Below are 48862 nucleotides of genomic sequence, written 5' to 3' on the forward strand. Positions count from 1 at the left end.
CCCCAGCCCTCCCCTTGAAGGGGAGGGAGTGACTGCGCGTCACTCAACCTGTCATCACGTAATTGCTTGCAGACTTGATCGCTGGATCGGACGCGTCAAAGACGCTCGATAATGGTGACGTTGGCCTGCCCGCCGCCCTCGCACATCGTCTGCAGGCCGAAGCGGCCGCCGGTGCGTTCGAGTTCGTGCAGCAGGGTCGTCATCAGGCGTGCGCCGGTCGCGCCGAGCGGGTGGCCGAGGGCGATGGCGCCGCCGTTGGCGTTGGTGCGGGCGGGGTCGCAGCCGGTCTCCTTCGCCCAGGCCATGACAACCGACGCGAAGGCTTCGTTGATCTCGACGCGGTCGATGTCGCCGATGGTCATGCCGACCTTCCGGAGCGCGGCCTTGGTCGCAGGGATCGGCGCGGTGAGGTGCCAGATCGGGTCGTCGGCGAGGACGCTGAGGTGGTGGATGCGTGCGCGCGGGGTGAGGCCGTAGCGCTTCAGCGCGGCTTCCGACACGACCAGCAGGGCGGCGGAGGCGTCGCAGGTCTGGCTCGACACCGCGGCGGTGATGGCGGGGAATTCCGGTGCAACCGGCTCCAGCTCGGCCATCTTTTCGAGCGTCGTCGCGCGCGGCGTCTCATCGTGCTGGACGCCCTCCAGCGGCACGATTTCCTTTGCGAAGTGGCCGGCCTCGATCGCGGCGCGGGCGCGGCGGTGGCTTTCCAGCGCGAAGACTTCCATGTCCTCGCGGCTGATGTGCCAGTGGTCGGCGATGCGCTGCGCGGCGTAGAACTGGTTCACCGGCTGGTCGCCGAAGCGCGCCTTCCAGCCGCGACTGCCGGAGAAGGGGTCGGGAAAGCCGAGCGGCTGCCCGGCGAGCATCGCGGACGAGATCGGGATCTGCGTCATCGTCTGCACGCCACCGACGGCGACGACGTCCTGCGTGCCGCTCATGACCGCCTGCGCGGCAAAATGCAGCGCCTGCTGCGACGAGCCGCACTGGCGGTCGACGGTAGTGCCGGGCACGTTGAGCGGCAGGCCCGCGGCGAGCCAGCTCGTGCGGGCGATGTCGCCGGCCTGCGAGCCGATGGTGTCGACGCAGCCGAAGATCACGTCGTCGTATTCGTCGGCCGGAATCGCGTTGCGTTCGACCAGCGCCTTCAGCACATGCGCGCCGAGGTCGATGGCATGGACGTGGGAGAGGCCGCCCTTGCGCTTGCCGGTCGGGCTGCGCAGGGCGTCGACGATAAAGGCTTCAGCCATTCTTCATTCCCCGAAAGTTCGGCCCGGGCCGAGCGCGGCGGCATCGCCGAGCACAAAGCCGGCCACGCGGGCCTTGTGGAAACCGCGGTCGCCCCAGGACGCATCGAGTGCCCAGGCGCGCTTCATGAACATCTGCAGATCGACTTCCCAGGTGTAGCCCATCGCGCCATGCACCTGGATGCCGTGCCGCCCGGCAAGCCACGCGGCTTCGCCGCAGGCGAGCTTGGCGTGCGACACGCGCACCGAGGCGTCGGCGTCGCCGCGGGCGACCGCATGCGCGGCGCGGTACAGCACCGGTTTGGCGAACTCGATGCGCGTCGCCACGTCGGCAAGGTGGTGCTTCACGGCCTGGAAGCTCCCGATCGGCTTGCCGAACTGCTTGCGCTGGGCGGTGTAGTCCACCGAGAGATCCAGCATGCGCTGTGCGAGGCCCAGCAGCTGGCCGGACACGGACAGCACGCCACGCTCGAGCGTCGCCGCCCACAGCGCGCGGCCGGCCTCGCCGGCAGCAACGAGGGTCGCCGTATTCGGTTCCCATACGACGCGGCCGAGCCGGCGCGAGCAGTCGATGCTGGGATTGGCGATCACGTCGGCCAGTGCGCGGGGCACGGCATGCACCTCGTCGCCATGCGCGAGCAGCAGCAGGTCGGCGGGATGCGCGTCGGCGACGAGCGGATTGACCGGGTGGCCGACGGCGATGCGGATGCTGCCGTCCGTGATGCGGCGCAGCCATTCCTCGCGGCTCGGCAGGCGTTCGGGCAGCGCGGCGATGAGGCCGGCGGCGACATAGGCCGTGTCGGCGAGAGAGTCCGGGATCGCGTAGTAGCCGAGTTCCTGCGTCATCAGCGACCACGCAACATCGTCCATCCCGAGTCCGCCGCAGGATTCCGGCACCGACAGCGCCGTGAGCCCCTGCTCGGCGATCTTGTGGCGCAGGTCGGGTGAGCGGCCGACGTCGGTTTCCCAGATCTCGCGCAGCATTTCGGGCGCCGCCTCGGTCATCAGGAAACGGCTCACCGCCTCCCGGAAGGCGAGCTGGTCATCGGAAAAGGTGAAGTCCATGAGCGGCCCCTTCAGGATTTCGGCAGGCCGAGCATGCGCTCGGCGATGATGTTGCGCTGGATCTCGTTGGTGCCCGCGTAGATCGGCCCGGCCTGCGCGAACAGGAAGCCTTCGAGCCAGCTCGCGCCGTCCTCGGCCTCGGGGGCCTCGGCGACGAGCTCAGCCCGCGCGCCCAGGATCCGCATCGCAGTCTCGTGCATCTTCAGGTCGAGTTCCGACCACACGATCTTGTTGGTGCTGGCCTCGTCGCCGATGCGCGCGCCTTTCGCCAGGCGGCCGACCGTGTGGTAGGCGGACAGCGCATAGGCCTCCGCCCCCATCCAGGATTCGCACACGGCATCCCGGATCGTCGGATCGCGGTCGGCGCTCTCGCGGTGCGCCTGGTACAGCGCCACGAGCCGGCGCGCGGTGTGCTGGAAGCGGCCCGGGGAACGCAGCAAGAGGCCGCGCTCGAAGCCGGCCGTCGCCATCGCCACGTGCCAGCCCTTGCCCTCGTCGCCGATGCGGTTCTCCACCGGCACGCGCACATCGTCGAAGAATATTTCGGCGAAGGCTTCCTTGCCGTTGAGTGCGCGGATGGGGCGAATGGTTACGCCCGGGGTATCGAGCGGCACGAGCAGAAAGCTGAGGCCGTGATGGCGGCTCGACGCAGGATCGCTGCGGAACAGGCCGAACAGCCAGTCGGCGTAGATTGCGCGCGTCGACCACGTCTTCTGGCCGTTGAGGACGTAGTGGTCGCCCTCCCGGATGGCCTTGCTGGTGATCGCCGCCATGTCGGAGCCCGCGTTCGGCTCCGACCAGCCCTGCGCCCACATGTCCTCGCTGGCCGCCATGCGCGGCAGGAAACGCTGTTTCTGCGCCTCGGTGCCGAACTCCATCAGCGTCGGTCCGAGCAGCAATTGGCCGTTCTGGTTGACGCGCAGCGGCGCGCCCGAGGCGTAATACTCCTCCTCGAAGATCAGCCATTCGATGAGATCGCAGCCGCGTCCGCCGAGCGCCTCGGGCCACATCACCATCGACAGGCGGGCGTCGAACAGGCGCCGCTCCCATTCCCGATGCTGCTCGAAGCCCTCGCGCGTGTCGTAGCTCACGAGCGGCGTGCGCGGGACGTTGTCGGCGAGCCAGGCGCGCACCTCGGCGCGGAAGGCGCGCTGCTTGGGCGTGTACGCAAGATCCATGATCTTCCCCTCAGAATTGCGCGTCGCGTTTTTCGACGAAGGCCCGGCGCGTTTCGGCCGAATCCGGGTTGGTGTAGGCCTGCAGCGTGAAGCCTTGCTCCCAGCGGTATTTGTCCTCGAGGTTGCCGTCCTCGATGCCGTTGAGCGCTTCCTTGGCGATGCGGATCATCGCGGGGCTCTTCGCGGCGATCTTCGCGGCGATGCCCAGCGCCGTCTCGCGCAGCTCGCTGCGCGGCACGACGCGCTCGATGAAGCCGTAGCGTTCCGCGTCGCGCGCACCGATCTTCTCGCCGGTGAAGAACAGGTGGCGCACCTTCTGCACCGGGAAAAGGCGCTGCAGGTGCGCGCCGCCGCCCATCGCGCCGCGGTCGACCTCGGGCAAGGCAAAGGTCGCGCACTCGGCGGCGACCACGATGTCGGCAGCGCCCGTGATGCCGATGCCGCCGCCCAGCACGAAGCCATGGACCGCTGCAATGACCGGCACCGGACAGCGGTGCACCGCCTTGAAGGTCGCATAGTTGCCGGCGTTCACCGCGACGATCCGCTCCGGGTGGGCGTCGAGTTCCTTGATGTCTACGCCGGCGCAGAAGCCGCGGCCTTCGGCGCGGATCACGATGACGCGCACGTCGGGGTTGGCACCGAGTTCGTCGATGGTGCGCGCGAGCGCGAACCATTCGCTGCTGTCCAGCGCATTGACCGGCGGCTTGTCGATCACCAGTTCGGCGATGCCGGCGTCGAGCCGGGTGTGAATTGCATTCGTCACGTGATTGCCTCCAGGCTCTTCTGTATGTGCGGGGTGTTGTTTTCTTGCGGGATCAGGCCGGAGCGCGCTCGCGCGGCGTTTCGAGCCGGGCGTACAGGCGGGCGAGGCAGGCCTCCGCCTCGCTGGCAATGCCGTGGATGACCTCCTCGCAGCTCTGCAGCTCGCCGATCGCCGCGGCGACCTGGCCGCTGGGCAGGATCCCCTCGTCGGGCAGCCCCTGGACCATCGAACGCTGCAGCAGTACCGGCTGGTTTGCCGACATCACGGTCTGCGACACGGCGCCGGCGTCTTCCTTGATCGCCTGGCGCAGCACGCCGAACATGTGCCCGAGGCTCATACCGGTCTGGGCCTTCCACGCCCATGCGCTCTTCAGCGCGATGGCAAGGCGGCCGACCGGTCCGGCCGCTTCGAGGCGACGGATGAAGGGGTTGTCGATCATGCGGTGGCGCATGCCGTCGACCGCGAGCGTGACGCGGATCTTCTGCGGGTCGTCCACGGCGACGTAGCGTTCCAGCGTCGGGCGCGGTGTGGGGGCATCGGTGGTCATCAGGAAGCGCGTGCCCATCGCGATGCCGGCCGCTCCGGCTGCGAGCGCGGCGGCAAGGCCACGCCCCGTGGAGTAGCCGCCCGCGGCGATGACGGGCACCTTTACCGCATCCAGCACTTGCGGCAGCAGGATCGTCGTCGGCACACCACCGGTATGGCCGCCGCCCTCGCCACCCTGGATCGTGACCATGTCGGCGCCGAGCTCGACGGCCTTCACCGCGTGCTTGAGCGCGCCGACCGTCGGAATGCACAACACGCCGGCCTGCTTGAAGCGCGCGATGGTCTTCTTGTCCGGCCCGCGCCCGTAGCTCACCGCGCGCAGCTTGTACTTGATCGCTAGATCGACGCACTGCGCGGCGTTTTCCTGAAACATGTGGAAGTTGAGGCCGAAGTTCGCGCCGCCGGTCGCTGCGATCACCTTGCGGATCTCGTCTTCGAGCTTGTGCGGCTCGATCGTCGCGCCGGCGAGGAAGCCGAAGCCGCCGGCACGCGTCGTCGCGGTCACCAGGTTGGCATCGGCGACCCAGCCCATCGCGGTCTGCACGATGGGGTAGCGGCAGCCGAGTGCCTGCGTGAGCGGCGTGCTCAGCAGCGCGGAGCAGTCGGGTATTCCGTCGCGGTTCATGCGCCCTCCCCGGCCTGCGCGGCCGCCTGCTTGTTGGCCTGCACCATGGCCTTCGCGTCGTAGCCGCCGAGCTTGTCGCCGGACAGCAGTTCGTTGTGGGCATGGGCGAAGTGGTGCCAGCCGAAGGCGGCGTCCATCGCGGTGCGCTTGCCCTGCAGATCCTCGACGTGGTTGATTGCCTGCTTGGTCAGCGCCAGCCCCATGCGCGGCTGCTGCGCGATGCGCGCGGCCAGCGCGTAAGTTGCCGCCTCAAGCTCGGCGCGCGGGACGACGCGGTTCACCATCCCCATCTGCCACGCACGCTCGGCCCCCATGCGGTCGCCGACAAAGAGGAATTCCTTCGCGATGCGCGGATGCAGCTCGAAGGGATGAGCAAAATACTCGACCCCGGGAATGCCCATGCGTACGACCGGATCCTGGAAGAAGGCGTCGTCGGAGGCGACGATCAGGTCGCACACCCACGCGAGCATCAGTCCGCCCGCGACGCAGGCGCCCTGCACCATCGCGATCGTCGGCTTGGGCAGTTCGCGCCAGCGCCGGCACATGCCGAGGTACACCTCCTGCTCGCGCGCATACAGGTATTCGCCGCCGGGTTTGTTGGTGTGGTCCCACCACAGGTGCGCGCGGTCGAAGGGCTTGTTGATGTCGCGCCCCGGGGTGCCGATGTCGTGCCCGGCGGAGAAGTGCTTGCCCTCACCGCGCAGCACGATCACCTTCACCGCGTCGTCATCCACGGCGCGGCGGAAGGCCGCATCGAGGGCGTAGGTCATCTGCGAGTTCTGCGCGTTGTTGAAGTCCGGCCGGCACATCGTCACGGTCGCGATGCCGTCCTGCACGGAATACTTCACCGGCGTGTCGGTCTCGTAGGACGAGGTGTCGGCGCGGCTCACGAAGGCGCCAGCGTCGGGGGGCGTCGGGGCTGTCATTGTCGTTTTCCTTGCCGTATCAGGCCGCCGGACGGATGCCGGGAGGATTGCCCTTGATGGCCGTGGCGCGCAGTTCGTGCGGATCGAGACGGCGGATCAGCGCGAGCTGTGCGGCGGTCGGGTGCGGCGTCTCGCACATGTCCGGCGCCGCGATGAGCGGGAAGCCGGTCTTCTCCTGCACCTCGCCGAAGCTCACGCCCGGGTGCAGCGAACGCACGCGCGCGGCACGAGAGGGACCGTCGAAGTCCATCACACACAGATCGGTGACGACGATGCGGATCTCCATCAGGTCGTTGCGCTCGCCTTCGTTCCAGCGCTCGGGCTTGAAACCGACGCCGGACACCATGTCGACCTCGCCTTCGACGAACACGCGCTTGCTGTGCGCCGGCACGAAAAACGAGTTGATGTGGTTGATGCTGTTGCCCGGCAGGCCGCGCACGCCCAGCATTGCAGACTTCGGCTTCGCGTAGTCGCCGACGCACGAGAGGTTGGTCTGGCCCCAGCGGTCGACCTGGGTCGGGCCGACCATCGCATGACGGCGCCCGCCCCACACGCATTCGAAGACGCGCTCGAAGGGCATGTAGCCGGCGTATTTCGGCTGGTAGTCGCCGCGCGGGCCGAGCGGAATCGGCTCCTCGACGAGGAAGGCCTCGCTGTCGGTCATCAGCAGGCCCTCGCTGTGCGTGAGCTTGGCGAGGCTGGCGCCGAGGCGCGGAATCACGCCGAGGCCGGAGGCGAGGACTTCGCCGTCGCCGCGCCAGGCTTCCGAGGCGGCGACGATCATCAGTTCGGCGAGGGTAAAATCAGTCTTGTCGGTCATCGCGCAATCTCCTCAGAACACCGGCAGCGGCAGCTTCGCGAGCCGCTCCGCACCGCCGTTCTTTTCCTGGTAAGCGGCTTCGCCGCCGGCGACGAATTCGTCGACATAGGCTTGCCAGCCGCCCTCCTCGCCCGCACTCGCGGCGTAGCGCTTGAAGTGGCTCATGTCCCAGCCGTAGTCCGACGGGCACGAGGTCGGATGCGCCCCGAAGGGCGCTTCGACGACGCCGGTCACGAGATAGCGCTCGAAGGTGTTGCTGCGCGCGGTGGCGGCATCGAGCAGGAGTCGCTCCTCGACGCGCTCGGCGGACACGTAGCACTTGTCGGCGGCGCGCGCGAAAAGGTGGTCGAAGTAGGGATCGGGTCCGGTGACCAGCGTATTGCCCAAGCGATCGGCGACATTCACGTGCAACAGCGCGACGTCGAGCTTCAAGGCCGGCATCGCAATCAGCACTTCGCCGTCCTCATAGGGCGAGCGGATCGTGCGCAGCTCCGGGTTGAGCTTCACGACGTCGGTCGCGAGGCCGCAGCGGGTCGGCAGGAAGGGCAGGCGCATGCCCGCCGCGCGCAGCCCCCACTGGAACATGCCTTCGTCGAGCTCCATCAGTTCCTTCAGCTCGCCCGCCTCGCGCGCCTTGCGGTAATAGGGCTCGAGAGGGATCGCGTCGAGCGTCGCGAAACCGAACACAAGCTTTCGCACCTTGCCGGCCGCGCACAGCATCCCGACCTCCGGGCCGCCGTAGGCGACGACCGTTAGGTCCTTCACCGGCGAGCGCAGGATCTCGCGTACGATCGCCATCGGCTTGCGCCGCGGCCCCCATCCTCCGAAGCCGATCGTCATGCCGTCGCGCAGTGCGCCGACGACATCGGCCGTAGTCATCCGCTTGTCCATGTATCGCGTCCTTATTTCTGTCCGGCGGAGAAGTCGTGGCCCCACAGGCTCACGCGCGTGAATTCGAAGGCCGTGTGGCGCGACCAGTCGACCTGCAATCCGCCGAAGCCGTATTCGAGGTCGAAGTCGGACGGCGTCTTCATGTAGAACGAGATCATCCGGTCGTTGAGGTGCTGGCCGAGCGTCGCCGACAATGGCACCTGGTGCGCGATGCGGCGATCGTGTGCGCGACCGACCTCGGTCATTGAATCGACCTCGACCATCACATGCACGCAGCCGCTGGGCACCGGGTATTCGGCGAGTGCGAGGCTGTGGTGGCGCGCGTTGGCGCAATGCAGGAAGTGGATGCGCACCGCGGGGGCGGCCGGGTCGGGGCGGAAGTTGAAGATGTCGGAGACGCCGAAGCCGAGCACGTCGCGGTGGAAGGCCACCGTTTCGTCGAAGTTCGGAGCCGGCAGCACCGTGTGGCCGAGCCCCATGTCACCGGTGACAAAACGCGGCACGCCCAGCGGCGAGACAAAGGGCTGGCAATCCGAGCGATGACCCCAGCCGAGTTCGTGGCGGTTGCCCGCGGGGTCGGTGACGATCGCGATCGCCTGCATGCCGCGCTGCTCGCACAGCCCGGCCGACGCCGGCTCCCACTTCGCGCGCTTCTGTTCGAGAACGGTGATCGCGGCATCGAAGGCGCGCTCGTCGGCCAGCTCCCAGCCCGAGGCGAGGTAACGGCGCTCCGGCCCTTCGACCACCAGCATGCGGAACGGACGCTCGTCCATCTTCACGTACAGGCCGCCGCCGGGTGCTGGCGTCGTCATCATGCCCAGCACATCCTGCGCGTAGTGCTGCCATTGGGCAGGCTGATCGGTTTGGGCGACGATATAGCCCAGACCGCGAATATCGATCATGTCTCTGGCTCCCATGAGCCCGGCACTTGCCGGTATGGAAAGCATTGTCGCGACGACATGCGGCGTGCTCATCGTCCGTTGAGACTACGGGTTGCCGCAGAGGACCAGGCTCGAACGATCGCTGCCGGCTGCCGGATTCGTGGGGAGGCTGATCGATATCGGCTTTCGCGATACTTGCATTTTATCGTCAAAGCCGATACATTACATTTATCTGAATTCCCGATATTCGTGCCATGTATCGTCTCGCGACACCTCAACAGGCCGGGCAGATTCTGACCAGCCGTCGCAAGTCGCTCGGTCTGTCGCAGGCAGCGACCGCCACCGGGCTGGGCATCAGCCAGAACCGGCTTTCCGAACTCGAAGCCCACCCCGAGCGCCTCACGCTGGATCGGCTGATCTCGCTCGCCAGCCTGCTGGGTCTCGAACTCGTCTTGCAGGAGAAGCCGCCCTCCACCGACACGAGCGAGTGGTAGCCATGGGGCGCCGCTCGCACGCTCGCGCGCTCAATGCCTGGGCCAACGGCACGCTGGTCGGTCAATGGCGCCTCCCGGCCCGCGGGCCGGCCGAGTTCCAGTACGAGCCGTCGTGGACCGCCGCGCCGGAAGGGCGCCCGCTGTCCCTGTCGCTGCCGATGACGCCCGACAACGTCCCGTTGCGCGGCGAGAGCGTCCTCAACTATTTCGACAACCTGCTGCCGGACAGCGACCGCATCCGCGCCCGCCTGCAGACCCGCTTCCACACCCGCAGCCGGGAGGCCTTCGACTTGCTGGAGGCGATTGGCCGGGATTGCGTCGGCGCGCTGCAAGTACTTTCGCCAGATGCGCCCCCCGCCAACGTGTTCACGATCGAGGTCGAACCGCTCGACGACGCCGGCGTCGAGCGGATGCTCACCGCCGCAGTGGCCTCGACCAACCGCCTCACGGCCGAAGACGACGAGGATTTCCGGATCTCGATCGCCGGGGCCCAGGAAAAGACGGCGCTCACCTGGCATGCGGGCCAATGGTGCCGGCCCCTCGGCGCCACGCCGACCACCCACATTTTCAAGCTGCCATTGGGCCTGGTCGGCAACCGACAAGCGGACATGCGCACCTCGGTCGAGAACGAATGGCTGTGCGCGCAACTGCTCGCCGAGTTCGGCGTGCCCGTCGCGCCCAGCGAAATTCGGCACTTCGGCGCGCAGAAGGTGCTCGTGGTCGAGCGCTTCGACCGCAAGCTGGCCAGTTCGGGCGAATACTGGCTGCGACTGCCGCAGGAAGACTTCTGCCAGGCCACCGCGACGCCGCCCCACCTCAAGTACGAGGCCGACGGCGGCCCCGGCATCATCGACATCGCCCGCATCCTGCACAGCGCGCAATCCCGCGACAACGATCTCGCGATCCTGCTGCGCGCGCAGCTCCTCTTCTTCCTGCTCGCAGGCACCGACGGCCACGCCAAGAATTTCTCGATCTTCCTGCTCCCCGGCGGCCGCTACCACCTCACGCCACTCTATGACGTGCTGTCCGCCTGGCCCGTGACCGGCGACGAGCCGAACCACCTCGATTACCAGAAGCTGCGCCTCGCGATGGCGCTACCGGGAAAGAACAAGCACTACCGCCTGCGCGACATGCTGCGCCGGCACTTCAACGAGACGGCGCACCGGTGCGGTTACGGCCCCGACATGGAGGCCATCATCGAGGACATCCTCGCCCGCCTCCCTGCGGTCATCGACACCGTTGGCTCGCGCCTGCCGGCGGACTTTCCCGCCGATGTCTTCGACACGATCGCCGACGGGATGCGGCGGTCGGCCAAACGCCTGTGAGCGGGGCGCAACGGCTGCCCGGTCCCGTCTGGCCGCAGCCTGCCGGGCGCACAAAAAAAAAGGCCGCTCACCCGGAAGGCAGAGCGGCCAACAAGGAGAGGACCACGAGAGCAACTACATATAAAGAATCACAAGATCGTTGATGACCGAGGGGCGATCGTTGCCGACGACGTGCGTAGTCACTTCCAGCGTCAGCTGCATGCCTTTCGCGAGCTTCTCGACCGACTTCACTCGCGCCCTTGCGTGAATGCGGGACCCCGCGGGCACCGGCGCGGGGAAGCGCAGGCGGTCGGAGCCGTAGTTAACCATGTTGTTGAAGCCGGTCACTTCGAAGCCGAGCGGCATCTTCAGGCGCGATTGCAGGATCTGCACCAGCGCGCCATGCGCGATCGTGCCGCCGAAGGGGCTCTGTTTGGCGGCGCGCTCCGGGTCCGTGTGGATCCAGTAGTCGTCTCCGGAGAGTCTTGCGAATTCGTCGATCAGCGCCTGGTCGACGACGACCTTGCTGCTCCACGGCGTGAAGACGTCGCTCACCAGCGACTTCATCGCCGCCTCGTCGTCGAAGCGCACCTGCCGCACGCTCGTCGCGGCGATCTCCGCAGTCACCTTCGCGTCCGTTGCCGCCGCGAGTGCCTCGGGCGTGCTGTCGAGGCGCGCCGGAAAATCCTTCTCGGCCCCAGTGAAGCGCAACAGCGTGGCGCCGTCCGCCCGCACCTTGTCGAACACCGCTTTCACGCGCATGCCGACGCGGATTTCGGCTTCGTCCACCCCGACCAGCGTCGTATTGATGCGCACGCCCTCGTCGAGTTCGACCACCGCAAGCTTCTGCGGCATCTCGTCGGCGAAGTCGGGCAGCGTCGGGATGCGCGCCACGGTGTAGGAGTAAAGCTGCCCCTCCCCCGACACTTCCCGCCATTCGACTGCATGCGAAAAGCAGCGGTCGCAGTGGCGGCGGGGGTAGAAGATCCAGTGCCCGCATGCGGTGCAGTGCGGTATGCGCAGCACGCCCTCTTTCAGGGCGTTCCAGAAGGGTGCCGAGATCTCGGTCGGCGCCGGCATCGGTTTGTTCATCGACATGTTCGTCACGCTCCCTGCAGGATCAAGGCGCCCTGCTCGCTCATCACGCCGCCGGTGCCGGACACATAGACCCGGTCGCAACGCTTCAACTGACGATCGCCTGCGCGGCCGGCGAGCTGGGTGAAGGCCTCGATCACCTGCGACATGCCGCCGGCCGAACCGGCCTGGCCGAAGCTCAGCTGCCCGCCGTGCGTGTTCATCGGGAAATTCCCGCGCCACGTGAGGTCGTGCTCGCGCACGAAGCGCATGCCTTCGCCCTTCTCGCAGAAGCCCGCGTCCTCGAGCGTCAGCAGCACCGTGATCGTGTAGCAGTCGTAGATCTGCGCGGCGTCGACGTCGCCCGGCTTGAGCCCGGCCATCTCGAACGCACGGCGCGACGCAGGGCCGATGGGCGTCTCGGTCATCTCTGCCGCATAGGAGGGCGACTTGAACGCGAGATGTTCGCCGAAGCCCGTGACGAAGGCCGGCCGGTTGCGCGCGCGCGCCGCGACCTCCTTGGACGCGACGATCACTGCCGCCCCGCCCGCCACCGGCATCACGATCTCCAGGACATGCAGCGGGTCGGCGACCATCTTGCTCGCGAGGACCTCTTCGGCGCTCAGCGGCTTGCCGAAGAACATCGCCTCGGGGTTCGTCAGCGCGTTGGTGCGCTGGTCGACCGCGATCTTCGCCATCGCTGCCGGGTCGTAGCCGTAACGCGCCGCATAGCGTTGCGCGATCATCGCGTAGCCGGTGTTCTGCCCCATGTGCCCATACGGCAGGTCGAACTCCGCCTCGGGCGCGCCGAACGCCGTGCTGTGCCCGCCGAAGCGCATCGCCCGCGCCATCCAGGCAGGATCTTCGTCGGGGCCCAGAGGCGCCATGCGCGCCGGCAGCACGCACAACACCGCCTGGCACAGCCCGAGTTCGATCGCCGCCGCCGCACGCCACACCATGCCGACGGAAGTCGTGCCGCCGAGATCGACAACCTCGGCGAAGTTCAGCCGCATCCCCAGGTACTCCGCGGCCATCGCCGGCACGAAGACGGACGCCTCGTGGAACTGCGGCCCGTTGATGACCAGGCCGTCGAGATCCGACGCCTGCAACCCGGCGTCCTGCAGTGCGCGTGCCGCGAGATCCGCCACCTGTTCGAGGTGGAACATGCGCGGCGCGGTCGCGTATTTTTCCGGCCTGTACTGCGCCGCCCCGACGATCGCGGCCTGTCCTTTCAGTCCCATGTCAGCCCCTTCGCGATTCTTGCCATTGCCGTTACCGGCGATGGAGGAACGATGCCATAGGCCAGGACGGGAGGTAATCGTTCAAATCGACTAGGCCCGGTCGGGCGATCCTTCCAGCCAATTGCGGAATGTAGTCCGCCTGGATGATGCGCATGCGGCCGCACACTGGAAAGGTCGACAAAGCTGCCACGCCGACAGTCAGGAAATCCCGGCGCGGACCCATGCATACCAAGGAGAACGCAGGATGGAACAACTCACCCCCTGGATCGGCCTCGTCGGCCTGATCGGTCTCGCCGGCCTCGCCGGCCTGAAGTCGCCGGTAACGCGTTCGCGTCCGGGCGCCGTCGTCCGCGTGCTGGGTGTGCTCGGCCTGGCCGGCCTGAGTGGCATCTGGGTTCCGGGGGCGGGCGCGATGGGCGCCTTCGGCGCACTCGGACTATGGAACCACCAGTCCGACCGCCTCGCCTTGTGGGGACGCCTGGGCTGGACCGGGCTGCTCGGCGTACCTTTCGCGCTGGCCGCCCTCCTCTGAGTCAAACACGCAGGGTCTTGAGCAGGCGCTCGTAAAGCTGCCGGCGGTACGGTGGCGTCAGTCCGAGCGCCTTGCGCGGGTCGCACCACCCGCTGCGGTACACGGTGCGCGGATGGCTGAATTGCTCGAAGCCTTCGCGCCCGTGATACACGCCCATCCCGGAACTGCCGACGCCGCCGAAAGGCGCGTCGTGGGCGGCGACCTGGATCAACACATCGTTGATGGCGACGCCGCCGGAAAGCGTGTGCTCCAGCACCCGACGCTCCTCGCGCTTGTCTGCGCCGAAGTAGTAAAGCGCGAGCGGCCGCGGGCCATCGTTGATCCGACCGATCACCTCGTCGATGTCCGTGTAGGACTCTACCTGCAATAGCGGGCCGAAGATCTCCTCGCGCGCCATCAGGCAATCGCGCGGGGGATCGATCACCAGGTGCAAGGGCCGGCGCCGACCCGACGGCGCCAAGCCGCCGCCACAGTCGACGATGCGTGCGCCGCGCGCCGTGAGTTCGTCGAGGTACGCATCCAGCCGCGCCCGATGCCGCTCATCGACGATCGCCGTGAGGGCCTCTGCCCCCGCGTCCGGCGGAAAGAGCCAGGAATGCACCTCGACGCAGGCGGATACGAAACGCTCCAGCGCCTCACGCGGAACGTACACGGTGTCCGGGCTGACGCATATCTGGCCGGCATTCATCGTCTTGCCGAGCAGGATGCGCTCCGCAGTCACACCGATATCCGCACTGCGCCCGACGATCACAGGCGACTTGCCGCCGAGCTCCAGCGTCACCGGCACGAGCTGCTCCGCAGCCGCGCGCATCACGCGCACGCCCGTGGCCGAACTGCCGGTCAGCACCAGATGGTCGAAGGGCAGCGCGCTGAAAGCGGCGGCCACCGATGCATCGCCGTTGAACACCGCGACCTCGTCTTCCGAAAAGGCATCGCGCACGGCATCGCACAGCAGCTGCGCGGTGCGCGGAACGAGTTCGGACGGCTTGAGCATGGCGCGGTTGCCCGCGGCAAGGACGAAGGCCAGCGGAGCGAGCGTCGTAAACAAGGGCACGTTCCATGTCCCGAGGATGCCGATCACGCCCTTCGGCATGCGGTGCACATCGACGCGTGCGCCGAACAGGCTGAACGGAAACACCCCGCCGCGACGTTCGGGCTTCATCCAGTGCCGGACATGCTTGCGCGCGTACTTGACCGAGTTGAAGGTCGCCATCACGTCGTTCATGAGCGAGATTTCGCGCGGGCGGCCGCCGAAGTCTGCGTCCAGCGCAGCGCAGAAGTCGTCTGCGTGCGAACGCAGGAGCTCGAGAAGCCGGGTCAGGCGATCGATGCGCAGCTCCGCGCTGACTTCCCCCGCCCGGCGTTGCGCGTCCTTCATCACGCGCAGCGCCTCAAGGAGTGGATAGGGTGCCTCGTTCGGCATGCTCATTTCGTTCTTCCCAAAGGATGTCGTCAGGGGCCGCGGCCAGGTCAACGCTGCCCGGCACGGACGAATCCTGCCGCGCGCTCGCCGATCATGATGGCCGCCGCATTCGTATTGCCGGAGATCAGGCGAGGCATCACCGATGCATCCGCGACGCGCAAACCGGCCACGCCGCGCACCGTGAGCTGCGAGTCCACCACGGCCGCCTCGTCCTCACCCATGCGGCAGGTGCCGACCGGATGATGCCCGGTGGTTCCGGCACGCCGGGCATAGTCGGCAAGCTGCGCAGGCGTCGCGGCCCCCACGCCGGGATAGACCTCGCTCGCGGTGATCGCGGCCAGGTCAGGCGCCGCCGCGATGCGCCGCGCCCACGCCATGCCGGCAAGGGTAAGGTCCAGGTCGTGCTCCGTGTTGAGGTAGTTCATGCGCACGAGCGGCTTGTGGGCCGGATCGGCGGACGCCAGCGCGATCGACCCGCGCGAAGTCGGACGGCAGACATTCGGCGCGAGCGTGTAGCCGGGGAACGCGTGCAGCGACTTCTTCTCGCCATCCAGATCGCCCGACAGCGGCAGCACGTGGAACTGGATATCCGGGCGCGGGACCTCCGGCCGGCTGCGCAGGAAGATCCCGACCTCGGCGGCGGGCATCGTCATTGCCCCGCGCTTGCGCAGCAGGTACTGCAGCACCTCGAGCAGCACCCTGGCGCCGCCGAGCCGGCCATTCATCGACGGCTGCCCGTCCTTGAGGCGCCACATCAGCGGCACGACGAGATGGTCCTGCAGATTGCGGCCGACGCCAGGGGCATCGACGCGAACCTCGATGCCGTGGCGGGAGAGCTCGCTGCCCGGCCCGATCCCGGAGAGCATCAGGATCTGCGGCGTGACGATCGCGCCGGCGCACAGGATCACCTCGGCCCGCGCGCGGGCTTCGCGCACCTCGCTCCCGACGCGGTAAGAAACACCGACCGCCCGCTGCGCTTCGATGAGCACGCGGTTCACCGCCGCACCGGTGCGAATTTCCAGGTTCGCCCGATCGCGCGCGGGCCGCAGGTAGCCGTGCGCGGCCGAGCAGCGACGCGCGCCCGACAGGGTCGCCTGGTACAGCCCCACGCCTTCCTGGCTTGCGCCGTTGAAGTCGCGCGTGCGCGGAATTCCGGCCTGTTCCGCGCCCCGCATCAGGACTGCGGCGAGCGGCGACGGATCGACCAGGTCGGATACGACGATAGGGCCGTCATTGCCATGGTGGGCGTCGGCGATGGCGACATTGCGCTCCATCCGCAGGAAATGCGGCGCCACGTCCTCCCAGCCCCAGCCCCGCGCGCCGTCCGCCACCCAGGCGTCGTAGTCCTCGCGCTGGCCGCGGATGTACAGCAGCCCGTTGATCGCGGAGCTGCCGCCGAGCACCTTGCCGCGCGGCAGCGGAATCCTGCGCCCCCCGAGGCCTGGCTCGGCCGCCGTCTCGTAGGCCCAGTTGAAGGCGCTGTCCGGCTCCTGCGTCTTGCCCCAGCCGGCCGGCATGTCGATCATCAGGTTCGCGTCGCGCCCGCCCGCTTCCAGCAGCAGCACGCGACAGGCCGCATCCTCGGACAGGCGGGCGGCCACCGCGCACCCGGCACTCCCCGCTCCGACGACGATGTAGTCGAAAAGCTCCACCTCAGTCCTCCCGGATCACGGTGCAGGCCTCCACATCCCGTGGCAGGCGCAGCGCATTGACCGGCGCGGCAGGATCGGGGCGGCCGAAGGACATGCCGAACAGCAGCTGCCAGCCGGGCTCGATCCCGAACTCGGCGCGAACCAGATCGGGATGAAAGCTCAACGCCGTCTGCGGGCAGCTGGCGTAGCCCATGCTCGTCAGCGCGAGCATGAGCGTCTGCGCGCACATGCCCAGATCGGCCGCCTCGCGCGTGCCGGCGCCGGGCGAGAGGAAGAAGAAGGCCGCGTGTGGCGCGTCGAAGAAGCGGTAGTTGCGCATGAACTGCGCGAGTCGCGCCGCCTTGTCCGCGCGCGCGATGCCCGCGGCGCCGTAAAGCGCCTCGGCGGCCGCGAACTGGCGCGCCTGCTGGACGCCCTCGTAACGTCCGTCGTAGGGGAAGTCGGGATTCATGCGCCCGGCGGCCATGGCCTCGCTGATCGCCGCGGCCAGCCGATCGCGCAGCGCCCCGCCGGCGACCGCGATCTTCCACGGCTGGGTATTGCAGTTCGACGGTGCGCGGCAGGCCAGGCTCAGCGCGCGCTCGATGTCGCCGCGCGGCAGCGGCTCGGGCAGGAAGGCGCGGGTCGAGACGCGACGCTCGACGAGCTCGGCAAAGCTCGCGGCGAGCGACTCTTTCGATTCAGAATGCAGCATCGGAGAATTCCTCGTCATCGGCTGTCAGCGGCCTTCCCAGACCGGCGCGCGCTTCTCGTTGAAGGCCATGATGCCTTCGACGACGTCGCGGCTCGCGCGCATCGCCTCGATCGCCGCGTAGCCGCCCGCGTCCTGACGCCGGATCGCCTCGTCCAGCGGCAGCGCGAGGCCTTCTCCCACGGCCGCCTTGGTCGCGCGCAAAGCGAGCGGCGCGTTCGCGCACAGCAGATCGCACCAGCGTGCCAGCGCCGCGTCCATGCCGCCCTCCTCGACCACCTCGTTGATCAGCCCCCACGCCTCCGCCTGGCTCGCACCGATGGTGCGCCCCGTGAGCAGGAGATCCATTGCGCGCTTCATGCCGATCTGCCTAGGCAGCCGGTGCATGCCGCCGGCGTAGGCGACGGCGCCGATGCGCGGCTCGGGCAGGGCGAAGCTGGAATTGCGCGTGGCCAGGACGATGTCGCACGCGAGCGCGACCTCGAACCCCCCACCCATCGCGATGCCTTCGACGGCCGCGATGACGGGCTTGTCGAGCTTGAAACGACTGGTCAGTCCGCCATAACCGGTCTCGGGTATCCGGTAGGGTTCCCCACCCTCCAGTGCCGTGCGCATCGCGCGGATGTCCCCACCTGCCGAGAACGCGCGACCGCCCGCCCCGCGGACCACGGCGATCCAGAGTTCGTTGTCGGACGCGAAAGCGTCAAAGGCACTCGACATGAGGGCCTGGGTTTCGGGGTCGAGGGCATTCATCGCCTCGGGGCGATTGATGGTGACGGTCATCACGCGACCGTCGATGCGGGTCAGTACCTTGCTCATGCTGTCATTGCTCCTGCAGTTATTGGGAAAGGCGAGGCGAACGGAAGACCCTGCTCGGCGGCGAGGAGGCGCAGTAACGCGCTGCCACCGTTCTCGAGATCCATCCGTTGCCCGGCGGGGACGAGGCCCCGTGCCATGAACATGCAGCCGATGCGCGCCATGATCAGCGCGAATCTGAAGGCGCAGAACACTTCGTAATACGGGAGATCGCGCGCCGACAGACCGCTGCACCGCTCCCAGTGGGCGATGGTTTCCGCGCGCGACGGGAGACCCTCGAGTCGCCTAAACCCGTATCCGTCGCACAGGGAGCGGTCGAGCATGATCCACCAGGCCAGATCGTCGACAGGATTGCCCAGATGCGCGGACTCCCAGTCGAGCAGTCCGGTGCAGCGGTCGTCGTCGGAATCGAACAGGCAATTGCCGAGCTTGGGGTCGCCCCAGCACAGGCCTATCGGTCCGCCCTGCGGGCGGTTCACCTCCAGCCAATCCAGTGCGGCGCGCAGCAGCGGATAGGGTTCGGCGAGCGATTCCGCCCAGACAAGGAAGGCGCGCGACTCGCGCAATTGATGGTCAAGCGGGGTTTCGCCCGAGGTCCGATGGTCGAGAAAGCTGAAATCGTAGGCGGCGCAGTCCAACCGATTCACGCGGGCCATCATCTCGACCCCGTTCAGCCAAACCGCACGCCGCCGTGCGGCCGACAGATCGTGCAACCAGCCGGCAAGATGGTAGGGCGGGTTCTCCCCCGGCGTCCGCCCCGACAGGTGCTCCATCACATAGAACGGACGCCCGAAGGGATTGCCGGCCGCGTCATCCGTGAGCGCGCAACCGAACAGTCGCGGCACGGGAATATCGCTTCCAGCGAGGCGCTCCATGCAGCGGTACTGAAGCGAGAGGTCGTAGGACGGGAACAGCGCGAGTTCCGAGGGCTGCAGGCGTAGTACCGCCGGCATGCGCTTGAACTCACCGTCCCGCTCCCATTCCAGATCGAGCAGCCAGGTCTCGTTTGAAAACCCCTGGCTCGGCAGACGCACGTCCTTCACTTCCAGGCCGCGCCTGTCGGGCCATCGCGACGTCAGCCAGTCGCGCAAGGCTGTGCCGACGGCTTCGGGGCTTGCTTGCATGCGGGAGTCTCCTCGTACTTGTCGCCCGCCACCGGCACGGATCCGGGGCGGATGCGAAAAGTATAGGGAGCGCAGGACGAGACCGTGATTCGCATTCCCGCAGGCGCGAATCACAACTCAACTACTTGAATCGTTTATGTATTTGCGACCAAACCGGGCGGCTGCACAGGTCCCATCGCATTTCCAGCCCCGGCGCGTGTTCAGGCGGAGGCGTTGACGCCGAGCGCGCCCAGCGCCATCGCCACCAGGCAGTCGAGAAACTCCGGTCGGCTCACGCGTTCGGGCGCATCTTCCAGTGCGACGCGGATGGTCGCGCGCGAGGCCATGCCGAGCATGTAGGCGGCCATGTCGCGGCGAGCGGGATCGAGATCGGGCACATACAGATTCACGAACGCACCCCACGCCTCATCGACATACTGGCTGGTGCTCTCGTAAGGTCCCAGCCGCAGGCCGACTTGCAGTTCCGGATGATATTTCAGATGGAATTCCGCGTTGAGTCGGTGCAGGCGCAATTCCTGTCGAATCATGTTGCCCAGGATCTCGCGCAATGCAGCGTCGAGCGGCAGGCCCACCACGCGTTGCCGCAGCGCCGGAACATGGACTGTCGCCTCCTCGTGGAGGATGTGATCGAAGGCGAGGCTGACCACCGCATCCTTGTTCGGAAAATACTGGTAGATCGAGCCCACGGCCACCCCCGACACTTCGGAGAGACGATTGACGGTCAGCGCCTCCGCCCCCTCCTTGTCCAGGATCTGCAGGCAGGCCTCGACCAGCGCCGCCACGAGCGAGCGCGAACGCGACTGCGACGGCACCTTGCGCGGAGCGGGCAGGCGACCGCTGCCCTTCTCCCCTTCGCGAACGGTCTTCTTGCTGGTCATAAGAATGCGAGACCTCCCGGGGCTTCTCCCGAAATCGGAGTAATTATTCCAAATAAACAGACGCTTGCAGGCGGAAATCGGCTCGACCAATACGAATTCCGGTGCGATGGGACTGCTCCCTATACTTTTCCCACCCCCGCGGTCGGGCACATCGACCGCTGCAAGCATGCCGCAGCACTCTAACAAACGGGCGCGGGAATCGAGCAGATTCGAAAGCCCGCGCGCGATCCGGACGAATGCGGGGCGGCAACGGCCTCGCACGAGGCCGCTCATCGACAAGGAGACCGGGATGAACGGAGGCAGCGTGGGCCCCCTGCTCGCGGCAGACGAGGGATTCAACCACCAGATTGTCGAGACCTTCGCGAGCGTCAGCCACACCGACCTCGCGTGGACCGAGAAGGTGTGCGGCATGGCTGCGGCCCGGGACGGTTCGCTGCAGATCGGGTTCGGCTTCGGCAAGTACGTGAACCGCAACGTCGTCGACGGGTACGGCGGGGTTTCCCGCGGCGTGGAGCAATGGGTAGTGCAGGCCAGCCGGGAACTCTCCCGTTCGCCGGACGATGTCGATGTCGGGCCCCTGCACTACGAAGTCATCGAAGCGCTCAGGCGCATCCGCGTCCGGCTCGAGCCGAACGACGCGCAGCCGATCGGCTTCGATGTCGAGCTCGAAGGCATCGTGCCGTGCTTCGCCGAAGAGCGCGAGGATCGGCGCGGCTTGACGGGCTACCGTCGCACCGCCGACCAGATCCGCTATCACCAGACCGGCCACGCCCGCGGCTGGGTGGAGGTCGACGGGCGGCGCACCGAAATCACGCCCGAGTCCTGGATCATGACGCGCGACCATTCATGGGGCATCCGTCCCGGCGTCGGCCGCCCGGTGACGGATGTCGCCCCCGAGCTGGTCGACTCGGAACACATCCGCGTACTCGCCGTCTGGAATCCTCTCTACTTCCAGGACCGGGACAGCGCCACCTACGCCTTCCACCAGTACTACCTGCACTACTCGGCACCGGGTTTCGACCAGAAACGGGTGCAGGGGCATTTCGAATATGCGGACGGCCGTCGCATTGCCGTCGCGATGATCGAACCCGCGCTTCGCTTCGCGCCCGAGAACCGTCGCCTGCTGGGCGGGGTGTTCCGCCTGCGCATGCAGGACGGTAGCACCCGCGAACTTGCGGCGCGCCCGCTCGGCGATACGGGCTTCCATCTCGGCGGCGGGCTCTATCACCGCCTGGACGGCCGGAACCACGGCACCTACTGCGGCCCGCTGCACGTCGAAGGCGAGTACTTCGCCGACTGCTCACACCCCGAGGCCGTCGCGATCCTCAACCAGTTCCGCGACTGCATGATCGAGGTCACGGACAGCGCCACCGGCGCGACCGGGTGGGGGAACTGCCAGACCTACGTCTCCGGGGCATGGCCCGAACTCGGGCTGCCGTCATGAACGCCCAGCCCCGCTGCAACCTGCCTCCCCTGCCCCCGGGCCGGCAGTACCGCTTCCACGTCATGGTGAAACCGGCCGGCGCGCTGTGCAATCTCGACTGCCCGTACTGCTTCTACCTGCACAAATCCGAACTGCTCGGGCACCCGCGCAACGCGCGCCTCAGCGACGCGCTGCTCGAAACCCATATCCGGCAGTACATCGAGGCGCAGACCGGCGACGAGGTGGTCTTCTCGTGGCAGGGCGGCGAGCCCACCGTGATGGGCCTGGACTTCTTCCGCCGTGTGGTCGAACTGCAGGCCCGCCACCGCAAGCCCGGCCAGCGCATCGAGAATGACCTGCAGACCAACGGCCTGCTCCTCGACGACGAGTGGGTGGCCTTCCTCAAGGCACACGGCTTCGTCGTGGGCCTGAGCCTCGACGGCACGCGTGAACTGCATGACCGCTACCGCCCGACGAAGGGTGGCGAACCGACCTTCGATCGCGTAATCGCGGCCGCAGGGCGACTGGCCGCCGCCGAGGTGCCCTTCGCGCTGCTGTGCGTCGTCAATCGCGACGTCGCCCGCGCGCCGCTGGACGTCTATCGCGCCCTGCGCGCCGTTCCCGGCACCTTCCGCATCCAGTTCACGCCCTGCGTCGAGACGCGCGACTTCAAGCTCCGCGCCCCCGGCCTGCAACGCGACGCCGCGATGCCGCCCCTGGGCACCCCGCGCACGCGGCCGGAACACCCGCTGTCCATCGTCACCGAGTGGTCGGTCGATGCGCGCGACTACGGCGATTTCCTCACGACCGTCTGGCGCGAGTGGCTCGCGCACGACTTCGGGCGCCTGCACATCAACGTGTTCGAGACGGCGGTCGCGCAGTCGCTGGGCCTGCCCGCGCAGATGTGCACGAGCGGACCGGTCTGCGGCAAGGCGATGGCTCTCGAGCAGGACGGCGAGCTCTACGCTTGCGATCATTTCGTCTATCCGGAATTTCGCCTCGGCAATATCCGCGAGCTCCACGAAGGCGACCTCGCCTTCTCGCAGCGGCAAACCGACTTCGGCCTCGCCAAGCACGACAGCCTGCCCGGTTTCTGCCGCCGCTGCCCACACCTGAACCTGTGCTGGGGCGAGTGCCCGAAGAACCGCCTGCTGCGCACACCCGACGGCGAGGCGGGCCTCAACTACCTGTGCGAGGGGCTGCAGGCCTTCTATGCGCAGGTCGCCCAGGACATGCCGGAGATTCGGCGCCGGCTCGGCGTCCCGACACCTGGCACCCCAACCCCAACCAATGGAGACACCCGATGATGAACTTGCGCCCCAAGCGAGCAGAAGGACGTCTGAAATCCCCGCACCGCCACCTGCTCGCGACGCTGATCGCCGCGGCCCTCGCGGGCACCGTGCCCGTGCAAGCCCAGGCGCAGAACAAGCCGCCCAACATTCTCGTGATCATGAGCGACGACGTCGGCTACGCCAACATCGGCCTCTACACGCACGGCATGATGGTGCCCACGCCCAACATCGACCGCATCGGGCGCGAAGGCGTCCTGTTTACAGATCACTATGCTCATCCGAGCTCGACCGCCGGCCGTTCCGCCTTCATCACCGGCCAGCTGCCGATCCGCACCGGCCTCACCACGGTCGGCCTGCCTGGGTCTCCGATCGGGCTGGACAGCCGCGACCCCACGCTGGCCGAAGTCCTCAAGACGGCCGGGTACCGCACCGGTCAGTTCGGCAAGAACCACCTCGGCGACCGCAACGAACACCTGCCTACGGTGCACGGCTTCGACGAGTTCTTTGGCAACCTCTACCACCTCAACACCGAGGAAGAGCCTGAATTGGCGATGTGGTCGAAAGACCCGGGCTTCAACCGCCGCTACCGCCCACGCGGTGTACTGGACTGCGTGGTCACCGAAGCCGACGAGGGCGGCGAGGACGCGCGCTTCGGGCGCTGGGGCAAGCAGCGCTGCAAGGATACCGGGCCGCTGACGGTCAAGCGCATGGAAACGGTGGATGAGGAATACCTCGCCCACACGGAAACCTTCATTCGCAAGTCGGTCGATGCCGGCAAGCCGTTTTTTGCCTGGTTCAACCCGAGCCGGATGCACGTCTACACCCATCTCAAGGAAGCGTCACGCGGCCTCGCCAATGATATCTCCTCGGAATTCGACGTATTCGGCAGCGGGCTGATGGAACATGACGGCCACGTCGGCGAACTGCTCGCGCTCCTCGACAAACTCAAGATCGCGGACAACACGATCGTGGTGTATACGGCCGACAACGGCGCAATGGCCTCCTGGTGGCCGGATGGAGGCGCCACCCCGTTTCGGGGGGAAAAAGCGACGACCTGGGAAGGGGGAGTGCGCGTACCCATGCTCGTGCGCTGGCCGGCGGCGATCCGCGCCGGCTCCGTCTCCAACGGCATCCAGACGCACGAGGACCTGTTCACGACCCTCGCCGCTGCAGCCGGGCGTCGAGGTGTGCCCGAGCAGCTCCGCGAGAGCCATCAGGTCTGCATCGACGGCGTCGACAACCTCGAACATTGGCTGGGCAAGCGCCTTTCGGCGCGGAACTCGGTGATCTACTACAACGAGAGCGAACTGACCGCCGTGCGGATCGGTCCGTGGAAGTCCCATTTAAAGACGCGCGAGGGCTTTTTCGACCATCTGAAACCCAGCACGCTGACCTTCAACCTGCGCATGGACCCCTACGAGCGGCAGGACGGCCACAAGGCCAACGAGCTCTCGATGCGCATGGGCGTGGCGTGGGGCGGACAGGTCTACGATCTGATCGGCGCCCACATGCGCTCGCTCAAGGAATGCCCGCCGCGGCAGAAGGGCGGAACGCTGGGCGTCAGAACTCAATGAAGGCCTGAGGATCCTCGCCACCACTACGGCCGCCTTGAGGCGGCCGTTCGCAGCGCACCCCGGGTGGGGTTCAGCGCATCGCCAGTGCGGCGAACATCTTGTCTGCAGACACCTGCCCCACGACAATACCGGGGCAGTGATGGATTCCGGCCTCGCAGCTGGCCACCGTCTCTTGCGCGGTGCCGACCTTGAACCATTGCGAACCCAGGAAAGCGCACAGGGCGCCGAACACGAGCAGCTTGATCGTCATTGTCTCTCTCCAGTCGGGCCTCTGACGGGCCTCTCTACTGACCGATCCCGATTCGCCAATCCCCTGTGGGGTTAATGCGACCGGCTCTGTATGACGCAACTTGCGCCGCCCCACGGCAGCGCACATCGTCCAAATGGACTATATCGCCGCAGCAGTCGTGGCCCGGAACTCTGGCAGGCCGGCTTTCGCCAACTCCGCGGCAGAATACGGCAGATAAGTGCGCTCGGCCTCGCTGCGAACGTACAGCGGATCGTCGAACGCCGTCGGGTCATACCCCTGGCGCTGCAGGTCGACCTTGCGCAGTTTGAATGTGGTGGTGAGGTCTGCCGCACGGGACACGCGCACGAACAGGGGCGCCGCATAGCGGGGCAGCCGCTCCTCGGTCAGCGCGTAGAAACCGGCCGGATCGAAGCTTCGCCCTTCCTGCATCACGATCGCCGCCATCCCCGCGCGGCCCTCATGTTCGGGCACCCTCACGCCATAGATGTTGATCAGCTCGGCGCCGGGATAATCGGAGAGCGCATCGGCAACCTCCATCGTAGAGACGTTCTCGCTCTTCCAGCGGAAGGTGTCGCCGATACGGTCGACGAAGTAGAAATAGCCATCCTCGTCGTAGCGCAGAAGGTCGCCCGAACTCCAGTACGCGTCGCCCTCGACGAAGACGTTGCGCAGGATCTTGCGCTCCGTGGCGTCCGCCGACGTATAGCCCTCGAAGCGCCCGCCCCCGATATCGGGATGATCGACGATGTAGCCGATGCCCTCCCCCACCTCGCCGGGTTGGCACAGCAGGTAGAAACCGCGCGCGTCGCGCACGTGCTCGCCGCTTTCGAGGTCGTAGCGCACGAGACGGAAGTTGGTCTTCTCCCAATACGGCACACGGCCGCAGGAACCGAGGCGGTTGTCGACGTTGATCAGGTTGGTGTTCGCCTCCGTGGAGCCCCAGCCTTCGAAGATCTGGATCGGACCGAAGCGCTCGATCCAGCGCAACCAGGATTCGGGAGTGAGTCCCGCCCCCATCATGCAGCGCAGGCCATGGTCGCGATCGCGCTCCGAAGCGGGCTGATTGAGCAGATAACGGCAGATCTCGCCGATGTACTGGCATACGGTGACGCCATAACGGCGCACGTCGTTCCAGAACTCGCGCGTGCTGAATTTCCGGCGTACGACGATCGTGGCGCCCGCCTTCAGCGCCGTGGAGGTGACCGAGGTTGCCGCCGCCCCGTGATAGAGCGGCAGGAAACAGTAGAAGGCGTCGTTCGGGCCCGCGCCGATGGTGTCGACCATGACGTCGCCCGACGACATCCAGCGCATGTGGCTGTAGCGCGCGGCCTTCGGCAGCCCCGTGGTGCCGGACGTGAAGATCAGCAGGGCCGGCGTCTCCGCAGTGAGCGACGCACGCGGTTCGCGCGGAAAGGGGTCCCGCGGGGCGCGCTCGACTTCGTCCGCGAAATCGGTGTCCCCCGCGCGCCGCAGGCCTGCCCCGGCCGGTCTCTCGGCATCGGGCAGCAGCCACTGCATGACGTTCGGAAGACCTTCCGTTACGCCGAAATTCGCGAGGCACTCCTCACCGACGAGCACCGCCTTCGCGCCGGTTGTCTCGATGGCGTGCGCCAGCGGGCGGCCGCTCACCTGCGTGTTGATGAAGGCTGCGACGGCACCGAGCTTCGCCAAGCCGAACCACGCGAAGAAGAACTCGGGGCGGTTCTCGATCGCCATCGCGCAGACGTCCCCCGCCCCAAGTCCGCGTGCACGCATCGCATGCGCATACTGATTGGCGCGTCCATCGACCTCGGCATAGCTGTAGCGGGTATCGCCGTAGACGAGGAAGGTCCTGCGCCCCTGAACTGCAGCCTGCGCCTCGAGGCGGTCGGCGATCGTATATAGGTCACGCGGCTTGATCAGCGCGCTGCTCTGCGCACGCCGATCAAGCTTGGCCTGGGTCTCATCCCGCGACACGATGTCCACCGAAGGCTGCGATGCGTTGCGGGCCGCGATGCCGTTATCCATGCATTTGTCTCCGTTATATCTGTTCTCGTGCCCCCTCGTTCGCAGCATTGCCGCAGGGGACTGGAGGGCCGGCGGCTTGAAACGCCGGGCCTCTTGACGGAGCCAATCATTCACCTGGAGTGGAAGCGGAACATCGTCCGTTGAGACTAATGGCAGTCGCCGCGGCGCAAACCCGTGCTGGCAACGGGTGCCACCGTCTGAACGGACGATGATGCAGTTGCCGCGGCGGCGGACGATGGACCCGAACCCTCACCGGAACGACGCGATGAAACTCAACGACATCCCGGACGTGCAGTCCGCACACGACGCGCGCGCGATGCCGATCGACAAGGTCGGCATCCGCTCGATCCGCCACCCGGTGCGGGTGCGCGACCGCAGCGGCCACACGCAGGGTTCTGTCGCGGTCTTCGACATGTACGTGGGCCTCCCGCAGCACTTCAAGGGCACGCACATGTCGCGCTTTGTCGAGATCCTTAACGGGCGCGAGCACGAGATCTCGGTCGAGGCGCTGGAACCGATGGTGCGCGACATGATTGCCCGGCTCGAGGCCCGCACCGGGCATCTCGAGATGCGCTTTCCCTTCTTCGTGAACAAGGCCGCGCCGGTGTCCGGCGTCAGCAGCCTGATGGATTACGAGGTAACGCTCACCGGCACGGTCGGCGACGATGACCGCTTCCGGCTGATCCTGAGGGTGCTGGTGCCGGTGACCAGCCTGTGCCCGTGTTCGAAGAAGATCTCCGCCTACGGGGCGCACAACCAGCGCTCCCACGTGACGGTCACGGCGACCCTGCGCGAACACGTGTGGATCGAGGACATCATCGCCCTGGTCGAAGGCCTCGCCTCGTGCGAGCTGTACGGCCTCCTAAAGCGCGCAGACGAGAAGCTCGTCACCGAGCGCGCCTACGACAACCCGAAATTCGTCGAGGATACCGTCCGCGACATCGCGGGCGCGCTGGGAGCGGACCCGCGCATCGGCCACTTCGTTGTCGAGGCCGAGAACTTCGAATCCATCCACAACCATTCCGCCTACGCCCTGATCGAACGCACGGCCTGACGTCAGTTGCGCTCGAGCACGTGACGGACCGTGTCCATCACTTCCCGCCTCAGGAGGGCGTGGTCCACCTCGATGCCGCGCACGGCGCGGACGGTGATTCCGAAAAGGATCGCGCTGATCAGTTCGTACTGCGCTGCAATCCGCGCCTCCAGGGCCTCGCCCGCCAGCCCGGCGTTGACCAGGCGCAGACTCCGGTAAGCGCTTTCGCGCGCGCGCCGGTCGAGCGCATGCACACGCGCGGAAATGCACGGATTGCGTGCGCTCTCCGCGAGAATCTCCAGACGCAGCCGCGAGTTCTCCGGATCCGCGTAATGGAGGGCGATGTCGCCCGAGCGCGCGACGATCGCATCCACAACATTGTGTTCGAGGCGCACCGCGTCGTGTATTTCGAGCAGGGCGTCGAGCTCCGCCTCCGCGATCGCGGTGATGATCTCTTCTTTGTTCTTGAAGTAGTAGTAGATGTGGCCGGCGCTGACGCCCGCCACCGCAGAAATTTCCGCGATGCTCGCGCCGTGGAACCCCTTGTCGCGGAAGCACTCCTCCGCCGCCTCGAGGATCTGCCGGCGGCGAGCCCCCGGCCCGCTCCCCGGAGCATCGCCCGCTTCCGCCTGGACCAGTCCGGTGCGCGCGTCGAGCTTCACGTTTGTGGCAGCATCAAATGAACCTTCATCGCCCAACGCGACGCACTCAGAAGCGCTCCAGGCGGGTCAGCGCATCCATGCCGCCGTCGACGAACACCACCGTGCCGTGCATGAAACCCGCCTGCTCCGACTGCATGAATCCAACCACCTTGGCGATCTCGTCGGGGCTGCCGTTGCGGCCCAGCGGAGAGACAAAATTGCGGATGGCCTCGCCATAACGCGGATCCGACAGCGAGGCCTGCAGCAGCGGCGTCTCGACCGCGCCGGGCGCAACCACATTCAGCCTTATGCCGCGGCTGCCCCACTCCACTGCCTTGCGACGCGCGAACACGGTAATCGCGTACTTCGAGCCAGCATATGCGGCCTGCGGATTGGCCATGGCGTCGGCCTGCGCCTTGGCCGCCGCTTCGTCACGCCCAAGCATCAATTCGACCATCGGCAACTTGTCGATGCCGGGGTGGGCCGAAGCCACCGAGCCGATCAGAAGCGCCGCAGGCTTGCCGCCCCGCGCGAGGGCGTCGCCGAGGCCGTCGACGAGCTCGCTCATGCCGAAATAATTAACGGCGACAATCAACCCGCAGGAACTCGCGGTCGGCCCCAGGCCGGCGCAGCAAACCAATCCGTCGAGGACGCCGTTGCAGGCCTTGAGCGCGGCGGCGACCGCCGCGTCCCGCCCCTCGGCGGTGGAGAGATCGGCCACGATGTCGGCGTCGCGCCGGTCGATGCCGATCACGCGATGCCCGGCCTGCTGCAGTTGCTTGGCTACAGCGGCTCCGATACCCGATGCCGAGCCGGTGACGACGGTTACAGTCATGCAAATCTCCTGAAGTGGCGGCGATGCCCAAGTTCGCCCTTTGGCCGAGTATCGGGCTCCGGTCCACTGACTGGCATCGTCCGGCCGGACTAAGAAAGCTCTCGCGGACCGCCCTACAATGAGCCTCGCCGCAATCTTCTTTGGGAGGACGTCGCGACATGGCTCCGCTGAGAACCCTCATCCTCGCCGCTGTGCTGGGCATTGCATTGAACACCATGTCGCTCCATGCGGAAGATGCCGCCCCAGGCGGCGAGCAGGAACGAACGGACGTGGCGCGCACACAGGCGCTGCTCGATCGCGCCGAGCACCACCTGCGCGACAAGGGCGAGCAGGCGCTGGCGACCTTCAGCCAGTCCGGCGCGTTCAAGGACGGCGACCTGTACGTCTATGTCCTCCATAGAGACGGCAAGCTGATCGCCAGCGGCGGCTCGTCGGCCGCGCTGATCGGGCGCAACGTGCGCGACCTGACCGACTCCGACGGTCGCCACTTCTTCCGAGAGATACTCGACGGCGCCAAGTCCGCCGGAACCGGGACTGTCGAATACCGCTGGTACAACCCCGCGCGCAACCGTGCCGAACTGAAGGTCGCGACCTATCGCTCCGTCGGCGACCGCATCCTGGTTGTCGGCTACTACGCGCCGAACGCGTCGGTGGAGCTCGCCAAGTCGCTGCTATGGCGTGCGGTGCATGAAATCAAGGTGCACGGCGACCGCGCCTTCGAGCGCTTCAACAGCCTGAACGGTGGCTTCGTCCAGGACGACCTGTACGTGTTCGTGGTGGGGCTGGATGACGAACTGGTCTATGCGCACGGCGGCAGCCCGCGTCAGGTGGGCCGCAAGGCGGGTGAGTTCGTCGATGCCAAGGGCAAGTACTTCATACGCGAGATGATCGCGCTGGCCAAGAGCAAGGGCGAGGGCGACGTGCACTATGCGTGGCGCAACCCGGCCAACCTGAAAGTGGAGAACAAGCACAGCTACATCGTGCGCGTCGGCAAGTACCTCGTCGGCGCGGGCGCCTATACCGGACCCGTCCGGTGAGACCGTCGGAAGCCTGCGAGCATCAGAAAACTTGAGATCGCTACCCAGCCACACGCCAGAATCACGGAGTCGCCTCATGAACACCCCCCACGCCCTGTCCAGAACCGACGCACTGGTCGCAGTGCTCGCCCGCATGCTCATTCGCTGGCGCAAGCCGCTGGGGGCCTTCTTCCTGCTCGTTACGCTCGGTCTGGGCTATTCGGCTCTGAGCACCCGGCTGGATCCCGGCTTCAACAAACTGATCCCTCTCAAGCACGAGTACATGGCGGCCTTCCTCCAGCACTCGACCACTTTTTCCGGGGCCAACCGCATCCTGGTTAACGTGCAGTGGAAAGGCGAAGGGGACATCTACAACGCCGAGTTCCTGCCGATCCTGCGCAAGGTGAACGACGAAGTCTTCTTCACGCCGGGCGTGAACCGCGCGAGCGTCCGGTCGATCTTCACGCCCAACGTGCGCTATGTCGAGGTCACGGAAGAAGGCTTCACCGGCGACGTCGTCATTCCGGCTCGCTTCGAGACGAACGAGCAGGGCCTCAGCCAGGTCCGGGCGAATGTCGCCAAGTCCGGGCAGATCGGCCGCCTCGTCGCCAATGACCTCAAGTCCGCCCTCGTACAGGCCGACCTGCTCGAGGTCAATCCCGACACCGGCGCGAAGCTCGACTACGCCGAGGTCGCCCGCAAGCTCGAGACCATCCGCGCCCAGTTCGACAGCGACAAGGTCGACATCGAGATCGTCGGCTTCGCCAAGATCATGGGCGACGTCATGGACGGCCTTTCCACCGTCGTGAGCTTCTTCGCCATCGCCTTCGTGATCACCTCGCTGATGCTGTGGATGTACTCGCGCTCGCTCAAGCTGACCGTCCTGGCCATCGCGGTCGCGCTGCTGCCCGTGATCTGGCTGCTGGGCCTGCTGCCGCTGATCGGTTACGGCATCGACCCGATGTCGGTGCTGGTCCCCTTCCTGATCTTCTCGATCGGCGTCTCCCACGCCGTGCAGATGACCAACGCGTGGAAGCAGGACGTGCTCGCGGGCGTGACGGCGATGGAGGCGGCCGAGGGCGCGTTCCGCAAGCTCGCGATCCCCGGCATCATGGCCCTGCTCGCCAACGCCCTGGGCTTCCTCGTGATCATGGTGATCGACATCCCCATCGTGCATGAACTCGGCCTCACCGCATGCCTGGGCGTCGCGCTGATGATCATGACCAACAAGATGTTCATGCCCATCATCCTGTCGCACCTGCACCTCGAACGCATGGCGCTGAACCAGCCGGTGGACAACAAGGAGAAGCACCAGATCTGGTGGAAGCTGTCGGCCTTGTCCGAACCGCGCCCGGCGCTCGCGACCTTCGGCGTGATGCTCGCCCTGCTGGCCGCCGCCACCTATTACTCGCGCCAGCTTCAGACCGGCGACATCGGCAGCGGCGTGCCGGAACTGCGTGCCGACTCTCGCTACAACCGGGACAACGAGACGATCATCAGCAACTACTCCATCGGCATGGATGTGCTGTCCGTCTATGTCGAAACCGAGAACCTGACCGAGGCCTGCCTCAACTGGGAGGTCATGAACGCCGTCGAGCGCTTCGATTTCCGCATGCGGGGCGTCGATGGCGTCCAGTCGGTCAGTACGGTGGCAGGGCTGGCGAAGCTCTTCGCCGCCGGCAACAACGAGGCCAACCCGCGCTGGGCTGCCCTGCAGCGCACCGAAGCCGCGCTGCGCACCGGCAGCCGCGCCGCAAACCCGGAGCTGGGCTTCAATTCGGCCGGCTGCAAGACCATCCATCTGGCCGTCTATCTCAATGACCACCAGGGCCCAACGCTGAAGCACGTGGTCGATGAGGTGCGCAAGTTCATCGCCGAGGACAAGACCCCCAACATCACCTTCCGCCTCGCGGGCGGCAACGCTGGCGTGGCGGTGGCGACGAACGAGGCCGTCGAGCGGGCCGAGGTGCAGATGCTGGCCTCGATCTTCGCATCGATCTCCATCCTGTGCTGGCTCACGTTCCGTTCGTGGCGCGCAGTGCTGTGCGTGGTCGTGCCGCTTACGCTCGTGACGATCATGTGCAACGCGCTGATGGCGCTGCTGGGCATCGGCCTCAAGGTCGCGACCCTGCCGGTAATCGCACTGGGCGTGGGCGTGGGCGTCGACTACGGCATCTATATCTACGAGCGCATGCAACACGAACTCGCCGATCGCGGCTACAGCCTGCGCGAGGCGTTCTACGAGTCGATGCGCCAGCGCGGCACGGCAGCGGTGTTCACAGCGGTGACGATGTCGATCGGCGTCGGCACCTGGGCCTTCTCCGCGCTGAAGTTCCAGGCCGACATGGGCGTGCTCCTCGCCTTCATGTTCCTGGTAAATGTGCTCGGCGCCATCTTCCTGCTCCCCGCACTGGCCTGCTGGCTCGGCGTGGGCCGCCGCGAGGCGACCGGCGCCGCACAGCCCTCGCCTGTGCCGTCCGCCCGTCCGGACTCGTCCGACGCGCGGATACCCCGCACCGCGGACAAGGCCGTGGCGGCGCAGCCCGTGCGCTCCTGAGCGAATTTGCACCGGCATGAATCGAGGTCGAGCAGGGTGAACTAATCTACGGGATGTACTTCGACGAACGGAGACATCCCGGATGGTCGCCCCCGACGCCTCATCGACCGCAGGGCCGCAGGCCCTGGCGGCGGTGCGGTCGAAGCTCGAGGAGCTCTACCGCAGCGAGTCGCGCCGCGTCTTTGCGACGCTGGTCCGCCTGCTCGGCGACTTCGACCTCGCCGAGGAGGGGTTGCACGACGCCTTCCGCGCTGCGCTCGAGCAGTGGCCCGAGCAGGGCATGCCGACGAATCCACGTGCCTGGCTGGTGTCGACCGGACGCTACAAGGCGGTCGACGCCCTGCGCCGACGCGCGCGCTTCGATTTCGTGGAGGATCTCGACGACCGGCCCGACCCCGCGAGCGAAGGTGGCGGCGACAAGGACAGCCTCGCCGACAGCGTCGAGGACGACCGCCTGCGGCTGATCTTCACCTGCTGCCACCCGATCCTCAGCGCCGAGGCCCAGATCGCGCTGACGCTGCGCGAAGTGTGCGGCCTCACCACCGAAGAGATCGCGCGCGCCTTCCTCACCGCGCCGCCCACCGTCGCGCAGCGCATCGTGCGCGCCAAGGCACGGATCCGCGACGCGCGCATCCCCTATGCCGTGCCCGCCCGCGCGGAACTGCCCGATCGCCTCGACAGCGTGCTGCGGGTGATCTACCTCGTGTTCAACGAAGGCTACTCGGCATCGGCCGGCGACTCGCTGACGCGCGCCGAGCTGTCGGCCGAAGCGATCCGGCTCGGTCGCCTGCTCACCGAGCTGCTCCCCGAGCCGGAGTCGATCGGGCTGCTGGCGCTGATGCTGATCCAGGAGTCACGCCGCGCGGCGCGCACCACGCCGGCCGGCGATCTCGTGCTGCTCGACGAGCAGGACCGTTCGCTGTGGCGGCACGATCTGATCGCGGAAGGCACGGCGCTGGTCGAGCACTCGCTCGCGTCCGGCCCCGCGGGCCCCTACGCGCTGCAGGCCGCGATCGCCGCAGTGCATGCCGAGGCGCCGACCGCTGCCGCCACCGACTGGGCCCAGATCGTCGGCCTCTACGACCTGCTGCTGCAGCGCTACCCCTCGCCGGTGGTCGAGCTCAACCGCGCCGTGGCGCTGGCGATGCGCGACGGGATGGCGGCCGGCCTGGCCGCGATCGACGCGATCCTGATGCGCGGCGAGCTGGCCGACTACCACCTCGCCCATGCGGCGCGCGCTGACCTGTGCCGCCGTCTGGGGCGCAACGAAGAAGCACGGGCAGCTTACGAGCGGGCCCTGGCACTCACGCGGCAGGGGCCGGAACAACGTTTCCTCGAACGGCGGCTCGCTGCGCTCGGGCCGTGACGTCGAAATTTTTTTCGTCGGGATGTCGATATCGCGTTGCGCCGTTCGACCAGAAGCACGGAAGCCCGTCTTCCGCCCTCACCCGGAGACCCCAAATGAAATACCTGTGCCTGATTTGTGCAGAAAAAGTCATGGAGCAGATGCCCCACGCCGATGCGGACAAGCACTTCGAGGAGTACCGCGAGTTCACCAACGCCATCCGGCGCAGCGGCCACTACGTCGGCTGCAACCGGCTCTTGCCGCCCGATGCCGCCAGCACGGTGCGCGTGCGCGACGGCCGGATCTCGGTCACCGACGGCCCCTGGGTCGAGACCAAGGAGCAGCTCGGCGGCTACTACCTGATCGAGGCGCGCGACCTGAACGAAGCCATCCAGGTGGCGGCGCGCATCCCGGGCGCGCGCTTCGGCTGCGTCGAGGTGCGGCCCGTTGCGGAGGACCTGCAGACCGTGCGCGCGCTCGGCTTCGACACGCAGGCGTCCACCTGCTGACACGATAAACGATCGCAATCCGGCCAAGCGCCGGCAGACCGCAAGGGCGCACCCCGACGCCGCATCCAACCCCAAGGAGACCCACCATGGACACGAGATCCACCGTCGCACTCAACGAGACGGAAATCCGCAACACACTGGAAGATTGGGCGGCGGCCGTGCGCGCCCGCGACGTCGCGCGCATCTTCGCCCATTACGCACCAGATATCGTCGCCTTCGACGCCATTGCGCAGCTGCAATTCAAGGGCGGCGACGCCTACCGCAAGCACTGGGAAACCTGCATGTCGATGTGCACCGGCGCGATGATTTTCGAGATCCACGACCTGCAGATCACCGCCGACGCGGATCTGGCATTCGCCCACGCCCTCAACCGCTGCGGCGGCACCGGCCCGGATGGCAAGGAAATGTCGGGCTGGATGCGCATGACCTCCTGCCTGCGCAAGCAGGATGGCCGGTGGCGGATCGTTCACGAACACTTCTCCGCTCCGTTCGACCCGCAAAGCAACGCCGCGCTGTGGCTGGAGCCCTGACCCCTCAACGGAGAACACCATGCGAATCAATGCCTATCTGATTTTCAACGGCCAGTGCGAGGCTGCCTTCAACTTCTATCAGCAATGTCTCGGCGGCACCCTCCAGGCCATGATGCGCTTCGCCGACGCCCCCGCGGGGGAAGACGGTCAGCCGGGTTGCGGACCGATTCCCGCCGAATACCGGAACCGCATCATGCATGCCTGTCTCGCTGTCGGCGACCAGACGCTGATGGCTTCCGATACCGCCCCTCAGTTTCCGTACGAGGGCATCAAGGGCTGCTCGGTTTCGCTGAATGTCGACTCGATTGCCGAGGCCGAGCGCATCTTCGCCGCGCTTTCCGACAACGGCACGATCCAGATGCCACTCGGCGCCACCTTCTGGGCGGCCCGCTTCGGCATGTGCACCGACCGCTTCGGCGTGCCCTGGATGATCAACTGCGAGGCCGACAAGGAGGGCCATTGAGATGCGCTTCATGATGCTGGTGATCCCGAAGGGCTACGAGAAGGCGCCCCCCGGAACAGTGCCCGACGCGAAGGCGGTCGAGGCGATGATGAAGTACAACGAGGCATTGCAGAACGCCGGCGTGCTCCTCACGCTCGACGGCTTGCACCCGCCGTCGATGGGCGCGCGCGTGTCATTTACCGGCGGGAAGCCGACCGTCACCGACGGACCCTTCATCGAAACCACGGAGGTGCTCGGGGGCTACTGGATGATCGACGTGAAGTCCAAAGAGGAGGCCGTCGCCTGGGCGTCGCGCGCCCCGATGTCGGACAACGAGATCATCGAGATCCGGCAGGTCCAGGAGATGTCCGATTTTCCGCCCGATGTGCAAAAGGCGGCCGAAGGCTTCGAAGCCATGCACGCGCAGCGTTGAAGCCGTTGCTGATCCGGCTTCGCCCGGTTGCCGGCGCGCTCGTGGTGGGCGCGTCGGACATTTATCAGAATCGCGGATCACCATCGCACTGGCAACAGCGACCCCTCGAGAGGCACTTGTCGTTTCGGTGACCCGCCGGCCGGTTTCTGAGCAAAGCAGTCGCCCGGAGCGGGGGCAGACTGAGAGCTCCTCGGCTGGAGCGGTCATCCGGGGAGCCTCGATCTTATTCAGCCGGGATGACCGCTCGCACGGTTCTCCGACTCACGCAATCGACCCCAAGCGGTCATCCGGACTTCTCGGAAGCAGCCCTTTAAGGAGGCCGCACTTTAGTGAGTTTCACTGCCGCGAAGTCGACATTCGTGAGCTCACGCAGCCGGCCACAGCCGACCGATGGCACTCCGAGGCAGACGCCTGACTGCCTCGGTGAATAAATCGCTCGCCTCGTATGTCGGCATTGAACGATCTATGCATTAAGTGAACGGGGCAACCCGCGCCGCTCAGAAACCTGCCACCGGATCAGCGAAAGGCGGAATGTTTTTCATGGGTCGGGTTACGACCTGAAACTCTTCGGATTCATCGCCGGAAAGCCGCTATTGAAGATCAGATGCACCTATGCTGCGGCTCGCAAATGAGTCATTTCGACCCTGAGCAAACGGTCGGGCACAAGGAAAGTCTACCGTTCAAAGCTCGCATGCAGCCTCGTGCTTACCGTTTCGAAGCGGTGGCAAATACGTAGGCTGCAATGCGTAGTTTATGCGTTCACTGCGCCAATTTTCCGATCGTCTCTCGTTCTTGTGACTTGAGATCGGCCAGTGCAACATCCAGTTCCGCTACGATTTTTTCTCGCTGTTTCAGCATGTCATCCAATCGCACCTTTTGCTCTGCGGCCGCCTCTAGCAGTCCCTGAGAGGTCATCGAATCCAATGTCATTCTTGCAACCGTTATATACTTGTCGAATTCTCCGAGCGCGTTCGCTTTCTGCCATTCGAGAGCGTTGCCCTGGCATTGAAACATGTCTGCAGCCTTGACGATGAGTTGCTCTTTGGCAGGTCGAATCGCCGCAGTTCTGCTAGATTCCAGCTTTTCAATTTGATCTTCTGACTCCCTCTTGCAAAGCTCTGCGCAGTCCGGCCCGATGCAACCGGAGTCCACAGAGAATTGCGGTAAATGCAAACTGAGTTCGCGAGTCCTCATGGTCACTTCTGGAACGTCCATGCTCATCTCTTGCGTGACCATTTTGAATTCAGGAACGCCGACGACAACCCGCTTATCTCTTGTTTCTGGCCAGCAAATCTTTGTAATGATATCTGACCATTTTACGGTGCATTTTGGAACTCCTTTCGTCTTAACTGGGCCGACTCTTATCCAGGTATCCTCGCAAAATGTTTCTGGATACTGTCCCGTTTTTTTGTTCTCGCACCTAATGAAAGGCTCTTTTATCCACCACTCTTGGTTGACCATCTTTGTTTCTGGAACATCCATCTTCCACGACTTGCGCCCCATTTTGAATTCTGGGATATCCATCTTGAAAGAGGTTTTTTCCCATCGCACTACACCGCCGACGCATGCATCAGGCTTTAGCTCATCAGGCGGATTTTCTTCATTGAAATTATCAATTGCTTGGCCATAAGCTCTTGATGCATTTTCCATGTTCCTACTTGAAGCATTGCAATCAGGGGGGGCTGACTGCGCCTCTGCATTACTGCACAATGCGGAAAACCCTAACGCAATCAGAGGAAGCGTCGATTTTAGCATTTCAAACTCCTTACTGGCGGCAGATAAGGAAGAGCTTCAGTGAAATCGTGATTCGCGAGCATCGGATTTACTCGGGCCATTGAATTGCTGCGAAATATCGTCTTCGGGTCACAATGGCAGCGATCAGGCTCCTAATGAATTCCGCATTGAACTGCGAATAGAACTCACTCAGTCCGGACGTCTTCATCCACGATTCGAGCCAGAAGGCGGCCTATCGGAGCCGAAGCAAATGGCAGGCCAATGACATGACGATTATCTAAGCCCTAGATTTCGCATAACAAAATAGGTCCCAAGGGCTGCAGGCAACGACTGCCTCAAGATACTTGTAAAGTTTCTCGACACATATACGAAATGTAACAACAACTGACTGCTTCTGGCCGGCTGCCGCTATTGGGAGTCGTTTCCGCATAGCTGCTGTTGATCGCGGATTGAGGTGAACCGTGAGTGTCAGGTACGGCCGAGGTGCTTCCGTTTGTCGTGCGTCAGGTGAGGCGCTGGCTCTTGAATGGGGGCCTCCAGTCAGTTCGTCTAACACCCAAGTTCGCGATAGCGAAGCCTCAGCTTTAGCAATGCGCCTTGGATAGATGAGAGCTGCGGTCCGGAGGCGAGCCTTTCGCGCTGCTCCATAGTCGCGAGGTTGCCATCCAAGTCGTGGCATTCCTGCCGATCGGTGGGTTCAAGTTTCATCCGTCGCCGATAGACATCCATCTGCTTCGCGTCCATGCCAGTGAGCGGCTTTAGTGCGTCGGCCATGATTTCGCGGTGCCGTTCGAGGCGAACGTCATTGCCAACGCGTTCACTGCCCGATAACTTGCTTACCCCCCGTGTGGGTTCGACCTCTATCTTGCGCGCGCCCAGGCACGGGGAGTCCGAGTAGGTCACCTTGCCATCCACTTCACACCTGAAAACCGTTCGTGAAGGCGGTGGAAGATTCTGCGCCCATGCGCCCATGCCCGGCGCGGCGATCACGAACAGCACGATCGCCTTTAGCACAGCGCCCTTCGTCGTGCGGAGGTTTGTCGTACGCTCGACACTCTTCGACAATTCCCAGTCGTTTACCAAGTGACCTCCGGGTACATGAAGATTCGCGCTGCATCTTAAGTGCATGGCATCCTAGCTGCCAAGCACTGTGACTGCGAGGGATACGACATCCCGTCGTTTGACTCATTGACCGGCACAAGGAGGAGAACGGCACGTGATCGTCGCATTGCCGCCCGACACGGGCCAGCGACCCAAGGTCGGCCTTGGCCGGGCCATCCGGTAGGTTCCCGATCGAAGCAGCCGGTTCATCGCCCGCCCTGCCCCGCTGGATCCTCGCGCGAATCGTTGATCGCGCGCGCGATGCGCACCAGCATCGGCACGAGCGCTGGCGACTGCAGCAATTCCGGGCGCTCCTCGACAAGGGTTGCGAGGATGCTGCGCATGCCACGCACGAGCATGAAGGACGCCAGTTGCGTGTCCGCTTCGCCAACATCGTCGGCGTGCTGCTTGAGCAGAAGCTCCATGCTTCCGACGAGTTCGGCCGAGGTTCGCGAACCACGGCCCAGACCTTGTGCGCGGCCGAACTGCATGTGGCGGGCATAGCGCTGGTAGAAGTCCCGCCCCAACGAATACAGGCGTGTTTCGGTGCGCACCGTGTTGCGGAACAGCGCCTGCAGCATCTCGTCGAGCGACTTGCGGTGCAGGCGGAAGAGCTCCGGTGATGCCGCTTCGGACTCCTCATCCATGATGCGCTTGCTGATCTCGATCAGGATCGCTTCCTTGTTCGGGAAGTATTGATACACGGCGCCGACGGATACGCCGGCGCGCGCCGCGATCTTGCGCGTGGTGACCGCGTCGACGCCCTCGACCCGCAGGATCTCGCTCGCCGCTTCGAGGATGGTTTCGACCGTGAAACGCGCGCGCGCCTGGGACGGCGTCGCGCGCTCATGAGTGGCCTCGGTGCCCGCACGCTTTGCAGCCTGCCCCGTCCCCTTCCTCATTGCGCTCGCTCCCATGCGTAAGCCCGTTGCCGGCGCCCCATCAGATTATTTGCCCAAATTGTTCGGTTTTCTGCATTGCACAAAGTGCATTTCAATACAGTGACTTGCGAAGTATAGCGAAGCATTGTTCGGGTTAGCGCTCAGATTTTGTTGCTCATCCCGTCCGTGGCCTAGGATTCCCCCGAACCTCCTGCCGTGACCACGCTCGTGTGTAACACGTGGCGATCGAAGCTGACGGCAGGCCGGCGTTTTCGACTCACGACCCGAACAAAGGATTGTCATGACGGACGTCTTCATCTACGACCATGTGCGCACCCCCCGCGGCAAAGGCAAGGCCGACGGTGCGCTCGCCGAGATCACCCCCGTGCAGCTCGCAGCACAAATGCTGCAGGCAGTGCGCGACCGCAATCAGCTGGACTCCACTCTGGTCGAGGACGTGTTCCTCGGTTGCGTGTGCCCGGTCGGCGAACAGGGCGGCAACATCGCTCGCGTTGCTGCCCTGGTCGCCGGCTTCGATCACGGCGTGCCCGGTGTACAGGTGAATCGCTACTGCGGTTCCGGCCTGGAGGCGGTGAACTTCGCAGCCGCCAAGGTTGCCAGCGGGCAGATCGACATGGCGATCGGCGGAGGCGTCGAGAGCATGTCGCGCGTGCCGATGGGCAGCGATGGCGGTGCGATGGCGCTCGATCCGCAGGTGGCCTTCAAGATGTATTTCACGATGCAGGGGGTGAGCGCCGACCTGCTGTCGACGCTGCACGGCTTCACCCGTGAGCAGTGCGATGCTTACGCGGTGGAGAGCCAGCGACGCGCCGCGCAGGCGTGGGCGAACGGCTGGTTTGCCCGCTCCGTGGTGCCGGTAAAGGATGTGCTCGGCCTGCCGGTGCTGGCGCAGGACGAAGCGATCCGCCCGGATACGACCGTCGAATCGCTCGCGGCGCTGAAGCCCTCCTTCCTGGAGATGGGCACGCAATACGGCTTCGATGGCGTCGCGCTGCTGAAGTACCCGCAGCTCGAAGCGATCAATCACATGCACCACGCTGGCAACAGCTCGGGCATCGTCGATGGCGCCGCGGCGGTGCTCGTCGGCAACCGGGACATCGGTGCGCGCACGGGCCTCAAGCCGCGCGCGCGCATCCGGTCGGTGGCGACCGTCGGATCGGAGCCGACGCTGATGCTCGACGCGCCGAGCTTCGCCGCGCAGAAGGCGCTGAAGAAGGCCGGCATGAACGCCTCCGACATCGGCTTGTGGGAGCTGAACGAGGCCTTCTCGTCGGTCGTCCTGTGTCTGATGGAGCGCCTCGACGTGCCGCACGACCGCATCAACGTCAATGGCGGGGCGATCGCGATGGGACATCCGCTCGGCGCGACGGGCGCGATGATCCTCGGCACCCTCCTCGACGAGATGGAACGCCGCCAGGTCGGCACCGGCCTCGTCACGCTGTGCGAAGCAGCCGGCATGGGCACGGCGACCGTCATCGAGCTCGTCTGAGCGCCACCGGAACTATTCAAGGAATCGACCTGATCATGACTGAAGTCATCCATATCGCGGTGGACGCCGACGGCATCGCCACCCTCCTCTTCGACCGCACGGACAGTGCCATGAACACGATGGACATGAAGTTCATGGACGAGATGGAGGCGGCGGTCGAACGCCTCGTCAAGGACGACGCCATCAAGGGCGCGATCTTCACTTCCGGCAAACCCGTATTCGCCGCGGGTGCCGATCTGAAGGGAATCGAGGCCTCGCTCGAAGCCCAGGACACGCCGGTAGCCGAGCGCCTGGCACGCAATGCCTCGTTGTCGAAGCTGCTGCGTCGCATGGAAACCTGCGGCAAGCCCGTCGCCTGCGCGATCAACGGCACCGCGCTGGGCGGCGGCACCGAGATCGCACTCGCCTGCCATTACCGCGTCGTCGCCGACAGCAAAGGCATCCAGCTTGGCCTGCCCGAGGTCCAGGTGGGGCTGCTGCCCGGCGGCGGGGGCACCCAGCGCGTGTCGCGCCTCGTCGGCATCCAGGCCGCCGTGCCGGTGCTCATGGAAGGCCAGGCCTTGAGCGCGGAGAAGGCGCTCAAGATGGGGCTGGTGCACAAGGTGGTGCCGGCCGACCAACTGCAGGCCGAAGCCCGTCGCTGGCTGGTCGAGGAAGGCGACCCCGTGCAGCCGTGGGACAAGAAGGGCTTCAAGGTGCCGGGCGGCGCCGGCCCGATGACGCCGGCGATCGCACAGATGCTCGTCGTCAGCAATGCGATGCTGCAGGCCAAGACTTATCACAATCTGCCCGCGCCGAAGGCCATCCTGTCGTGCCTGTACGAGGGCCCGCAGCTGCCCATGGACAAGGCGCTTGAGGTCGAGGCCAAGTACTTCACGCTGCTGCAGCTCGACCCCGTGTCGCGCAACATGATCCGCACCCTGTTCATCAACAAGGGCAAGGCGGACAAGCTGATGCACCGCCCGGAAGGCGTCCCGAAGACCACCTTCCGCAAGATCGGCGTGGTCGGTGCGGGGCTCATGGGGGCGGGCATCGCCTACCATTGCGCCAAGCTCGGCATCGAGACGGTGCTCGTCGACCGCGACCAGGCCGGCGCCGACAAGGGCAAGGCTTATTCCGTGAAGCGCCTCGAAAAGGATATCGCCAAGGGGCGCATGACGCAGGAGAAGGCCGACGCGATCCTCGCGCGCATCCATCCAACCACCGATTACACCGGCCTTGCCGACGTCGATCTGGTCGTCGAGGCGGTGTTCGAGGATCGCGCGATCAAGGCCGATGTGACGCACAAACTGGAAGCGGTGCTGCCCAAGGATGCAGTGATCGCGTCGAACACCTCGGGCCTGCCGATCACCGAACTTGCTGAGGCCGGCGAGCGGCCGCAGGACTTCATCGGCATGCACTTCTTCTCGCCGGTCGAACGCATGCCCCTCGTCGAGATCATCCGCGGCCGCAAGACTTCGCCAGAAACGCTCGCGCGCGCCCTGGATCTGGTGCAGGCGATGAAGAAGACCCCCATCGTCGTGAACGACGGGCCGGGCTTCTTCACCAGCCGCTTCATCGGCGCCTACGTCAATGAGAGCCTCGCGATGGTCACCGAGGGGGTAAATCCTGCGCTGATCGAGAACGCCGCGAAGATGGCCGGCATCCCGGTCGGGCCGCTCACGGTGTCCGACGAGATCGGGCTCGACACTGCCTACCATGCGAGCCAGCAGCGCAAGAAGGACGAAGGCGCAGCGTTCAAGGAGACGCCGACGTTCCGCCTCGTCGAGAAGCTGGTCGGCGAACTGGGGCGCCACGGGCGCAAGAACGGCAAGGGCTTCTTCGACTATGCCGCCGACGGCAGCAAGCGCCTGTGGAAGGGGCTGGCCGAGCTATTCCCGCTGCTCGCCGAGCAGCCGACGGTCGAGGAGGTCAAGGCGCGCATGCTCTACGCACAACTCGTCGATGCCGCCAAGGCGATGGCCGACGGCATCGTGATCGACCCGGCCGACGGTGATGTCGGGGCAATCCTCGGCGTCGGCTTCCCGGCCTACCTCGGTGGCCCGTTCTCGATGATGGACACCATCGGCATCGAACGTGTGGTCAGCGAATGCGACCGCCTCGCGGCGTGCTACGGCAATCAGTACGCCGCCCCGCAACTGCTGCGCGACATGGCCGCGGAAGGTCAGACCTTCTACGGCGCGCGGCGGGTCACCCCGCCCGCGGCGGCGCGCTGACGGACGCCCACCTGCACGCCCCCATAGTGAGGAGCACAACGTGAATTTCGATTTTTCCGACGACCAGCGCCTCCTGCAGGAAGCGGTACGCACCATGCTCGCCGAGAACAGCACCTCGCAAGCGGTACGCGAAGTCCTCGAAGGGCGGGCGACCCACTCGACCAAGGTCTGGCAGAACCTCATCCACATGGGCGCCGCCGCCGCGGCGATTCCCGAGGTCTACGGCGGCGCCGGCCTCGGCTATCTGGAACTGTGCCTGGTGGCGGAGGAAGCCGGACGCCACCTCGCCGCCGTGCCGCTGTCGTCCAGCATCTACCGGGCCGCCGAGGCCTTATTGCGTGCGGGCAGCGAAGCGCAGAAGCGGCGCTGGCTGCCAGGAATCACACAGGGCGAAGTCATCGCGACTGCGGCCTTCACGAGCACCGAGCGCTACCGCGCACCGAGCCCGCTCAATTTCGACGGCCAGCGTCTCCACGGCACCAGCCCGATCCTGGCGGACGGTGCCATTGCTCAGATCGCAGTGCTGCAGGTCGGCAACGATCTCGTCGTGGTCGACCTCAACGGCCAGGGCGTGCGCCGCACGGCGCTGCCGACCATTGACCCGACGCGCCCGCTGGCGCAGATCGAGTTTTCCGGAACGCCGGCCGAAAGGCTGGAGACTGCCGAGGGCGCGGCCGTCGCTGCGCGCGTGCTCGACGCGGCGGCCGTTCTGCTCGCCTTCGAGCAGGTCGGCGGCGCCGCGCGGATTCTGGAACTCGCGCGCGACTACTCGCTCGAGCGCAAGGCCTTCGGCCGCCAGATCGGGAGCTTCCAGGCCCTCAAGCACAAGATGGCGGATATCTTCACACGCATCGAGCTAGCCCGGGTGCATGCCTACTACGGCGCGTGGGCCCTCTCGTCAGACGCGCCGGAGCTGCCCAGGGCGGCGGCCGCAGCCCGCGTCGCGGCCACCCGCGCTTTCCTTCTGGCGGCGGAGGAAGGCATCGAACTGCACGGCGGAATCGGCTTCACCTGGGAAATGGACTGCCACCTCTACTACCGCCGCGCGCGCCACCTCGCGCAACTGATCGGCAGCGAACACGCTTGGCGCGCCCGCCTCGCCGACGAACTGATCAAGGAGGCCGCGTAAGCGGAGGACCGACACATGGACTTCAACGATTCCCCCGACGAAGCCGCTTTCCGCGCGGAAGTGCGCAACTGGCTGTCTGCGAACGGGCAACGCCGCACGCGCCCCGATGAAGCGTTTGGCGAAGGTCTCGACGAGGCCGCGAAGCTCGCCCTCGCCAAGGCCTGGCAGGCGAAGAAGGCTGCGGCCGGCTATGCCGCGATCACCTGGCCGCGCGAAGCCGGTGGCATGGGCGGCACGGCGATGCAGCAGGTGATCTACCAGCAGGAGGAAGCCGCCTACCTCGTGCCACAGATGATCTTCGAGGTCAGCATCGGCATGGGCCTGCCTACCGTCATGCGCTGGGCCGCCCCCGAACTGAAGGCGCGCTTCTTGCGCCCGGGCCTCGCGGGCGAGGAGATCTGGTGCCAGCTCTTCTCCGAGCCCGGCGCGGGATCGGACACCGGCGCGGTGCGCACGCGCGCGATGCGCGACGGCGACGAATGGGTCATCAATGGCCAGAAGGTGTGGACCTCGTCGGCGCATTTCGGCGACTTCGGCATCCTCCTCGCGCGCACCGACCGGGACAAGCCCAAGCAGGACGGGCTCACGATGTTCATCGTCGACCTCAAGGCCCCGGGCGTCGAGATCCGCCCGATCCACCAGATGTCCGGCGACTCGGAATTCAACGAGGTGTTCTTCACCGACGTGCGGATCCCCGATCAATACCGCCTCGGCCCGGAGGGCGGCGGCTGGAAGGTGATGCTGAGCACGCTGATGCAGGAACGCCTGTCGGTCGGCGGCAACCTTCCGACCGACCTGCACCGGCAGCTTATCGAGCTCGCCCGGATCTGCGTCTGGGACGAGCGTCCGGCGATCGAGGACGCGCGGGTACGCGCGCGCATTGCCGACGCCTACCTCGACCAGCAGGGCGTGTCGCTGATCATCTCACGCGGCCTTACCGCCTTGTCGAAGGGCAAGACGCCCGGCCCCGAGATGTCCATCACCAAGCTTGTCGCCGCCAAGGCGATGCAGGAGATCTCGTCCTTCGCAATGGAACTTGCCGGTCCGGAAGGGCTGCTCGCTTCGGAAGTGCTCGGTGGCAATTGGCGCTACCTGCAGCGCCTGTGGCTGGGCTCGCCGGGCGCGCGCATCGCGGGCGGCACCGACGAGGTCCTGCGCAACGTCATCGCCGAACGCGTGTTAGGCCTGCCGGGCGAGATTCGCACGGACCGCAACGTGCCGTTCCGCGAACTCGATCGCACCTGAGACGGAAGAGGACGCCCCCATGACGACGAAACCCCTCAGCGGCATCAAGGTACTCGATTTCACCCAGCTCCTGCCCGGCCCGATGTGCACGCTGCATCTGGCGGACATGGGCGCCGAAGTGATCAAGGTCGAACCGCCCGGCGCGGGCGAAGCGGCGCGCGGCCCGCAGGGCACGCCCATTTCGCACTTCTTCCTCGCGGTGAATCGCAACAAGCGCTCGCTCGCCATCGACCTGAGGGCGCCGGGCGGGCGCGAAGTGATCCTGGCGCTGGTGCGTGACGCGGACATCCTCGTCGAAGGCTTCCGCCCCGGCGTGATGGCACGGCTCGGCCTCGGCTACGACGCCCTTCATGCCATCAACCCGCGGCTCGTTTACTGCGCGATCAGCGGCTACGGACAGGACGGCCCGCTCGCCGCCCTGGGTGGCCACGACATCAACTACCAGAGCTACGCGGGCATCCTTGAACAAAGCGCTCCCGCAACTGCCAGCCCCCATCCGGGCAACTTCCCCATCGCGGATCTCGCCGGCGGCGCGCTGTCCGCCGCGATGGCGATTCTCGCCGCGCTGTTCGATGCGCAGCGCAACGGTGAAGGGCGCTTCATCGACGTATCGATGACCGATTGCGCGATGGCGCTCAACGTTCAGCCCCTCGCCGGCCTCCACACGTACCAGCGTGCGATCCCGGCCGGACACGACACGCTGAGCGGCGCCCTGCCCTGCTATGGGACGTACGAAACGGCGGATGGCCGGCATCTCGCGGTTGGCGCCCTGGAGCCGAAGTTCTGGCAAAACTTCTGCCAGGCCGCGGGCTGCCCGGAGCTCATCAAGAGCGGCTGGGCTTCCGGCAAGGCCGGCCCCGCCGTCAAGGCTCAGGTCGCGGCAATCATCAAGCGCCGCACGCTCGCCGAGTGGATGGCCGCCTTCAACGGGGTTGATGCCTGTGTCAGCCCCGTGCTACGCATTGACGAGGTGCTGGCCCACCCGCATACGCAGGCACGCGGGATGACCGTGGACACCCCGCTGCCCGACGGCGGCAGCGCGCCCTACTTCGCCTTCCCCGTGAAGATGAGCAATTACCGCTTCAGCCTCGACCGCCAACCGCCTGCGGTGGGTGAGCACAACGAAGAAATCCTGCGCGAGCTCTGCTGGGCCAACGAGGCCATCGAGCGACTCAAGGCCGACGGCGCGATCTCCTGATCGGCCGCAACAACGATTACATCGGAGACATCATGACCCCTCGCAGCTTCAGCCTGGCCGATCTCTTTGCAATCACGGCTGAAACCGTCCCCGAGCGCGATGCGCTCGTGATCGGCGACAGGCGCCACTCCTACGGCCAGATGGCCCAGCGCGTCGAGCGGCTCGCCGCCTGGCTGCACGGACAGGGGATCGGCCCGGGCGACGTGGTGGGCCTGCAGATGTACAACTCGGCCGAGTACCTCGAGGCCTTCCTCGCCGCCTGCCGAGTACGCGCCATCCCTGCCAACATCAATTACCGCTATGTCGCAGACGAGCTGCGCTACCTTTACGACAACGCCGGTCTGAAGGCGCTGTTCTACAGCGCCGACCTCGAAGCGGCCGTTACCGAAGCCCTCGATGCCGCACCCGAGCTGCGCGTGAAGGTACGCACCGGAGGCGGCACGCCCGCCCTTGCCGGCGCGACCTCCTACGACGTGGCCCTGACTGGCGACCCTGCAGTGCTGCATGCGGTGCACTGCCGTGACGACGACATTTCCCTCCTCTACACCGGCGGCACCACCGGCAAGCCGAAGGGCGTGATGTGGCCGCACAAGGACCTCTTCTTCGGGAGCCTCGGCGGCGGTGCCTCATACGTCCCGGCCGAGGGGCCGATCGCCACACCGGAGCAGCTCCCCGACCGCATCCGCAAGGCCGCACCGATGCGCTTCATGCCCGTGGCCCCCCTCATGCACGGCGCGGCGCATTGGGCAACGATGGTGTCGCTGTTTGCTGGTCACACGGTGGTACTCAACGATCAGCATCATTTCAACGCCGAGCACATCCTCGATCTCATCATCCGCGAACGGGTCAATGGCCTCACCATCGTTGGCGACGCCATGGCGCTGCCGCTGCTCGACGCGCTCAACGCCCACCCGAACCGTTGGGATCTGTCTGCCCTCTTCGTGTTCGGTAACGGTGGCGCCGTACTTTCCGATCACATCAAGGAAGGCCTGAAGGCCTACCTGCCCCCCAACGTCTACTTCAGCAACGGGATGGGCTCGTCGGAAAGCGGGCAGCTCGGACTGGGCAGCAAACCCGCTGACGGCGGCATGATCCGGATCGCCGCGCGCCCCGATCTGGCCGTCGTGGTCGACGGCAACCGCCTTGCCGCCCCCGGCGAGCCGGGCATCCTCGCGCGTAGCGGCTACCTGCCGCTCGGCTATTACCGCGATCCGCAGAAGACTGCGCAGACCTTCGTCACCCTGGATGGCAAGCGCTATGTTCTCACCGGCGATGCCGCGAAGCTCGCCGATGACGGCGCAATCATCATCTACGGGCGTGGCTCCAACTGCATCAATACCGGCGGCGAAAAGGTCTTCCCGGAAGAGGTCGAGGAAGTGCTGCGCATGAGCCCGGATGTGCTCGATGCCCTCGTCGTCGGCCTTCCCGACCCGCGCTGGGGCCAGAAGGTCGTCGCGGTCGTCGCACCCCGTCCCGGCCTGTGTCTGGATCCGCAGCAGTTGCGGGCGCTGTGCCAGCAGCACATCGCCAATTACAAGATCCCGAAGGACATCGTCCTCGTGCCGGAGGTGAAACGCTCTGCCGCCGGCAAGGCGAACTATCCCTGGGCACGCGAAGTCGCGATCGGCGCCTTGCAATGAGCCCGGAGAGCGCCCATGCCCATTCCTGAACTTCTCGCCGGGCGCCTGTCGCTGCCCCTCATCTGCTCCCCGATGTTCCTCGCCAGCGGCCCGGAACTCGTGATCGCGCAGTGCAAGGCCGGCGTCGTTGGCACCTTCCCCACCCTCAACGCC

44 protein-coding genes and 2 pseudogenes are annotated in these 48862 nt (G+C 66.1%); 22 read left to right on the plus strand and 24 right to left on the minus strand.

Going from position 1 to position 48862, the window contains the following annotated elements; all coding sequences use genetic code 11:
• Positions 1 to 95: 95 nt before the first annotated feature.
• From GPA27_RS18705 to GPA27_RS18745, 9 genes are read right to left on the minus strand one after another with little or no spacing between them, the layout of a single operon-like run.
• A complete protein-coding gene (locus GPA27_RS18705) occupies positions 96 to 1247 on the minus strand; it encodes an acetyl-CoA C-acetyltransferase (RefSeq protein WP_169142005.1) in 1152 nt (383 codons plus the stop codon).
• A 3-nt stretch (positions 1248 to 1250) separates the two neighbouring features.
• On the minus strand, positions 1251 to 2309 hold the full coding sequence (locus GPA27_RS18710) for an acyl-CoA dehydrogenase family protein (protein ID WP_169142006.1): 1059 nt from the start codon (positions 2307 to 2309) through the stop codon (positions 1251 to 1253).
• An 11-nt stretch (positions 2310 to 2320) separates the two neighbouring features.
• Entirely contained in the window at positions 2321 to 3487 is a 1167-nt protein-coding gene (locus GPA27_RS18715; RefSeq protein WP_169142007.1) for an acyl-CoA dehydrogenase family protein, read from the minus strand.
• 10 nt (positions 3488 to 3497) lie between these two features.
• On the minus strand, positions 3498 to 4250 hold the full coding sequence (locus tag GPA27_RS18720) for an enoyl-CoA hydratase family protein (protein WP_169142008.1): 753 nt from the start codon (positions 4248 to 4250) through the stop codon (positions 3498 to 3500).
• Positions 4251 to 4302: 52 nt separating this feature from the next.
• Positions 4303 to 5421 carry an NAD(P)H-dependent flavin oxidoreductase gene (locus tag GPA27_RS18725; protein ID WP_169142009.1) on the minus strand — a complete coding sequence of 373 codons (1119 nt, stop codon included), beginning with the start codon at positions 5419 to 5421 and terminating at the stop codon, positions 4303 to 4305.
• Positions 5418 to 6347 carry an enoyl-CoA hydratase gene (locus GPA27_RS18730; protein WP_169142010.1) on the minus strand — a complete coding sequence of 310 codons (930 nt, stop codon included), beginning with the start codon at positions 6345 to 6347 and terminating at the stop codon, positions 5418 to 5420. The genes GPA27_RS18725 and GPA27_RS18730 overlap by 4 nt, the downstream gene beginning before the upstream one ends.
• Positions 6348 to 6366: 19 nt before the next feature.
• Complete coding sequence (locus GPA27_RS18735; RefSeq protein ID WP_169142011.1) at positions 6367 to 7167, minus strand: CoA-transferase subunit beta; 801 nt, start codon at positions 7165 to 7167, stop codon at positions 6367 to 6369.
• Between the two features lie 12 nt (positions 7168 to 7179).
• Positions 7180 to 8046 (minus strand): CoA transferase subunit A, encoded by an 867-nt coding sequence (locus GPA27_RS18740; RefSeq protein ID WP_246261245.1) that lies wholly within the window; start codon positions 8044 to 8046, stop codon positions 7180 to 7182.
• A gap of 23 nt (positions 8047 to 8069) precedes the next feature.
• Positions 8070 to 8960, minus strand: coding sequence for a VOC family protein (locus GPA27_RS18745; protein WP_169142013.1), 891 nt, complete (start codon positions 8958 to 8960; stop codon positions 8070 to 8072).
• A 233-nt stretch (positions 8961 to 9193) separates the two neighbouring features.
• Between GPA27_RS18745 and GPA27_RS18750 the strand changes: the two genes are divergently transcribed.
• Both GPA27_RS18750 and GPA27_RS18755 read left to right on the plus strand, forming a co-directional pair.
• Positions 9194 to 9433 (plus strand): helix-turn-helix domain-containing protein, encoded by a 240-nt coding sequence (locus tag GPA27_RS18750; protein ID WP_169142014.1) that lies wholly within the window; start codon positions 9194 to 9196, stop codon positions 9431 to 9433.
• A 2-nt stretch (positions 9434 to 9435) separates the two neighbouring features.
• Positions 9436 to 10758 carry a type II toxin-antitoxin system HipA family toxin gene (locus GPA27_RS18755; protein WP_169142015.1) on the plus strand — a complete coding sequence of 441 codons (1323 nt, stop codon included), beginning with the start codon at positions 9436 to 9438 and terminating at the stop codon, positions 10756 to 10758.
• A 114-nt stretch (positions 10759 to 10872) separates the two neighbouring features.
• Here the strand turns inward: GPA27_RS18755 and GPA27_RS18760 are convergent, their stop codons facing one another.
• Positions 10873 to 11835, minus strand: a complete 963-nt coding sequence (locus GPA27_RS18760; RefSeq protein ID WP_169142016.1) for a bifunctional OB-fold nucleic acid binding domain-containing protein/MaoC family dehydratase — start codon at positions 11833 to 11835, stop codon at positions 10873 to 10875.
• 5 nt (positions 11836 to 11840) lie between these two features.
• Positions 11841 to 13052 (minus strand): thiolase family protein, encoded by a 1212-nt coding sequence (locus GPA27_RS18765; RefSeq protein ID WP_169142017.1) that lies wholly within the window; start codon positions 13050 to 13052, stop codon positions 11841 to 11843.
• A gap of 244 nt (positions 13053 to 13296) precedes the next feature.
• Between GPA27_RS18765 and GPA27_RS18770 the strand changes: the two genes are divergently transcribed.
• On the plus strand, positions 13297 to 13584 hold the full coding sequence (locus GPA27_RS18770) for a hypothetical protein (protein ID WP_169142018.1): 288 nt from the start codon (positions 13297 to 13299) through the stop codon (positions 13582 to 13584).
• A 1-nt stretch (position 13585) separates the two neighbouring features.
• Here the strand turns inward: GPA27_RS18770 and GPA27_RS18775 are convergent, their stop codons facing one another.
• The 6 genes from GPA27_RS18775 to GPA27_RS18800 all read right to left on the minus strand — a co-directional run bounded on the left by GPA27_RS18775 (position 13586) and on the right by GPA27_RS18800 (position 20168).
• Complete coding sequence (locus GPA27_RS18775) at positions 13586 to 15013, minus strand: aldehyde dehydrogenase family protein (protein WP_169142019.1); 1428 nt, start codon at positions 15011 to 15013, stop codon at positions 13586 to 13588.
• A gap of 41 nt (positions 15014 to 15054) precedes the next feature.
• Complete coding sequence (locus tag GPA27_RS18780; RefSeq protein ID WP_169142020.1) at positions 15055 to 16659, minus strand: GMC family oxidoreductase; 1605 nt, start codon at positions 16657 to 16659, stop codon at positions 15055 to 15057.
• A 1-nt stretch (position 16660) separates the two neighbouring features.
• Positions 16661 to 17353 carry a nitroreductase gene (locus GPA27_RS18785; protein WP_169142021.1) on the minus strand — a complete coding sequence of 231 codons (693 nt, stop codon included), beginning with the start codon at positions 17351 to 17353 and terminating at the stop codon, positions 16661 to 16663.
• Between the two features lie 24 nt (positions 17354 to 17377).
• Positions 17378 to 18169, minus strand: a complete 792-nt coding sequence (locus GPA27_RS18790) for an enoyl-CoA hydratase-related protein (protein ID WP_169142022.1) — start codon at positions 18167 to 18169, stop codon at positions 17378 to 17380.
• A complete protein-coding gene (locus tag GPA27_RS18795; RefSeq protein ID WP_169142023.1) occupies positions 18166 to 19290 on the minus strand; it encodes a phosphotransferase family protein in 1125 nt (374 codons plus the stop codon). Before GPA27_RS18795 ends, GPA27_RS18790 begins: the two co-directional genes overlap by 4 nt.
• A gap of 200 nt (positions 19291 to 19490) precedes the next feature.
• On the minus strand, positions 19491 to 20168 hold the full coding sequence (locus GPA27_RS18800; protein ID WP_169142024.1) for a TetR family transcriptional regulator: 678 nt from the start codon (positions 20166 to 20168) through the stop codon (positions 19491 to 19493).
• Positions 20169 to 20457: 289 nt separating this feature from the next.
• Here GPA27_RS18800 and GPA27_RS18805 point away from each other — a divergent pair, with 289 nt between their 5' ends.
• From GPA27_RS18805 to GPA27_RS18815, 3 genes are read left to right on the plus strand one after another with little or no spacing between them, the layout of a single operon-like run.
• On the plus strand, positions 20458 to 21612 hold the full coding sequence (locus GPA27_RS18805; protein ID WP_169142025.1) for an Rv3169 family protein: 1155 nt from the start codon (positions 20458 to 20460) through the stop codon (positions 21610 to 21612).
• A complete protein-coding gene (locus tag GPA27_RS18810; RefSeq protein WP_211165096.1) occupies positions 21609 to 22898 on the plus strand; it encodes an anaerobic sulfatase maturase in 1290 nt (429 codons plus the stop codon). The genes GPA27_RS18805 and GPA27_RS18810 overlap by 4 nt, the downstream gene beginning before the upstream one ends.
• Complete coding sequence (locus GPA27_RS18815) at positions 22895 to 24457, plus strand: arylsulfatase (RefSeq protein ID WP_246261247.1); 1563 nt, start codon at positions 22895 to 22897, stop codon at positions 24455 to 24457. Before GPA27_RS18810 ends, GPA27_RS18815 begins: the two co-directional genes overlap by 4 nt.
• 70 nt (positions 24458 to 24527) lie before the next feature.
• Here the strand turns inward: GPA27_RS18815 and GPA27_RS18820 are convergent, their stop codons facing one another.
• Complete coding sequence (locus tag GPA27_RS18820; RefSeq protein WP_169142027.1) at positions 24528 to 24707, minus strand: hypothetical protein; 180 nt, start codon at positions 24705 to 24707, stop codon at positions 24528 to 24530.
• Between the two features lie 138 nt (positions 24708 to 24845).
• Complete coding sequence (locus GPA27_RS18825; RefSeq protein WP_169142028.1) at positions 24846 to 26714, minus strand: long-chain-acyl-CoA synthetase; 1869 nt, start codon at positions 26712 to 26714, stop codon at positions 24846 to 24848.
• A 265-nt stretch (positions 26715 to 26979) separates the two neighbouring features.
• Here GPA27_RS18825 and folE2 point away from each other — a divergent pair, with 265 nt between their 5' ends.
• The gene (gene folE2 / locus GPA27_RS18830; protein ID WP_169142029.1) at positions 26980 to 27768 is read left to right on the plus strand and encodes a GTP cyclohydrolase FolE2; all 789 of its coding nucleotides are present in this window, start codon (positions 26980 to 26982) and stop codon (positions 27766 to 27768) included.
• A gap of 2 nt (positions 27769 to 27770) precedes the next feature.
• Here the strand turns inward: folE2 and GPA27_RS18835 are convergent, their stop codons facing one another.
• Together GPA27_RS18835 and GPA27_RS18840 are read right to left on the minus strand one after the other, a co-directional pair.
• Positions 27771 to 28409: a TetR/AcrR family transcriptional regulator gene (locus tag GPA27_RS18835; RefSeq protein WP_169142030.1), complete on the minus strand. Its 639-nt coding sequence runs from the start codon at positions 28407 to 28409 to the stop codon at positions 27771 to 27773.
• 46 nt (positions 28410 to 28455) lie between these two features.
• A complete protein-coding gene (locus GPA27_RS18840; RefSeq protein WP_169142031.1) occupies positions 28456 to 29223 on the minus strand; it encodes an SDR family oxidoreductase in 768 nt (255 codons plus the stop codon).
• Between the two features lie 158 nt (positions 29224 to 29381).
• Between GPA27_RS18840 and GPA27_RS18845 the strand changes: the two genes are divergently transcribed.
• From GPA27_RS18845 to GPA27_RS18875, 7 genes are all read left to right on the plus strand, one after another.
• Positions 29382 to 30260: a cache domain-containing protein gene (locus tag GPA27_RS18845; protein WP_169142032.1), complete on the plus strand. Its 879-nt coding sequence runs from the start codon at positions 29382 to 29384 to the stop codon at positions 30258 to 30260.
• Positions 30261 to 30336: 76 nt separating this feature from the next.
• Positions 30337 to 32796, plus strand: coding sequence for an efflux RND transporter permease subunit (locus GPA27_RS18850; protein WP_169142033.1), 2460 nt, complete (start codon positions 30337 to 30339; stop codon positions 32794 to 32796).
• An 82-nt stretch (positions 32797 to 32878) separates the two neighbouring features.
• Positions 32879 to 34162: an RNA polymerase sigma factor gene (locus GPA27_RS18855; RefSeq protein WP_169142034.1), complete on the plus strand. Its 1284-nt coding sequence runs from the start codon at positions 32879 to 32881 to the stop codon at positions 34160 to 34162.
• Positions 34163 to 34257: 95 nt separating this feature from the next.
• Positions 34258 to 34650 carry a YciI family protein gene (locus GPA27_RS18860; RefSeq protein WP_169142035.1) on the plus strand — a complete coding sequence of 131 codons (393 nt, stop codon included), beginning with the start codon at positions 34258 to 34260 and terminating at the stop codon, positions 34648 to 34650.
• A gap of 86 nt (positions 34651 to 34736) precedes the next feature.
• Complete coding sequence (locus GPA27_RS18865) at positions 34737 to 35180, plus strand: YybH family protein (protein ID WP_169142036.1); 444 nt, start codon at positions 34737 to 34739, stop codon at positions 35178 to 35180.
• A 19-nt stretch (positions 35181 to 35199) separates the two neighbouring features.
• On the plus strand, positions 35200 to 35643 hold the full coding sequence (locus tag GPA27_RS18870) for a VOC family protein (protein ID WP_169142037.1): 444 nt from the start codon (positions 35200 to 35202) through the stop codon (positions 35641 to 35643).
• Between the two features lies 1 nt (position 35644).
• Positions 35645 to 36055, plus strand: coding sequence for a YciI family protein (locus GPA27_RS18875; protein ID WP_169142038.1), 411 nt, complete (start codon positions 35645 to 35647; stop codon positions 36053 to 36055).
• 759 nt (positions 36056 to 36814) lie between these two features.
• Here the strand turns inward: GPA27_RS18875 and GPA27_RS18880 are convergent.
• From GPA27_RS18880 to GPA27_RS18890, 3 genes are all read right to left on the minus strand, one after another.
• Positions 36815 to 37810 carry a hypothetical protein gene (locus tag GPA27_RS18880; protein WP_169142039.1) on the minus strand — a complete coding sequence of 332 codons (996 nt, stop codon included), beginning with the start codon at positions 37808 to 37810 and terminating at the stop codon, positions 36815 to 36817.
• Between the two features lie 528 nt (positions 37811 to 38338).
• The gene (locus tag GPA27_RS18885; protein ID WP_076602016.1) at positions 38339 to 38872 is read right to left on the minus strand and encodes a DUF4124 domain-containing protein; all 534 of its coding nucleotides are present in this window, start codon (positions 38870 to 38872) and stop codon (positions 38339 to 38341) included.
• A gap of 224 nt (positions 38873 to 39096) precedes the next feature.
• Positions 39097 to 39792, minus strand: a complete 696-nt coding sequence (locus GPA27_RS18890; RefSeq protein WP_169142040.1) for a TetR/AcrR family transcriptional regulator — start codon at positions 39790 to 39792, stop codon at positions 39097 to 39099.
• A 280-nt stretch (positions 39793 to 40072) separates the two neighbouring features.
• Here GPA27_RS18890 and GPA27_RS18895 point away from each other — a divergent pair, with 280 nt between their 5' ends.
• The 8 genes and pseudogenes from GPA27_RS18895 to GPA27_RS18925 form a co-directional block, all read left to right on the plus strand.
• Positions 40073 to 41281, plus strand: a complete 1209-nt coding sequence (locus GPA27_RS18895; RefSeq protein WP_169142041.1) for an acetyl-CoA C-acetyltransferase — start codon at positions 40073 to 40075, stop codon at positions 41279 to 41281.
• Positions 41282 to 41316: 35 nt separating this feature from the next.
• Positions 41317 to 43497: a 3-hydroxyacyl-CoA dehydrogenase NAD-binding domain-containing protein gene (locus GPA27_RS18900; protein ID WP_169142042.1), complete on the plus strand. Its 2181-nt coding sequence runs from the start codon at positions 41317 to 41319 to the stop codon at positions 43495 to 43497.
• Between the two features lie 40 nt (positions 43498 to 43537).
• Positions 43538 to 44626, plus strand: a complete 1089-nt coding sequence (locus tag GPA27_RS18905; protein ID WP_169142043.1) for an acyl-CoA dehydrogenase family protein — start codon at positions 43538 to 43540, stop codon at positions 44624 to 44626.
• A gap of 93 nt (positions 44627 to 44719) precedes the next feature.
• Positions 44720 to 44959, plus strand: a pseudogene (locus GPA27_RS29515) (acyl-CoA dehydrogenase family protein); the annotation flags it as partial.
• Complete coding sequence (locus GPA27_RS18910) at positions 44960 to 45871, plus strand: acyl-CoA dehydrogenase family protein (RefSeq protein WP_373322778.1); 912 nt, start codon at positions 44960 to 44962, stop codon at positions 45869 to 45871.
• A gap of 19 nt (positions 45872 to 45890) precedes the next feature.
• Entirely contained in the window at positions 45891 to 47069 is a 1179-nt protein-coding gene (locus GPA27_RS18915; RefSeq protein WP_169142045.1) for a CaiB/BaiF CoA transferase family protein, read from the plus strand.
• Between the two features lie 32 nt (positions 47070 to 47101).
• Entirely contained in the window at positions 47102 to 48709 is a 1608-nt protein-coding gene (locus tag GPA27_RS18920) for an AMP-binding protein (RefSeq protein WP_169142046.1), read from the plus strand.
• A gap of 15 nt (positions 48710 to 48724) precedes the next feature.
• Positions 48725 to 48862, plus strand: a pseudogene (locus GPA27_RS18925) (nitronate monooxygenase); the annotation flags it as partial.

Origin of the sequence: Aromatoleum toluolicum (genome assembly GCF_012911005.2) — a bacterium.
Taxonomy (GTDB): domain Bacteria; phylum Pseudomonadota; class Gammaproteobacteria; order Burkholderiales; family Rhodocyclaceae; genus Aromatoleum; species Aromatoleum toluolicum.

What these genes read in the sequence shown, in the direction of transcription:
- GPA27_RS18870 (WP_169142037.1), top strand. Translation starts at nt 35,200, where the DNA reads ATGCGAATCAATGCCTATCTGATTTTCAACGGCCAGTGCGAGGCTGCC.
- GPA27_RS18915 (WP_169142045.1), top strand. Translation starts at nt 45,891, where the DNA reads ATGACGACGAAACCCCTCAGCGGCATCAAGGTACTCGATTTCACCCAG.
- GPA27_RS18750 (WP_169142014.1), top strand. Translation starts at nt 9,194, where the DNA reads ATGTATCGTCTCGCGACACCTCAACAGGCCGGGCAGATTCTGACCAGC.
- GPA27_RS18875 (WP_169142038.1), top strand. Translation starts at nt 35,645, where the DNA reads ATGCGCTTCATGATGCTGGTGATCCCGAAGGGCTACGAGAAGGCGCCC.
- GPA27_RS18775 (WP_169142019.1), bottom strand. Translation starts at nt 15,013, where the DNA reads ATGAGCATGCCGAACGAGGCACCCTATCCACTCCTTGAGGCGCTGCGC.
- GPA27_RS18920 (WP_169142046.1), top strand. Translation starts at nt 47,102, where the DNA reads ATGACCCCTCGCAGCTTCAGCCTGGCCGATCTCTTTGCAATCACGGCT.
- GPA27_RS18800 (WP_169142024.1), bottom strand. Translation starts at nt 20,168, where the DNA reads ATGACCAGCAAGAAGACCGTTCGCGAAGGGGAGAAGGGCAGCGGTCGC.
- GPA27_RS18880 (WP_169142039.1), bottom strand. Translation starts at nt 37,810, where the DNA reads ATGCTAAAATCGACGCTTCCTCTGATTGCGTTAGGGTTTTCCGCATTG.
- GPA27_RS18765 (WP_169142017.1), bottom strand. Translation starts at nt 13,052, where the DNA reads ATGGGACTGAAAGGACAGGCCGCGATCGTCGGGGCGGCGCAGTACAGG.
- GPA27_RS18725 (WP_169142009.1), bottom strand. Translation starts at nt 5,421, where the DNA reads ATGAACCGCGACGGAATACCCGACTGCTCCGCGCTGCTGAGCACGCCG.
- GPA27_RS18715 (WP_169142007.1), bottom strand. Translation starts at nt 3,487, where the DNA reads ATGGATCTTGCGTACACGCCCAAGCAGCGCGCCTTCCGCGCCGAGGTG.
- folE2 (WP_169142029.1), top strand. Translation starts at nt 26,980, where the DNA reads ATGAAACTCAACGACATCCCGGACGTGCAGTCCGCACACGACGCGCGC.
- GPA27_RS18900 (WP_169142042.1), top strand. Translation starts at nt 41,317, where the DNA reads ATGACTGAAGTCATCCATATCGCGGTGGACGCCGACGGCATCGCCACC.
- GPA27_RS18790 (WP_169142022.1), bottom strand. Translation starts at nt 18,169, where the DNA reads ATGAGCAAGGTACTGACCCGCATCGACGGTCGCGTGATGACCGTCACC.
- GPA27_RS18730 (WP_169142010.1), bottom strand. Translation starts at nt 6,347, where the DNA reads ATGACAGCCCCGACGCCCCCCGACGCTGGCGCCTTCGTGAGCCGCGCC.
- GPA27_RS18735 (WP_169142011.1), bottom strand. Translation starts at nt 7,167, where the DNA reads ATGACCGACAAGACTGATTTTACCCTCGCCGAACTGATGATCGTCGCC.
- GPA27_RS18820 (WP_169142027.1), bottom strand. Translation starts at nt 24,707, where the DNA reads ATGACGATCAAGCTGCTCGTGTTCGGCGCCCTGTGCGCTTTCCTGGGT.
- GPA27_RS18785 (WP_169142021.1), bottom strand. Translation starts at nt 17,353, where the DNA reads ATGCTGCATTCTGAATCGAAAGAGTCGCTCGCCGCGAGCTTTGCCGAG.
- GPA27_RS18745 (WP_169142013.1), bottom strand. Translation starts at nt 8,960, where the DNA reads ATGATCGATATTCGCGGTCTGGGCTATATCGTCGCCCAAACCGATCAG.
- GPA27_RS18825 (WP_169142028.1), bottom strand. Translation starts at nt 26,714, where the DNA reads ATGGATAACGGCATCGCGGCCCGCAACGCATCGCAGCCTTCGGTGGAC.
- GPA27_RS18710 (WP_169142006.1), bottom strand. Translation starts at nt 2,309, where the DNA reads ATGGACTTCACCTTTTCCGATGACCAGCTCGCCTTCCGGGAGGCGGTG.
- GPA27_RS18795 (WP_169142023.1), bottom strand. Translation starts at nt 19,290, where the DNA reads ATGCAAGCAAGCCCCGAAGCCGTCGGCACAGCCTTGCGCGACTGGCTG.
- GPA27_RS18740 (WP_246261245.1), bottom strand. Translation starts at nt 8,046, where the DNA reads ATGACTACGGCCGATGTCGTCGGCGCACTGCGCGACGGCATGACGATC.
- GPA27_RS18815 (WP_246261247.1), top strand. Translation starts at nt 22,895, where the DNA reads ATGATGAACTTGCGCCCCAAGCGAGCAGAAGGACGTCTGAAATCCCCG.
- GPA27_RS18755 (WP_169142015.1), top strand. Translation starts at nt 9,436, where the DNA reads ATGGGGCGCCGCTCGCACGCTCGCGCGCTCAATGCCTGGGCCAACGGC.
- GPA27_RS18910 (WP_373322778.1), top strand. Translation starts at nt 44,960, where the DNA reads ATGCGCTGGGCCGCCCCCGAACTGAAGGCGCGCTTCTTGCGCCCGGGC.
- GPA27_RS18705 (WP_169142005.1), bottom strand. Translation starts at nt 1,247, where the DNA reads ATGGCTGAAGCCTTTATCGTCGACGCCCTGCGCAGCCCGACCGGCAAG.
- GPA27_RS18890 (WP_169142040.1), bottom strand. Translation starts at nt 39,792, where the DNA reads ATGAGGAAGGGGACGGGGCAGGCTGCAAAGCGTGCGGGCACCGAGGCC.
- GPA27_RS18840 (WP_169142031.1), bottom strand. Translation starts at nt 29,223, where the DNA reads ATGACTGTAACCGTCGTCACCGGCTCGGCATCGGGTATCGGAGCCGCT.
- GPA27_RS18865 (WP_169142036.1), top strand. Translation starts at nt 34,737, where the DNA reads ATGGACACGAGATCCACCGTCGCACTCAACGAGACGGAAATCCGCAAC.
- GPA27_RS18760 (WP_169142016.1), bottom strand. Translation starts at nt 11,835, where the DNA reads ATGTCGATGAACAAACCGATGCCGGCGCCGACCGAGATCTCGGCACCC.
- GPA27_RS18805 (WP_169142025.1), top strand. Translation starts at nt 20,458, where the DNA reads ATGAACGGAGGCAGCGTGGGCCCCCTGCTCGCGGCAGACGAGGGATTC.
- GPA27_RS18770 (WP_169142018.1), top strand. Translation starts at nt 13,297, where the DNA reads ATGGAACAACTCACCCCCTGGATCGGCCTCGTCGGCCTGATCGGTCTC.
- GPA27_RS18850 (WP_169142033.1), top strand. Translation starts at nt 30,337, where the DNA reads ATGAACACCCCCCACGCCCTGTCCAGAACCGACGCACTGGTCGCAGTG.
- GPA27_RS18810 (WP_211165096.1), top strand. Translation starts at nt 21,609, where the DNA reads ATGAACGCCCAGCCCCGCTGCAACCTGCCTCCCCTGCCCCCGGGCCGG.
- GPA27_RS18860 (WP_169142035.1), top strand. Translation starts at nt 34,258, where the DNA reads ATGAAATACCTGTGCCTGATTTGTGCAGAAAAAGTCATGGAGCAGATG.
- GPA27_RS18845 (WP_169142032.1), top strand. Translation starts at nt 29,382, where the DNA reads ATGGCTCCGCTGAGAACCCTCATCCTCGCCGCTGTGCTGGGCATTGCA.
- GPA27_RS18895 (WP_169142041.1), top strand. Translation starts at nt 40,073, where the DNA reads ATGACGGACGTCTTCATCTACGACCATGTGCGCACCCCCCGCGGCAAA.
- GPA27_RS18855 (WP_169142034.1), top strand. Translation starts at nt 32,879, where the DNA reads ATGGTCGCCCCCGACGCCTCATCGACCGCAGGGCCGCAGGCCCTGGCG.